55 protein-coding genes and 1 tRNA gene (2 of these 56 cut by a window edge) are annotated in these 57,359 nt (G+C 64.6%); 33 read left to right on the top strand and 23 right to left on the bottom strand.

From position 1 onward, the window contains the following. The 3 genes from HK353_RS12870 to HK353_RS12860 all read right to left on the bottom strand — a co-directional run. A protein-coding gene (locus tag HK353_RS12870) for a four-carbon acid sugar kinase family protein (protein ID WP_245395993.1) crosses the window boundary here: on the bottom strand, positions 1 to 967 show its 5' portion. 443 nt of this gene lie to the left of the window's left edge; 967 of the gene's 1,410 nt are visible here — the first part of the coding sequence; it begins with the start codon at positions 965 to 967; its stop codon lies beyond the left edge, outside the window. Further along, positions 964 to 2,454 carry a GntP family permease gene (locus HK353_RS12865; RefSeq protein ID WP_173156683.1) on the bottom strand — a complete coding sequence of 497 codons (1,491 nt, stop codon included), beginning with the start codon at positions 2,452 to 2,454 and terminating at the stop codon, positions 964 to 966. The genes HK353_RS12870 and HK353_RS12865 overlap by 4 nt, the downstream gene beginning before the upstream one ends. Positions 2,455 to 2,802: 348 nt before the next feature. Continuing rightward, positions 2,803 to 3,864, bottom strand: coding sequence for a 2,3-butanediol dehydrogenase (locus tag HK353_RS12860; RefSeq protein WP_173156681.1), 1,062 nt, complete (start codon positions 3,862 to 3,864; stop codon positions 2,803 to 2,805). A gap of 178 nt (positions 3,865 to 4,042) precedes the next feature. Between HK353_RS12860 and HK353_RS12855 the strand changes: the two genes are divergently transcribed. Further along, positions 4,043 to 6,193 carry a heavy metal translocating P-type ATPase gene (locus tag HK353_RS12855; RefSeq protein ID WP_425350555.1) on the top strand — a complete coding sequence of 717 codons (2,151 nt, stop codon included), beginning with the start codon at positions 4,043 to 4,045 and terminating at the stop codon, positions 6,191 to 6,193. Positions 6,194 to 6,287: 94 nt separating this feature from the next. Here the strand turns inward: HK353_RS12855 and HK353_RS12850 are convergent, their stop codons facing one another. Next, complete coding sequence (locus HK353_RS12850) at positions 6,288 to 7,247, bottom strand: VOC family protein (protein ID WP_173156677.1); 960 nt, start codon at positions 7,245 to 7,247, stop codon at positions 6,288 to 6,290. A gap of 184 nt (positions 7,248 to 7,431) precedes the next feature. On the opposite strand from HK353_RS12850, the gene HK353_RS12845 reads away from it, so the two are divergent. Further along, a complete protein-coding gene (locus HK353_RS12845) occupies positions 7,432 to 7,941 on the top strand; it encodes a hypothetical protein (protein ID WP_173156675.1) in 510 nt (169 codons plus the stop codon). 12 nt (positions 7,942 to 7,953) lie between these two features. On the opposite strand, the gene rraA is transcribed toward HK353_RS12845, so the two are convergent. From rraA to HK353_RS12825, 4 genes are all read right to left on the bottom strand, one after another. After that, on the bottom strand, positions 7,954 to 8,421 hold the full coding sequence (gene rraA / locus HK353_RS12840) for a ribonuclease E activity regulator RraA (RefSeq protein ID WP_173156673.1): 468 nt from the start codon (positions 8,419 to 8,421) through the stop codon (positions 7,954 to 7,956). Between the two features lie 38 nt (positions 8,422 to 8,459). Continuing rightward, entirely contained in the window at positions 8,460 to 9,482 is a 1,023-nt protein-coding gene (locus HK353_RS12835) for a D-cysteine desulfhydrase family protein (protein WP_173156671.1), read from the bottom strand. A gap of 83 nt (positions 9,483 to 9,565) precedes the next feature. Then, complete coding sequence (locus tag HK353_RS12830; RefSeq protein ID WP_173156669.1) at positions 9,566 to 10,006, bottom strand: hypothetical protein; 441 nt, start codon at positions 10,004 to 10,006, stop codon at positions 9,566 to 9,568. Positions 10,007 to 10,217: 211 nt separating this feature from the next. Beyond that, positions 10,218 to 11,528: a dicarboxylate/amino acid:cation symporter gene (locus HK353_RS12825; RefSeq protein ID WP_173156667.1), complete on the bottom strand. Its 1,311-nt coding sequence runs from the start codon at positions 11,526 to 11,528 to the stop codon at positions 10,218 to 10,220. Positions 11,529 to 11,830: 302 nt separating this feature from the next. Here HK353_RS12825 and HK353_RS12820 point away from each other — a divergent pair, with 302 nt between their 5' ends. After that, complete coding sequence (locus HK353_RS12820; RefSeq protein WP_342589920.1) at positions 11,831 to 13,687, top strand: acyl-CoA dehydrogenase; 1,857 nt, start codon at positions 11,831 to 11,833, stop codon at positions 13,685 to 13,687. Between the two features lie 6 nt (positions 13,688 to 13,693). Here the strand turns inward: HK353_RS12820 and HK353_RS12815 are convergent, their stop codons facing one another. From HK353_RS12815 to HK353_RS17490, 3 genes are all read right to left on the bottom strand, one after another. Further along, positions 13,694 to 14,428, bottom strand: coding sequence for a phosphatase PAP2 family protein (locus HK353_RS12815; protein ID WP_245395991.1), 735 nt, complete (start codon positions 14,426 to 14,428; stop codon positions 13,694 to 13,696). Positions 14,429 to 14,536: 108 nt separating this feature from the next. Further along, positions 14,537 to 15,202, bottom strand: coding sequence for a response regulator (locus HK353_RS12810; protein WP_173156665.1), 666 nt, complete (start codon positions 15,200 to 15,202; stop codon positions 14,537 to 14,539). Between the two features lie 68 nt (positions 15,203 to 15,270). Beyond that, positions 15,271 to 16,692: a sensor histidine kinase gene (locus tag HK353_RS17490; protein ID WP_342589919.1), complete on the bottom strand. Its 1,422-nt coding sequence runs from the start codon at positions 16,690 to 16,692 to the stop codon at positions 15,271 to 15,273. Between the two features lie 159 nt (positions 16,693 to 16,851). Between HK353_RS17490 and HK353_RS12800 the strand changes: the two genes are divergently transcribed. Then, the gene (locus HK353_RS12800) at positions 16,852 to 17,655 is read left to right on the top strand and encodes a DUF4352 domain-containing protein (RefSeq protein ID WP_173156663.1); all 804 of its coding nucleotides are present in this window, start codon (positions 16,852 to 16,854) and stop codon (positions 17,653 to 17,655) included. 2 nt (positions 17,656 to 17,657) lie between these two features. Here HK353_RS12800 and HK353_RS12795 read toward each other — a convergent pair whose 3' ends face one another. Next, positions 17,658 to 18,446 carry a fructosamine kinase family protein gene (locus tag HK353_RS12795; protein ID WP_173156661.1) on the bottom strand — a complete coding sequence of 263 codons (789 nt, stop codon included), beginning with the start codon at positions 18,444 to 18,446 and terminating at the stop codon, positions 17,658 to 17,660. Positions 18,447 to 18,546: 100 nt separating this feature from the next. On the opposite strand from HK353_RS12795, the gene HK353_RS12790 reads away from it, so the two are divergent. From HK353_RS12790 to HK353_RS12770, 5 genes are all read left to right on the top strand, one after another. Further along, positions 18,547 to 19,545 (top strand): zinc-dependent alcohol dehydrogenase, encoded by a 999-nt coding sequence (locus HK353_RS12790; protein WP_173156659.1) that lies wholly within the window; start codon positions 18,547 to 18,549, stop codon positions 19,543 to 19,545. Between the two features lie 93 nt (positions 19,546 to 19,638). Further along, a complete protein-coding gene (locus HK353_RS12785; protein WP_173156657.1) occupies positions 19,639 to 20,022 on the top strand; it encodes a 6-pyruvoyl trahydropterin synthase family protein in 384 nt (127 codons plus the stop codon). Continuing rightward, positions 20,019 to 21,143: a glycosyltransferase gene (locus HK353_RS12780; RefSeq protein WP_173156655.1), complete on the top strand. Its 1,125-nt coding sequence runs from the start codon at positions 20,019 to 20,021 to the stop codon at positions 21,141 to 21,143. The genes HK353_RS12785 and HK353_RS12780 overlap by 4 nt, the downstream gene beginning before the upstream one ends. Then, complete coding sequence (locus tag HK353_RS12775) at positions 21,140 to 22,039, top strand: class I SAM-dependent methyltransferase (RefSeq protein WP_173156653.1); 900 nt, start codon at positions 21,140 to 21,142, stop codon at positions 22,037 to 22,039. Before HK353_RS12780 ends, HK353_RS12775 begins: the two co-directional genes overlap by 4 nt. Positions 22,040 to 22,059: 20 nt before the next feature. Then, a complete protein-coding gene (locus HK353_RS12770) occupies positions 22,060 to 22,905 on the top strand; it encodes a lysylphosphatidylglycerol synthase transmembrane domain-containing protein (protein ID WP_173156651.1) in 846 nt (281 codons plus the stop codon). On the opposite strand, the gene ribA is transcribed toward HK353_RS12770, so the two are convergent. Together ribA and HK353_RS17145 are read right to left on the bottom strand one after the other, a co-directional pair. Beyond that, a complete protein-coding gene (ribA, locus tag HK353_RS12765) occupies positions 22,820 to 24,220 on the bottom strand; it encodes a GTP cyclohydrolase II (RefSeq protein ID WP_173156649.1) in 1,401 nt (466 codons plus the stop codon). The two genes, HK353_RS12770 and ribA, sit on opposite strands and share 86 nt — an antisense overlap. A 28-nt stretch (positions 24,221 to 24,248) precedes the next feature. Continuing rightward, positions 24,249 to 25,019, bottom strand: a complete 771-nt coding sequence (locus HK353_RS17145; protein WP_173156647.1) for a CDP-alcohol phosphatidyltransferase family protein — start codon at positions 25,017 to 25,019, stop codon at positions 24,249 to 24,251. A 357-nt stretch (positions 25,020 to 25,376) separates the two neighbouring features. On the opposite strand from HK353_RS17145, the gene HK353_RS12755 reads away from it, so the two are divergent. Further along, a complete protein-coding gene (locus tag HK353_RS12755) occupies positions 25,377 to 26,288 on the top strand; it encodes a formylglycine-generating enzyme family protein (protein ID WP_173156705.1) in 912 nt (303 codons plus the stop codon). A gap of 102 nt (positions 26,289 to 26,390) precedes the next feature. Further along, positions 26,391 to 27,896, top strand: coding sequence for a succinyl-CoA:acetate CoA-transferase ScpC (gene scpC, locus HK353_RS12750; RefSeq protein WP_173156645.1), 1,506 nt, complete (start codon positions 26,391 to 26,393; stop codon positions 27,894 to 27,896). A 28-nt stretch (positions 27,897 to 27,924) separates the two neighbouring features. Here scpC and HK353_RS12745 read toward each other — a convergent pair whose 3' ends face one another. Continuing rightward, positions 27,925 to 29,190, bottom strand: a complete 1,266-nt coding sequence (locus HK353_RS12745; protein ID WP_173156643.1) for an SLC13 family permease — start codon at positions 29,188 to 29,190, stop codon at positions 27,925 to 27,927. Between the two features lie 311 nt (positions 29,191 to 29,501). On the opposite strand from HK353_RS12745, the gene HK353_RS12740 reads away from it, so the two are divergent. From HK353_RS12740 to HK353_RS12720, 5 genes are all read left to right on the top strand, one after another. Next, positions 29,502 to 29,981 carry a YybH family protein gene (locus HK353_RS12740; protein WP_173156641.1) on the top strand — a complete coding sequence of 160 codons (480 nt, stop codon included), beginning with the start codon at positions 29,502 to 29,504 and terminating at the stop codon, positions 29,979 to 29,981. Continuing rightward, the gene (locus HK353_RS12735; RefSeq protein ID WP_342589918.1) at positions 29,978 to 31,351 is read left to right on the top strand and encodes a purine-cytosine permease family protein; all 1,374 of its coding nucleotides are present in this window, start codon (positions 29,978 to 29,980) and stop codon (positions 31,349 to 31,351) included. Before HK353_RS12740 ends, HK353_RS12735 begins: the two co-directional genes overlap by 4 nt. 145 nt (positions 31,352 to 31,496) lie before the next feature. Beyond that, positions 31,497 to 32,777, top strand: coding sequence for a sensor histidine kinase (locus HK353_RS12730; protein WP_173156638.1), 1,281 nt, complete (start codon positions 31,497 to 31,499; stop codon positions 32,775 to 32,777). Further along, entirely contained in the window at positions 32,774 to 33,424 is a 651-nt protein-coding gene (locus tag HK353_RS12725; protein ID WP_173156636.1) for a response regulator, read from the top strand. The genes HK353_RS12730 and HK353_RS12725 overlap by 4 nt, the downstream gene beginning before the upstream one ends. Before the next feature lie 103 nt (positions 33,425 to 33,527). Further along, complete coding sequence (locus tag HK353_RS12720) at positions 33,528 to 34,703, top strand: fatty acid desaturase family protein (RefSeq protein WP_245395990.1); 1,176 nt, start codon at positions 33,528 to 33,530, stop codon at positions 34,701 to 34,703. Positions 34,704 to 34,749: 46 nt separating this feature from the next. On the opposite strand, the gene HK353_RS12715 is transcribed toward HK353_RS12720, so the two are convergent. Both HK353_RS12715 and HK353_RS12710 read right to left on the bottom strand, forming a co-directional pair. Beyond that, positions 34,750 to 35,577, bottom strand: coding sequence for an MBL fold metallo-hydrolase (locus HK353_RS12715; protein ID WP_173156634.1), 828 nt, complete (start codon positions 35,575 to 35,577; stop codon positions 34,750 to 34,752). A 105-nt stretch (positions 35,578 to 35,682) separates the two neighbouring features. Beyond that, positions 35,683 to 35,949 (bottom strand): hypothetical protein, encoded by a 267-nt coding sequence (locus tag HK353_RS12710; protein ID WP_173156632.1) that lies wholly within the window; start codon positions 35,947 to 35,949, stop codon positions 35,683 to 35,685. Positions 35,950 to 36,187: 238 nt separating this feature from the next. On the opposite strand from HK353_RS12710, the gene HK353_RS12705 reads away from it, so the two are divergent. Next, positions 36,188 to 36,346: a hypothetical protein gene (locus HK353_RS12705; protein ID WP_173156630.1), complete on the top strand. Its 159-nt coding sequence runs from the start codon at positions 36,188 to 36,190 to the stop codon at positions 36,344 to 36,346. Then, the gene (locus HK353_RS12700; protein WP_173156628.1) at positions 36,343 to 36,699 is read left to right on the top strand and encodes a TetR family transcriptional regulator C-terminal domain-containing protein; all 357 of its coding nucleotides are present in this window, start codon (positions 36,343 to 36,345) and stop codon (positions 36,697 to 36,699) included. Before HK353_RS12705 ends, HK353_RS12700 begins: the two co-directional genes overlap by 4 nt. Positions 36,700 to 36,712: 13 nt before the next feature. On the opposite strand, the gene HK353_RS12695 is transcribed toward HK353_RS12700, so the two are convergent. Further along, positions 36,713 to 37,459 (bottom strand): MgtC/SapB family protein, encoded by a 747-nt coding sequence (locus HK353_RS12695; RefSeq protein WP_245395989.1) that lies wholly within the window; start codon positions 37,457 to 37,459, stop codon positions 36,713 to 36,715. A gap of 114 nt (positions 37,460 to 37,573) precedes the next feature. Continuing rightward, positions 37,574 to 37,966, bottom strand: a complete 393-nt coding sequence (locus tag HK353_RS12690; protein ID WP_173156626.1) for a hypothetical protein — start codon at positions 37,964 to 37,966, stop codon at positions 37,574 to 37,576. Positions 37,967 to 38,030: 64 nt separating this feature from the next. On the opposite strand from HK353_RS12690, the gene HK353_RS12685 reads away from it, so the two are divergent. The 6 genes from HK353_RS12685 (at position 38,031) to pth (ending at position 43,298) form a co-directional block, all read left to right on the top strand. Beyond that, positions 38,031 to 38,102, top strand: a tRNA-Gln gene (locus HK353_RS12685). Positions 38,103 to 38,134: 32 nt separating this feature from the next. Then, complete coding sequence (gene glmU / locus HK353_RS12680; protein WP_173156624.1) at positions 38,135 to 39,592, top strand: bifunctional UDP-N-acetylglucosamine diphosphorylase/glucosamine-1-phosphate N-acetyltransferase GlmU; 1,458 nt, start codon at positions 38,135 to 38,137, stop codon at positions 39,590 to 39,592. Continuing rightward, positions 39,585 to 40,556: a ribose-phosphate diphosphokinase gene (locus tag HK353_RS12675; RefSeq protein ID WP_025777652.1), complete on the top strand. Its 972-nt coding sequence runs from the start codon at positions 39,585 to 39,587 to the stop codon at positions 40,554 to 40,556. Before glmU ends, HK353_RS12675 begins: the two co-directional genes overlap by 8 nt. Positions 40,557 to 40,700: 144 nt before the next feature. Beyond that, positions 40,701 to 41,717 (top strand): alpha/beta fold hydrolase, encoded by a 1,017-nt coding sequence (locus HK353_RS12670; protein WP_173156622.1) that lies wholly within the window; start codon positions 40,701 to 40,703, stop codon positions 41,715 to 41,717. Positions 41,718 to 41,865: 148 nt separating this feature from the next. After that, positions 41,866 to 42,510 (top strand): 50S ribosomal protein L25/general stress protein Ctc, encoded by a 645-nt coding sequence (locus HK353_RS12665; protein WP_173156620.1) that lies wholly within the window; start codon positions 41,866 to 41,868, stop codon positions 42,508 to 42,510. Between the two features lie 188 nt (positions 42,511 to 42,698). Then, entirely contained in the window at positions 42,699 to 43,298 is a 600-nt protein-coding gene (pth, locus tag HK353_RS12660; RefSeq protein WP_173156618.1) for an aminoacyl-tRNA hydrolase, read from the top strand. Between the two features lie 43 nt (positions 43,299 to 43,341). On the opposite strand, the gene HK353_RS12655 is transcribed toward pth, so the two are convergent. Continuing rightward, positions 43,342 to 44,058, bottom strand: a complete 717-nt coding sequence (locus tag HK353_RS12655) for a rhomboid family intramembrane serine protease (protein WP_173156616.1) — start codon at positions 44,056 to 44,058, stop codon at positions 43,342 to 43,344. 122 nt (positions 44,059 to 44,180) lie between these two features. Beyond that, on the bottom strand, positions 44,181 to 45,659 hold the full coding sequence (locus HK353_RS12650; protein ID WP_173156614.1) for an arylsulfotransferase family protein: 1,479 nt from the start codon (positions 45,657 to 45,659) through the stop codon (positions 44,181 to 44,183). Positions 45,660 to 45,757: 98 nt separating this feature from the next. Between HK353_RS12650 and mfd the strand changes: the two genes are divergently transcribed. The 5 genes from mfd to eno all read left to right on the top strand — a co-directional run bounded on the left by mfd (position 45,758) and on the right by eno (position 52,423). Beyond that, positions 45,758 to 49,360, top strand: a complete 3,603-nt coding sequence (mfd, locus tag HK353_RS12645; protein ID WP_173156612.1) for a transcription-repair coupling factor — start codon at positions 45,758 to 45,760, stop codon at positions 49,358 to 49,360. 120 nt (positions 49,361 to 49,480) lie between these two features. Beyond that, positions 49,481 to 49,675, top strand: coding sequence for a CsbD family protein (locus HK353_RS12640; RefSeq protein ID WP_173156610.1), 195 nt, complete (start codon positions 49,481 to 49,483; stop codon positions 49,673 to 49,675). A 63-nt stretch (positions 49,676 to 49,738) separates the two neighbouring features. Further along, positions 49,739 to 50,239, top strand: coding sequence for a MazG nucleotide pyrophosphohydrolase domain-containing protein (locus HK353_RS12635; RefSeq protein WP_342589917.1), 501 nt, complete (start codon positions 49,739 to 49,741; stop codon positions 50,237 to 50,239). Beyond that, the gene (locus tag HK353_RS12630; protein ID WP_173156609.1) at positions 50,236 to 51,060 is read left to right on the top strand and encodes a tyrosine-protein phosphatase; all 825 of its coding nucleotides are present in this window, start codon (positions 50,236 to 50,238) and stop codon (positions 51,058 to 51,060) included. Before HK353_RS12635 ends, HK353_RS12630 begins: the two co-directional genes overlap by 4 nt. Before the next feature lie 82 nt (positions 51,061 to 51,142). Next, positions 51,143 to 52,423 carry a phosphopyruvate hydratase gene (gene eno, locus HK353_RS12625; protein WP_173156607.1) on the top strand — a complete coding sequence of 427 codons (1,281 nt, stop codon included), beginning with the start codon at positions 51,143 to 51,145 and terminating at the stop codon, positions 52,421 to 52,423. A gap of 306 nt (positions 52,424 to 52,729) precedes the next feature. Here eno and HK353_RS17140 read toward each other — a convergent pair whose 3' ends face one another. Both HK353_RS17140 and HK353_RS12620 read right to left on the bottom strand, forming a co-directional pair. Then, positions 52,730 to 53,035 carry a DUF559 domain-containing protein gene (locus HK353_RS17140; RefSeq protein ID WP_245395988.1) on the bottom strand — a complete coding sequence of 102 codons (306 nt, stop codon included), beginning with the start codon at positions 53,033 to 53,035 and terminating at the stop codon, positions 52,730 to 52,732. 21 nt (positions 53,036 to 53,056) lie between these two features. After that, positions 53,057 to 53,779, bottom strand: coding sequence for a hypothetical protein (locus HK353_RS12620; RefSeq protein ID WP_245395987.1), 723 nt, complete (start codon positions 53,777 to 53,779; stop codon positions 53,057 to 53,059). A 501-nt stretch (positions 53,780 to 54,280) separates the two neighbouring features. Between HK353_RS12620 and HK353_RS12615 the strand changes: the two genes are divergently transcribed. The 4 genes in view from HK353_RS12615 to HK353_RS12600 are tightly spaced (at most 8 nt apart) and all read left to right on the top strand, a layout consistent with a single transcriptional unit that may run on beyond the window. After that, entirely contained in the window at positions 54,281 to 54,775 is a 495-nt protein-coding gene (locus tag HK353_RS12615; protein ID WP_173156605.1) for an FtsB family cell division protein, read from the top strand. Further along, positions 54,775 to 55,302, top strand: a complete 528-nt coding sequence (locus HK353_RS12610) for a DUF501 domain-containing protein (protein WP_173156603.1) — start codon at positions 54,775 to 54,777, stop codon at positions 55,300 to 55,302. The genes HK353_RS12615 and HK353_RS12610 overlap by 1 nt, the downstream gene beginning before the upstream one ends. A gap of 8 nt (positions 55,303 to 55,310) precedes the next feature. After that, positions 55,311 to 56,258 (top strand): Ppx/GppA phosphatase family protein, encoded by a 948-nt coding sequence (locus tag HK353_RS12605; RefSeq protein WP_173156601.1) that lies wholly within the window; start codon positions 55,311 to 55,313, stop codon positions 56,256 to 56,258. Beyond that, positions 56,255 to 57,359 carry the 5' portion of a S8 family peptidase gene (locus HK353_RS12600; protein ID WP_342589916.1) on the top strand. It continues 140 nt past the right edge of the window, so only the first 1,105 of its 1,245 coding nucleotides appear in the window; its start codon is at positions 56,255 to 56,257; its stop codon lies beyond the right edge, outside the window. The genes HK353_RS12605 and HK353_RS12600 overlap by 4 nt, the downstream gene beginning before the upstream one ends.

The raw sequence follows: 57,359 nt of genomic DNA, 5'->3' as shown, positions 1-57,359 counted from the left end.
TGACCGTGGGGTCCTCGGCTACGGCCGCGAGCTGAGAGCGGGTGACCTCGGTGGCCGAGCCCGAGATGCCGAGCAGGATGCCCTCGGCACGAGCAGGCAGCCGTGACTGGGCCAGGGCGAGGCTGCCGGGTCCGGGATCGATGGTCACCCAGTCCAACAGCTCACCGTCGGCCAGACCTGCGCGGTTGCGGATCTCCGGAGTGGCCGCCTCGGCGAGGTCGTGGCTGATCTCAGCGATGACGGAACCGACGAGTTCGATATGGTCGGTGGTCAGGGCATCGGCGATGAGCACGTCGGCCCCTTCCCCGATGGCGTCGAGCACGGCGGTGGCCACGGCCTCACGGCCGGCCAGGACGGTCGCGATAGCGATGACGTGACAGTCGAGATCCGTGCCGGCGGCGAGGATCTCCTCGATGACGGAGGTGTGCATGGGGGAGCGGACATCGTAGGCGAGCTCGGTGTGTTCGAGCAGACGCCCGCCCAGCAGCTGCCGCCCCTGCACGGTGGTTCTGCCGGCGGCAGGGAAGGCCGGCATGCACAGTCCCAGGACGCGGCACTGCGGACCGTCGGACGCGGTCAGCGCACGCCTGCGCGCCGAGATGGCGGCTGCTGCAGCTGGCCCGACGTTGCCGCGCAGAGTGGTGTCGATGCGGCAGGCCACGAGGTCGACGGCACCGGCGGACTCGATGAGTTCTGAGTAGACCATGCCGGCCTGCTGCGGCGGCAGGTGGCGGGAGTCGGTGTTGACGACGACCGCATCGAAGTCATCGAGCAGACCTCCGAGGTCGACGCTGCCGGCTGGGCTGGTGCCGGTGACGGTGATCGTTCGCAGTCCCGCCTCGGCGAACAGGGCACCGCAGGCGTTGCCGCCGGTGAGGTCGTCGGCGACGATGAGGATGCGCGGGCTCGCCTGCGCCGAGGGGGACGCTGCCGTCGTGCCGGCGTCCGGCATGTGGGAGGTGCTCATACGATCAAGTCGAGCACGAACAGCAGCGGAAGGGAACAGATCCACACGGCAGTGGTGATTCCCGACCAGCCCTTGATGGCGTTGATGCCGTCCAGTCCGGCGAATCGGGTGACGACCCAGAAGTAGGAGTCGTTGAAGTAGGAGAAGACCATCGAACCGGCGGTGCAGGCCATGACGGCCACGAGCGGATCGAGTCCCAGCGGGGCGATGAGCGGAGCCGTCACCGAGGCAGCGGTGATCATCGCGACCGTACCCGATCCCTGAGCCAGGCGGACGAAGGAGGCGATGAGGAATGGGACGAGAAGCGCGGGCAGGCTGATCGAGGCGATCGCCTCGGCGAGGGCGTCACCGACACCAGATTCGCGCAGGACCAGTCCGAAGCTGCCGCCGGCGCCGGTGATGAGGAGGATGAGACCGGCCGAGGCGGCACCGTCGGCCAGCCAGCTCTGCACCTGATTGCGTGGGGTCACGCGGGGCAGCAGCGTGTAGACGGCGAGGATGAGGCCGATGATCAGGGCGACGACCGGGTTGCCGAAGAATGCCAGCGGAGCGACCCAGGCGGAGGGTTCATACGCGTCGCCGGCGAGCTCTCCCTGTGCGCTCTTGTCGATTGCGGTGCCGACCGTGTTGGCCACGATGAGCAGGAGCGGGACGATGAGCGGAAGGAAGCCGAGGAAGGCGCCGGGCTTCTTGCCGGTGCCCGGGGCGGAGCCGGCCGCGTCCTGCGACGTCGCGGAGTCGGTGGAGCTGTCGCCGGAGTGCTCATGGTCGCCCGTGAGGGTGGATACCCTGGATGATCCTTCGTCGGTGCCCTCCGCCGAGGCGGCCGAGACCTCGGAGTAGACGTCGTGCCTCACCTTGCTGTTGAGCACGGGTTCGAGCTTCGGCCCGATCCAGCGCGCATAGACGACGACCACGGGCAGGAGGATCACGGTGAAGACGATGCCGGCGAGGATGACCGATCCGATGTCGGCACCGAGGATGCCGGTGGCAGCCAAAGGGCCCGGCGTCGGCGGCACCATGTGATGAGTCAGGGTCATACCGCAGCCCAGAGCCAGCGCGAGGGTGACGTAGCCGCCCTTCTTCACGCGGGCGATCGAACGAGCCAGCGGATTCATGATCACGTAGCCGGAGTCGCAGAAGACGGGGATGGACACGAGCGAGCCGACGGTTCCCATCGCCCACGGCTCGCGGCCCTTGCCGAAGGCACGGAGGAAGGCGCGGGCGAGGGAGTCGGCGGCTCCGGAGACTTCGAGGATCTTGCCGATGCCGACGCCGAGGCCGATGACGATGCCGATGCTGGCTAGGGTGTCGCCGAAGCCGGTGGTGATCGAGTCGATGATCGAGAGCAGATCCTGACCGGCGACGATGCCGGTGACGACGGCCGCCAGAAGCAGGGCGATGAAGGCGTCGAGTCGGGTCGCGAGCACGATGACGACGATCGTCGCGATGCCGGCGGCCAACGCCAGTATGAGTTGCAGGTCCATGGGGTCCTCCGCGGTGAGGCCGGCTCGCGGGCGAGCCAGGGTGTGTGGTTCTCATTGACTTCGCCACGACCTGCGATGCCCGAGGGCAGTCGACGATCAGAAGCGAAGTTGAACAGCATGAGCAAGTATGAGTCATAACTGCACGTTGATGCAATGTCGAGCGCGGGTGCGTTCCTCCCGCGGAGAGGGTGCGTGAATGCGGAGTCAAGCGTGCGAGTGCGGAGGCGCGTGCGTGAATGCAGAAATTCGAGGGAGCGGAATGTTGATTTCAGCGGACTGAATCTACAATCTGCTCCCTCGAATCTGCGTAGTGCTCGTTTAGAGGGTATCGAGGAGGTTCCTGGTGGCTCAGGCGCGTGGGTCGACGATGATCTTCACGTGGTGCTCGTTGTTGCTGATGAGTTCGTCGAAGCCGCCCGTGATGAGCTCGTCCAGGCCGATGCGTGCGGTGATGAAAGCTGAAAGATCGATGGTGCCGCCGGCGGCCAGTCTGATCGTCTCCGGGTGGTCGCCGGAGTAGCCGATGGTTCCACGCAGGTCGATCTCCTTGAGGACCAGCTTCGGCATATCGACCTCGGGCTTGTGCCCCCAGATGGACACGTTGACGATGACTCCGCCGGGACGGACGGCGTCGAGGAGCATGTCGAGAACCGCGGGGACGGACGAGCATTCGAATCCCACGTCGGCTCCACGTCCGCCCGTGCACTCGCGGACGGTTTCGGCGACGTCGGACTCACGCGGGTCGAAGACCTCGTCGGCGATGCCTGTTGAGAGTGCCATCTGCTTGCGCGCCTCGGAGAGCTCGGAGATGTAGACGGTCAGTCCTTTGGCTTTGAGGACGGCGGCAGTCAGAAGGCCGATGGGTCCTGCGCCGCCGACGATGGCGGTCTGGCCGGATGCGGCGTCCGAGCGAACGACTGCGTGGTGGGCGACTGACAATGGTTCGATCAACGCAGCCTGATCGAGCGGAATATCGCCGATCGGGTGCACCCAGCGACGCTGCACGACGATCTTCTCCGCCAGTCCGCCGCCATGGCCGCCGAGGCCGATGAAGTTCATGTCCTTCGACAGCTGATAGCTCTGGCCGGGGCCGGTGTCGACGTCTTCGGCAATGATGTAGGGCTCCACGACGACGTTCTGGCCGACGTTCAGGTCGGTGACGCCTTCGCCGAGGTGGGTGATCGTGCCGGAGAACTCGTGCCCCATGGTCACTGGGGCTGATTCGCCGGAGATCGGATGCGGGTGGCCCGCCGGTGGGACGAAGATCGGCCCCTCCAGATATTCGTGGAGATCGGTTCCGCAGATCCCGCACCAGGCGACGTCGATGGCGACTGTGCCTGGCCGCAGTTCGGGTTCTGGGATGTCTTCGATTCGGATGTCTTTGCGAGCGTGGAATCGTGCTGCCCTCATGATGAGTCCTTTCGTGGGGCGTATCCGTGCCATTCGGTGTTCTTCGACTCTAGAGCGCTTGCGACGTGAGAGCCAGGGTTGCAGGCGATTGCATGTGAGGGGCATCACCATTGATTTATACCCCCGAGGGGTATAGATTGTGGGTATGGACAAGCCGCAGAATCATCGTCATGACGGAATGCAGTCTGCTGAGACAGGCCATTCCGCGCACACTGAGACCATGGCCCACTCCGATCACGCTCGCCATGACCACAGTGGTCCTGGCGACCACTCCGGTCACGAGAGCCACTCCGGCCATTCGGGCCACGCGAGTCATGCCGGCCATGGCGATCACGTCGCGCAGTTCCGGAGGCTGTTCTGGATCATGCTCGTCATCTCCGTGCCCGTCGTCGCATTCAGTCCGATGTTCGGCCACCTCGTCGGATACGAGGTTCCCGAGACCGGCATCCTCGGTGCGCTCAGATGGCTCTCGCCGATCCTGGGCACCGTCATGTACGTGTGGGGCGGAAAGCCGTTTCTGACCGGCGGACTCGACGAGATCAAGGGGCGCAGCCCGGGCATGATGCTGCTCATCGCTTTGGCGATCACGGTCGCCTTCGTTTCGTCTTGGGGATCGTCGCTGGGTCTGCTCGACCCGCAGCTCGACTTCTGGTGGGAGCTGGCTCTGCTGGTCGTGATCATGCTCGCCGGTCACTGGATGGAGATGCGCTCACTGGCACTGACCACCTCGGCGCTGGACAGTCTCGCCGCGCTGCTGCCGGATGAGGCCGAGAAGATCATCGATGGGGAGACGGTGAGCGTCGCTCCGTCCGACCTCGTCGTCGGGGACATCGTCCTCGTTCGACCCGGTGCCTCGGTGCCCGCCGACGGACGGATCATCGACGGTTCGGCCCATATGGACGAATCCATGGTCACCGGAGAATCCGCGACGGTCCGACGCGGCGAAGGCGACTCGGTTGTGGCCGGCACCGTCGCCGCCGATTCCGGGCTTCGGGTCGAGATCACCGCGATCGGTGACGACACAACGCTGGCCGGTATCCAGAAGCTGGTCTCCGACGCTCAGAGCTCGTCATCGCGAGCCCAGCGCATCGCCGATCGAGCCTCGGCCTGGCTGTTCTGGTTCGCTCTCGGCGCTGCCGTGATCACCGCGGTCGTCTGGTCGCTCATCGGCATGCCGGATTCGGCGGTCGTGCGCACGATCACCGTGCTCGTCATCGCCTGTCCTCACGCCTTGGGTCTGGCCATTCCGCTGGTCGTGTCGATCGCCACCGAACGTGCCGCCCGTGCCGGCGTCCTCGTCAAGGACCGGCTCGCGCTCGAGACGATGCGCACGGTCGATTCCGTGCTCTTCGATAAGACCGGCACCCTGACGAAGGGTCAGCCGACGGTCACCGCCATCGAAGTCGTCGAGGGCGCCGGGGCCACGCGGACCGAGAGCGAAGTGCTCGGCCTGGCGGCTGCGGCCGAAGCCGACAGCGAGCACCCGTTGGCCGCCGCCATCGTCACGGCTGCGGCTGAACGGGGGGTCGACGTGCCGAGAGCCTCCGACTTCTCGTCGTCACCTGCGGTGGGGGTCAAGGCTGTCATCGCGGGCCAGACGGTCGAGGTCGGTGGTCCCAGACTGCTCGAGGCGCACGATGCCCCCGAGGCGAAGTCTGCGGAGGCCTGGCGCGCCGAAGGTGCCATCATCCTCCACGTGCTCGTCGACGGATCTGCTGTCGGTGCCCTGCGGTTGGCCGATGAGATCCGGCCGGAGTCTCGCGATGCCGTCGATGCTCTCCACGCCATCGGTGCACAGGTCGTGATGATCACCGGAGACGCCGAGGCGGTCGCGCAGTCTGTGGCCTCCGAGCTCGGCATCGACCGTGTCTTTGCCGGCGTTCATCCCGCCGACAAGGCGGCGAAGGTCTCCGAGCTGCAGGGGGAGCGGCGTCGTGTGGCGATGGTCGGTGACGGTGTCAATGACGCTCCAGCGCTCGCGCAGGCCGATGTCGGCATCGCCATCGGGGCCGGAACCGATGTGGCCATCGGCTCTGCCGGAGTCATCCTCGCTTCCGACGATCCGCGGTCCGTGCTCTCGATTGTCGAACTCTCTCGGGCGACCTACCGGAAGATGAAGCAGAACCTGTGGTGGGCGGCCGGGTACAACCTGCTGTCGGTGCCGCTGGCGGCAGGAGTGCTCGCTCCTGTCGGATTCGTGCTGCCGATGAGCGTGGGTGCGATCCTGATGTCGATCTCGACGATCGTCGTCGCCCTCAACGCTCAGCTGCTGCGTCGACTCGACCTGCATCCGCAGGCGGCTGTCGAGCGAGTGCACTCCACGAGCTGATCTCAACGCAGACGATTGAGGCGGGTGATGCCATTGAGCATCACCCGCCTCAGCGCGTTCTATCCGGTGGAGATATTCTCGCACCGGCAGGTCGTCAGCGCGCCAGGGTCTCGCCGATGGAGCTGGTTCCGGTGGCCAGGGTCACCTGCGTGCCCCACGGGTCGACGACGCGCACGGAGCGTCCGTCGTCAGCGAACTCGAGGTTGTGCGTGCGCAGGCGAGCGACGAGCGCGTCGAGGTCCTCGCGCCCGGGAACGGTGATCGCGACGTCCCCGAGGCCGAGGCTGGCCGCGCGAGGACCGGCGCCGCGGCTGTTCCAGGTGTTCATGGCGACGTGGTGGTGGTATCCGCCCGCCGCCGCGAAGAGGACTCCGGGTATTGTTGACAGCGACGGCTCGAAGCCGAGGGCATCGACGTAGAACTCGCGAGCCTGAGGGATGTTGCCGACCTGCAGATGGACGTGGCCGACGATGCCGGGTTCGGCGGCAGTGTTCGCGAGGACGTCTTGATTCAGGTGGCGTTCGAGGAAGCGGTTCGGGTCAAGGTAGAGCGTGTCCATCTGGACCTCACCGTCGAGCGAGTGAGTCCATTCCGAACGGGCGCGGTCGACGTAGAGCTCGATGCCGTTGCCTTCGGGATCGGTGAAGTAGAACGCCTGGCTGACAAGGTGATCGCTGGAGCCGACGAAGGTGCTGTTGGTGTTCTGCGCTGCGTGGGCGACCGTGGCGGCCAAGGCTTCCTTGGTGTCGAACAGGAAGGCGGTGTGGAACAGGCCGGCCTGTTTGGCGTCGACTCCGGGCAGGCCCGGGGTGGCCACGAGCTTGACCAGGGGAGTGGTGCCGCGGCCGAGCACGCGGTGGGCTTCGCCATCGCGGGCGGTCTCTTCGAGTGGTTCCATCGCCAGAGCGTTCGAGTAGTAGTTCGACATCTTCTCGAGGTCGCCGACGCGCAGGGTCACCGCGTCCATTCCGGTGGCCGCGGTGAGTCGTTTCTCATCGACGGCGGGTGTCTGCGGGGCGGTGGAAGTTGGTGCCTGGATGGGGGTGGTGGTCATGCTGTTCTCCTGAGCGGATGGGCTGTTGGGTCCAGTCTAGATCGATCTAGTTGAAAATTCAACCAAGAGGCTGATGGTCCTATTCCCGATCCGCGCCGAAGGGAACCCGATCCCATTGAAGCCCCACGCTCTGAGTGACTGACTCGATGCGGCACCAGCGCACTCTCGTCGATAGGCTGGTGCCATGAGGTTCGATTCGAAGTCCGCCCCGGCTCTCGCCGGGCTCCTGACCGCCGCACTCATCGCCCTCAGCGGCTGCGGCTCCGATTCTGGCTCATCGGCGGAACCCGAAACGACTCCGACGGCGACTCTGGTCGTCGTGGAGCAGGGCTTCGATTCCCTTGATGAGCTCTCGGATTATGTGGCGCAGTCCTTGGACGGTGTCGAGGTGAGTCTCGAGTCCGAGACGAACCCCGACTTCAACCGGGAGGCCGAACCCGAACGCCTCCATGTCGAGTTCGCCTCCGATGAGAGCAGGGCCAAGGACTTGGAAGCCACGGCGTTTATCGTCCAGGCGACCTCACAGGCGGCCTTCGACTACGACATCCTCGTGGTCACGGGAGACGTCGCGGCGGGGGAATGGAGATACCTCTACGACCGTTCGACCGTCGAGGATCTCACCGCTGACGGTCAGATCGACGTTGCCGACATCTGGGACTCAGCCGAACAGAGCTTCGACACCATTCATCGCTGAGCCGCGGCTGCTCTATTTTTCGATGGCGACACCATCGGCGTCGGCGAAGACCATCGCTCCTGGGCGGATCGTCGCGCCGCCGATCTCCACAGTCACGTCGATCTCACCGGCACCGTCCTTCGCGCTCTTGCGCGGGTTGCTGGCCAGAGCCTTAATGCCGAACCCCATCTCGGCCAGCGCCTCACGGTCGCGGATAGCACCGTTGATGACGACACCGTTCCAGCCGTTTCGAACTCCTGCCTCGGCGATCATGTCACCCATGAGGGCGGTGGCGATCGATCCGTCACCGTCGATGACGAGCACGGCGCCGTCGCCGGGCTGGTTGAGGGTCTGCTTGACCAGTCCGTTGTCCTGGAAGCAGCGGATGGTGCGGGCCGGTCCGGAGAATGACGTTTTGGCTCCGAAGTCGCCGAAGTTCAGGGCAATCGAATAGAGCTCGTCGCCGCGTTCGTCCCACAGGTCTGCTGTCGAAACTGTCATCTGTGTGCCTTCCGTTGGTGGTGGGAGCTGAGTGGTGCTCAGGCAAACGCCTGGGTACGGGCGTAGAGTCCGGGGACTCCGCCGGAGTGGATGAAGACGACCGCGTCCTCGGAGGAAAAACGGCGGGATCTGATGAGGTCGATGAGGCCGGCCGCTGCCTTGCCGGTGTAGACCGGGTCGAGGACGATGCCCTCGGTGCGGGCGAAGAGACGCACAGCCTCGACCATCTCGGGGGTCGGCAGAGCATATCCCGTCCCGACATAATCACCGAGTCCCACTGTGGCTGCGCGAGGGGCCGGGGGCAGGTCGAGGAAGTGCGCCGTGGAGTCGACGAGGTCGACGATCTTCGGTTCCTGCTCCGCCTGTGTCCGGCTGACGTTGATGCCGATGACCGGTACATCGCTACCCGCGCTGTGGAGGCCGACGACGAGTCCGGCCTGCATTCCGGCCGAACCGCTGGGCGTGACGATCGTGGGCGAATCCAGCCCCGCCTCGGCGAATTGGTCGAGCATCTCAACGGCACAGTCGACGTAGCCGAGCGCACCGACCGGATTCGACCCGCCCACCGGGATGACGTAAGGCTTCTTGCCCTCGCCGCGCAGCGTCTCAGCCAGAACCTCAGCCTCGCCGAGGAGGTCGGCCCCGTGGCCGAGCACCGTGACCGAATCCGCGCCGAGAAGATCGAAGAGCAGGAAGTTTCCCGTGTACTGCGGTGGGTTCGACCCTGCCGGGCCGAGGGAGGTGCCGTCGGGTCCGAGATCCTCTTCGACGATCAGGTGACAGTCGAGGCCCTCGGTGCGGGCAGCCGACAAGGTCAGCCGACAGTGGTTGGACTGCACCCCGCCGACGGTGATGAGCGTGTCCGCGCCCTGATCCAGGGCGTCGGCGATGAGGAACTCGAGTTTCCGCGTCTTATTCCCGCCCTGAGTCAGTCCCAGCTGGTCATCGCGTTTGATCCAGATCTGCGGTCCACCGAGCTCGACGGACAGGCTCCGCAGATGTAGGAGAGGCGTCGGCCCCGCGGTGTAGCGACGGCGTGGGACTTCATTCAGGGCGACCATGGTTCCCGAGTCTATCGAGCTGGTCAGCCCTGCTGACAAGACGCCGACCAGAATCTGGTCAACGGGATGTCATCAGGTCGTCCTCAGCCGACGAACTCGACCTCACGGACGGCGTCGCCGCCCTTGTCCGCGGCGATCGCGTTTCTCACTGTCAGATTCATGACCTCATGTGTGTCCAGGTTCGTGTAGGACACCCAGGCGTATCCCTTGCCGGAATCGGCTGACGTGCGATGCCAACGTTTGGCGTGCCCGTCGTTGTGCTCGGCGAGGGCAGCGACGACGTTCTTCGTGGCGAGCTGATCCACGACTACGGCATCACCGATGCCGTAGGCGGTGATCAGTCTGTCCGCGTACTTGACAGCACCCTTCGGGTGTCCCGAACTCTGGGGTGCCTGGGCGGCACTGGATGCGGGCGCGGAATCGGCGGAGGCAGCTGCCGGACCGACTGCGAGACCCAGGGAAGCGAGGCCGGATAATGCGGCGACGCCCCACTTAGCGGCGTAAGTGCTGATGAAGGCGGGCATGGTGACTTCTCCTCTTGCAGATCAGGAACATTGCTGGAATCGAGTATCGTCAGCCCAGGTGAGAGCCTTTTGCCCGAAACTGAACAGAAGCTGAGATGCTGAGTCGCAAATGCGGAAGTTCTATTGCGTTCCTATGACATCTCCGAGACATTCGGCCAGAAGGAGCCTTGTCCGAATCTACGAGCTCGGGAGTGTGACGGATTCACTGGGCTTATGGAACCGAATCGTGATCATCCTCGTCGGCCTTGTCCATCCAGTCCTTACCGTCGAGAATGCGGGCGACCATCATCGAACTCGCCTGATCGCCGACGGAGTTGACGGTGGTGGCCGGGGGATCGATGACGGTTCCGATGATCTGGATGATCGGCAGTGCCGCGGCCGGGAAGCCGTAGAGGGTGATGATCATGAGCTCGCCGATGAAGCCGCCTGAGGGGATTCCTGCCATGACCATTCCGGCCAGCAGCGCCACGGCGATGGCGATGAGGATGTTCTCCAGGGTGAAGAAGTCGCGCTGGAACACGGCAAAGAGGAAGGCGATCTTGAGGATCGCGGACAGGCTCGAGCCTTCCATGTGGATCGTGGCACCGATCGGCACGATCGTCTCCCGGATGTCACGGGGGACTCCGATCTTCTCTCCGGCACGCAGGTTCGTCGGGATCGCCGCCACCGAGGAGGATGTGCCCAAAGAGATCGCCGTGGGCTCGAGGATATTGCCCCAGAACCGAGAGACGCCTCGGCGGCCACCGGCCAGGAAGGAGTAGAACGTGAACGCGAGGATGAAGTAGGCGATCGCCACCGGATAGTAGACGAGGAAAGCGCGAACATAGTCCCCGACGAGCTGGGAGCCGAGGTCACCGATGAGAGCGGCGAAGTAGGCACCGAGGCCGATCGGGGCGTAGTACATCACGATCGAGGTGAACTTGAGGAACACCTCGGTGCCGGAATTGAGGAACTGGGCGAACGGCTTGCCCGCGTCGCCGATCCTGCTGGTGGCGAAGCCGACGATGACGGCGAAGACGATGAGGGCGAGCATGTGCTCGGCGGACAGGATCTTCGAGAAGTCGTCGACTACGACGGTCTGGACGAGCTGGTCGCCGATGGACCCGACGTCCTCGACGTTCTCCGGCTCCTGCATCTCCACCTGGACGCCGTCCGTGGCGTTGAAGATGCGCAGCGCGGCGACCATGACGATGGAGGCGATGATGCCGGTGACGGCGAAGACTCCGAGCATGCTGCCCATGATCTTGCCCAGTCGCGCGGCCGAGGACATTCCCGCGACCGCGGAGGCGATGGAGAAGAACACGAGCGGCACGACGAGAGTGAACATCATGTTGATGAACAGCGTGCCGAACGGTTTGATGACGGTGGCACGTTCCCCGAAGACGAGGCCGATGATCGCGCCGATGACCACTCCTGCCAGGATGAAGAGCGGGAAGCGGTAGTTGCGCAGGATCCGGAGGAATCCCGACGGCTGTGTCTTCGTGTCGGAGGACCGCGCAGGCGAGGCAGTGGGGGAGGACATAGGCTCTGCCTTTCAGATCAGCATCATTGTTCCGCCGACTGGTCGGCGTGGCATCAGGGCTCTGGCGATCCTACCTGGGGCACAGCAGAACCCGGCACGCGACTATCCGTGTACCGGGCTGCGGTCATGATCCTTCGCCCCATCCCCACGCAGATTGTAAAGAGAATTTTAGCTCTCGCGGGGGCCGAAACCCAGGGATGAGGAGCGTTTGGCGGACCCCGCAACTGATCAATAGCTAAACCTTTTCACTGTGAGAGGGCGAATCGCTTTACTTAACGAACGTTTAGCTCTAGTTTGGTCTCGTGACTGAACAGAGCAAAGGCAACGGCGTCTTGACGACTGCGACAGAATCCATCCTCTCCGCCAGGGACATCGAGTTCCAACTCTATGACTGGCTCAAGGTCGACGAACTCTGCGACCGACCTCGCTTCTCCGACCATTCGCGTGAGGTCTTCGACTCCGTGCTCGAAGCCAGCGAGGAGCTTGCCAAGGAGCGGTTCGCGACCCATGCACGCAAGTCCGACCTCAACGAGCCGACGTTCGACGGCACTGCGGTGACGCTGATTCCTGAGATCAAGTCTGCGCTCGACCAGTTCGCCGGCATCGGCCTGCTGTCGGCGACGATGGATGAGAGCGTCGGCGGCATTCAGCTGCCGCATTCGGTCGCAAAGGCCTGCTTCGCCTGGTTCCAGGCGGCCAATATCGGTACCGCGAGCTATCCGATGCTGACCATGGGCAACGCCAATCTGCTGCTCGAGTACGGCACCGAGGAACAGATCGAGAAGTACGTTGTGCCCGAGCTTGACGGCCGGTTCTTCGGCACCATGTGCCTGTCCGAACCCGAGGTCGGCTCCTCCCTGGGAGATGTCACGACGAAAGCGGTTCCGGATCCCCAGGGCGGCGACGATGCGTTCCGCGTCCACGGCACGAAGATGTGGATCTCCGGCGGCGATCACGAACTCTCGGAGAACATCGTCCATCTCGTCCTGGCTCGTGCCGAGGGTGACCAGCCAGGGGTCAAAGGTCTGAGTCTGTTCCTCGTCCCGAAGTACCTCGTCAACGACGATGGCAGCCTCGGTGAACGCAATGATGTCGTTCTGTCTGGACTCAATCACAAGATGGGGTGGCGCGGAACGACGAACACTCTGCTCAACTTCGGTGAGGGCACGCACACGCCGGCCGGTTCCGCTGGTGCTGTGGGCTACCTCGTGGGGGAGCGGGGCAAGGGTCTGGCCTGTATGTTCCACATGATGAACGAGGCTCGCATCGGTGTCGGAGCCGGTGCGGTCGGACTGGGGTACCACGGGTACCTCGATGCCCTCCGCTATGCTCGCGATCGCCGCCAGGGTCGTCCCGACGGGGCGAAGGGATCCGATAGTGAGCCGATCCCGATCGCGGAGCACTCCGATGTCCGGCGCATGCTGCTGTCGTCGAAGAGCTACGTCGAGGGCGGGCTCGGGCTCATCCTCTATGCCGCGCGTCTGCTCGACGAATCCGAAACTGCTGATTCCGAGGCCGCGCGTGACCGTGCGGCACTGCTGCTCGATGTGCTCACCCCGATCGTCAAGACCTGGCCGAGCGTGTGGTGCCTGAAAGCGAACGACCACGCCATCCAGGTGCTCGGCGGAGCGGGATACACCCGCGATCACGATGTCGAACAGCTCTACCGCGACAATCGGCTCAACCCGATCCACGAGGGCACGCACGGCATCCAGGCCAAGGATCTGCTCGGACGTAAGGTCATCATGAAAGGCGGGGCAGGTCTGCAGGTGCTGCTGGAGCAGATGCGGGAGACCCTCGCCGAGGCGGCCGACCGCTCCGAATGGTCCGCTGAGACCGCGGCGCTGACGTCAGCCGTCGATCGTATCGAATCCGTCACCGCCGCAGTCTGGGCGAGCGGAGATCCAACGGTGGCCCTCGACAATGCGTGGACCTATTTGGAAGCAGTGGGACACACGGTCGTGGCGTGGCTGTGGCTGCAGCAGGGAATGGCTGCCGAGGCGACCGTCGGTGAACGTGGAGACTCTGCTTTCCTCAGGGGAAAGATCGCCGCGGCCCGGTATTTCTTTGCTCACGAACTGCCGCAGACCGGACCATGGTTCGATCTCGTTGCGAGCAGGGCGACGACATTCACAGACCTCGACGACTCCTGGCTGTGAGTGCCGTCAGGCTCCGGGGTCAGGTATTCGCCGATCGGCGATGATGAGCAGTCGCAGGAAGAATCCGCCGATCAGCAGACCCCCGATGAGGTCGGTGGCCCAGTGCCAGCCGAGGGCGAAGGACACGACCACGGAGTTCACGCTGACCGCTGCGACGCCCCAGCACAGCAGGCGCACGGTTCTGGTGGAGACCTTGCCGTAAGTGGCAATGAGGTAGGCGACTGCTCCGTAGATGAGTACGGCTTCGGCTGCGTGCCCAGACGGGTAGCTGATTCCGCGGCCGCCGATATCGATGAGACCGCCTTGGAAGAACCGCGGGTCGTGCAGGGTGGTCGCCGGTCGAGCGAGGAGGACCTTGAGCGAACCGATGCCGAGGTAGAAGGCCGCTTCGACAGCGATCGCGAAGACGATCGGTCGCCAGGACCGACGTTTACGTGCCAGCACGATCGCGGTGATCGCCAAGACGGGAAGACAGACTGCCTGGCCTGCGATGGGGTCGAGGATGTGCTGAACGAACCAGACGAGATCGGGTTCGAAGAGAAAGAGCCACCGTCGATTGAGCTTGTAGTCCCAGACTCGCAGCGGGCCGGCCGCGGCGAATGTGACGGCGATGAAAGCGATCGCCAAGACCCAGATTGAGGTTGCCCAGGACAGCAACCCCTGTGCTCGTTCTGTCCACTGACTGCGATCTGAGGGGTTGCTGATCAGCTTTTCGGATTCGACATAAGGTTCAGCAACCATCAGAGTCGATTTTAGACGGAGTCGACAATCACTTCTGCTGTGGGGGATAAAGAAACGGTGAATTCTCGCGAGGATTCTCTGAAAGTCGCGCCGATCGATCTATCGGAATCAGTGCCCGCGGGCGCGAACGACCATCGTGGCGATGCGCACGCGATTGTTCGTGTCCAGTTTGACGTTGATCCGGTTGAGGTGAGTCTTGACCGTAGCCAGACTCATGAACGTCTCCTCGGCGATCTCCTGATTGGACAGACCATCGGACACGAGCCCGGCGATCTGCCGCTCGCGGTCTGTGAGTCCGGACAGCAGTTCAACGGCCTCCCTCTGCAGTCGATGGTCTGAGTTCGATCTGACCTTGGAGATGACCTGCCGCATCGACTGCGGGGAGAGAATGGGCTCACCGGCGTGAACCCTGCGGATCGCGGCGGCGAGTTCCACAGGGCCGATGTCCTTGAGCAGGTATCCGGCGGCTCCGGCCTCGAGTGCCTTGAAGAGGTGATCGTCGCTGCTCATGCTCGTCAGAGACACCACCTTCGGCGGTCGTACACTGTTGAGCAGACGCTGAGTGGCTTCGATCCCGCCGATTCCCGGCATCTGGATATCCATGAGCACGACATCGGGAAAATGCAGAGACGCCTTCTCAACGGACTCTTCCCCGCTCAACGCCGAGGCGACGACGTCGACGCCGTCGGCGGCCTGGAGGATCCCCCTGATCCCGGTGATGACCATGGGATCGTCATCGACGACCATGACTCGGATCGGGGCGGCTTGGTTCATGAACGTCACAATACCCGAGGCCCATGACACGGATCGGCGCGGCGCGGAAGTCCCTGCTCCGCATCGCCTCAGGTCCGGGGTGAGAGGGACCGAAAGCACACCTGCACACGGAACTCATTGCCGAACACCCCGATCGACGCTTCGCCGCCGAACATCTCGGTGCGCTCGCGGATGCCGACCAGACCGGATCCCGATCCGGTCGATCCCAACTGAGCGTCCTGCGGACCCCGGCGGTGACCGGCCGGTCCCGGTCCGTGATCGGGCGCGCCGGCACCGGCTTCTCGTCCCGGTCCCGGCGCATATCGTGGGCGCGGCGGAACACCGACTGGGCCTGGAGGGCTGGGCAGCGGATTGCTCACCGAGATCTGGATTCCGCGAGCTGCCGAGACGGCGACGTCCACCGTCACGGGCACGTTCGGTGCATGTTTCATCGCGTTGGTCAGAGCCTCCTGAACAATGCGATAGGCCGCACGGTCGAGCGCAGGCGGACATGAGTCCACGTCCTGGATGACGACGAGCGGGCGGATGACCGTACCGGTGGAGGCCACAGAGGAGATGAGCTCGGGAATCGCTGACATCGTCGCACGACTCGGAGGCGACGAAGTGCCATGACGCGGCCGCGGATCGGCCAGATCTCCGCTCCTCACACCACCCACCAGATGACGCAGATCCTCCATGGACGCACGGGCCTCCTCCCGCAGAGCAGACGCCGTCGCAGCGACCTCGGGGTCGGTGCGTGCACCGACCTCAAGGGCACCGGTATGCAGAGAGATCACCGACAGTCGGTGGGAGAGCGTGTCGTGAAGCTCGCGTGCCAAGAGCTCTCGTTCCGACTGCCGCGCGATTTCGGCCGAGAGCGACTCATTCCGCTGAGCCTCGCGCTCGGCGATCGACTCGACCGCTCTCATCCTTTGAGTCCGACGCAGAAGCGCACCGACTCCCAGCGCCGTACACAGTGCGATGACACCGGCGGCGACCGTGATGATTCTGATCGCCAGGTGCGAATCCTCCGGTGGGATGGTCGCCTCGAGTCCGGTGACCTGAGCCGGATCGGGCAGGAAGAAGATGCCGAAGGGATTGCGCTCAGCCGGTGCCAGACACATCCTCAATGTGGAGAACGCGATCAGTCCGGTGCCCACCGCCGAGGCGGTGATCGCCTGCCGCCGGGGTGCTCGGATGACGAGGTGGAAGATCGCAATGAGCAGCATCAGCGCATCTCCCCAACCTGCGGTGAGCAGTCCACCGGCGACGAAGGGCACCCACGGCCATCGGTGACGGAGGAAGACGAGCCCCCACACGAGGAACAGCAGCAGGACGGCGACGAGTCCGGTGTCGTTGAGTTCCCCGTCGGAGAAGGCCCAGGCGTTCGCCGTCACCGCCATCGACGAGGTGAAGAACCCGAAGAGGTAGAGAATGACGCCGACGAGGATGCTGGCGGCGATGCGCACGCCGCGCGGGATTCTGCGGCGAGGAACGGATTGTACTGACACAAGAGAATCGTAACTGCGGGCGCTGACACACGTAGTCCACCTCTCGGCTGGTCGGGATCAACCGATCGGCTGGAGCGGTCCAGCCCGATTGCGGACGCGCCGGTGTGCGGACGGGACGAAGCTGGAACAGTCAGCCAGAACCAGCTTCGAAGGAGCGTCATGTCCCATTCGCGGAATCCCCAGAACACCCCGCAGCAGCCGCAGTCACCACAGCCTCAGCACCAATGGTCCCCGCAGCACCAGCCCCCTCACAGCCCCCACCCCCAGCAGCCAGCTCAGAACTACGACCACCAGCAGTGGGCATCCGCACCGAACGCACCTGCCTATGGAGCCGGCGGCTACCCGCAGCAGCCCTACGGCCAGAAACCGCCGAAACGGAAGAAGCCGCTGCTGAAGCGCTGGTGGTTCTGGTTGCTCGTCATCATCGTCATCATGGCTGTTGCCAGCGCGATCGGAGGCGGGGGAGACGACACCGGCAGTGCGGAGGGCGGCACGTCCGACGCTCAGCAGTCGGGGGAGTCCATGAAGAAGAAGGAGGCCGCCGACAAACCCGCCGAGGAGGTTTCGTACGGTATCGGAGACACCGTGGCCGCCGATGACTGGGAGATCACCGTCGCAGAGGTCGAGGATGGTGTCTCACAGGTCGGCGACGAATTCCTCAACGCCAAGGCACAGGGACAGTTCGTCCAGATCGAACTGTCGGTGAAGAACACCGGATCGGATCCGAACTTCTTCTTCGAAGACGACATCAAACTCGGTGATGAGTCCGGCAACACCTACTCTGCGGACTCAGAAGCCGGTATCTATGCGGCCGAGAACAACATCCTCTTCCTCGAAGAGATCAACCCCGGAAACACCGCCGAGGGTGTCCTCGTCTTCGACGTGCCCGAAGACGCCGACCCGAACAAGCTGACCTTCGCCGGCGGAGTGTTCTCCGACCCGGTGGAGATCTCCTTGAAGTGACCTCACCGGTGCAGCTGTTCCGCCCGGGCGATGATCGACCGGGCGGCTCTGACCGTCTGCTCGAGGAAACCGCGCCCGAACAGACGGATATGAGCGAGCAGAGCGAAGAAGCTGTGCGCCGGCAGGTCATCCCGCCAACCGTCCGGCATCCGATGGATCTGTTCGTAGCCGGAATAGATCTCGTCGAGATGCGCGGTTCCGAAGAGGCCGAGCAAAGCCAGGTCCTCCAACCGGTGTCCGCCGTGCGCGGCCGGATCGATGAGAGTGACCCCGTCCGGCGTCCACATGAGATTTCCCGCCCACAGATCTCCGTGAACGCGTGCCGGGGCCTCCTCGTCCTCGCCGCAGATCCCGGCGAAAACTCCGGACGCGATCGCATCGATCGCCGAGGCGACCGTAGCCCGATCCTCACCCGTGAGATCCCCGGCAACCGTCGAGATCAGAGGACGCAGGCGCTGCTCGACCCAATAGTCAGTGAAGTCGCCGACGGACTCGGCGGGCACCTCGAAGGGATTGTCGAGGGGCCCGAAGAACGACAGCGGAGCCGGTGACCAACCGAAACCGGGAGCACCCGCATCGTGAAGCCGGGCCAGGTCGCGACCGAAGGCGGCGGCCGCCTCGGCGGAGGGACCCACCTCGTCGAGACGGCGCAGCTGCAGAAAATCCGCGCCATGTTCGATGACGTCGACGACAGGGACCACACCCGGTTCGGCCAACCATCTCAGCCCCGCGGCCTCGGCGGCGAAGAAGCCGTCCGGGGCGGACTTCCGCAGTTTGAGGAAATCAGTCATGGCCCCAGGGTAGTGGCCCGGTCGTCGGCTATCAGCCTGATCACGGTCACGGGGGTCACCTGGGTCCGCTGCGGGGCAGGGGCACCTGTACGATCGAATTATGGCTTGGCAGTACTGGACGGAAGCCGCCCGGCAAGGGGGCTGGCGTGAAGTTCCCACCCCGCACGCGGACCCTGACTCAGGGAGCGAGCTGCGGATCATCACCACCGCCTCGGCGGTGTCGAAGGGCACCGAATCACTCGTCCACACCGGCCGCATCCCCGCTCGCGTCGAAGACTTGATGCGGGCTCCTCACCAGCTCGGGGACTTCCCGTTCCCAGTGTCGTACGGCTACCTCGGCGTCGGCGTCGTCGACGAAGGACCGCGTGACTGGATCGGCGCTCGGGTCTTCGGCCTACTGCCCCATCACTCCCACCACATTGTGACCACCGAGGATGTCCACCTCATTCCCGATGACATCGACGACCACAGGGCGCTGTTGGCCGGCGCCGTCGAAACCGGTCTCAACATCCTCTGGCAGCAGCCGCCGCGCTTCGCCGACCGCGTCGCCGTCATCGGTGCGGGCATGATCGGCACATCCACCGCGCTGCTGGCCTCCCGGATGCCGCTCGACCGACTCGAAATCGTCGAGACCGACCCGCACAGGCGCGCACTGCTGGCCGACCTCGGCCTCACCACGGTCGCACCGGACGATGCCTCCTCCGACTGCGACCTCGTCATCAACACCTCCGGGAACCAGGCCGGACTGGCCCGCGGACTCGAGATCACCGGCGACGACGGCACCGTGATCGAAGCATCCTGGTACGGCAGCGACAGCCCCAGCGTGCCGCTCGGCGCAGACTTCCACGCCCGCCGGCTGAGCATCATCGCCTCACAGGTCGGCGAGGTCGCCGCCGGACATCGAGCGCGCCGCACCCGCACCCAACGGATGTGCGCGGCCCTGACAGCCTTGAACGATGACCGCTTCGATTCCCTGATCACCGGAGTCTCCGACTGGACGGAGCTGCCGACGGTCATGGACGAACTCAGCGGCGGTGACGGCCCTGCCCGCTCCGCACTCTGTCATGTCATCGACTACACGGGCGCCCACGCCGACTGACTGATTCCCGGGCACTGCAGTCGCGTCGAACCGCACGCATCCGCAACCCGGAGACGAAGAACCAACCGGTACCCCGAGAGGAAAGAGAAGACGATGTTCGGACTCACCGTCAACGACCACGTGATGATCGCCCACAGCCTGCCCGACGAATTCTTCGGACCAGCCCAAGGCGTCCACGGTGCCACTCTCGAAGTCTCGGCGACCTTCACCCGTCCGAGCCTGGACGAGCATTCAGTCGTCCTCGACATCGGCGAAGCCATGAGCCTGCTCGACGCGGCCCTGTCCCCACTGCGCTATGCGAACCTCGACGAACACCCGGACTTCACCGGGAAGCTGAGCACGACCGAAGCCGTCGCCGAATACATCGGACAGCGCCTGGCCGAATCCCTGGCGGACCGCCCCGAGATCGGCATCAGCATCGAGCTGCGGGAGAATCCGCGCGCAGCGATCACGTACACCGTCCCGGAGCGGGCGTGAGCCTTCACCTCATCGAACCCGATCTCGGCCGCATCAGCGGGGGAGCGGCATTCAACCGGGCAGTCGCCGAGGCGGCCGGTCCCCGGATCGTGCTCCATTCGGTGCCCGGTTCCTGGGATGAACCGGGACCAGCCGAGTCAGCGGCTGTGAATAATCTCCTGGCCGCAGTGACCGGACCCGTCCTCCTCGATGGGCTCATCGCCACTGCGCTGCCCGAGGTGATGACCGATCCTGGAGACACGAACCGCACCGAGCAGGGTTCGCCCATCCTGCTTATCCATTGCCTGGCAGACAGTGACGACAGAGCCGCCTGCGACCGCGAACGACAGGTCGTCAGTGCCGCTCCCGCCGTCATCACCACGAGTCGGTTCACCGCCGCAGGATTGGAATCTCGGTACGGGATCCGCGCCGAGGCGGCCGTGCCCGGAAACCCTGCACGCCCACAGAGCTCTGGCGGCGGCGGAGGCCATTTCGTGTGTATCGGCGCCATCGAGGAGAACAAAGGACAGCTGCTCATCGCCGAAGCCCTGACAGAGCTGATTGGCGGAGAAACAACACAATCCGATGTCCGCAAACAGGATGATGCGGCTGCAGAACGGCCGTGGCGGGTCACCTTCGCCGGCCCGCTTGTGGACGCAGATTACGGCCGCCGGCTGCAGGCGGCGTGCCAAGAGTTGCCTGCGGGCAGAGCCGACGTCGTCGGAGAACTCAGCCCCGCCGAGATCGACGCCTTGTACAGCAACGCCGACTTGCTGCTTCTGCCCTCACGCTCGGAGGCCTATGGGATGGTCGTCGCGGAGGCGGCCGCCGGCGGGATCTCCGCCTTCGTCACTGTCGGAACCGGAGCCGAAGAGCCTCTGGGTGCCGGACTCGGCTTGCCCCGCACCGTCGGCGCGTGGGCACAGGCACTGCACCGCTGGCTGACCGACGTTGAGTTCCGCACCGAACTGGACGAATCGGCCCGCCGGAATCGTCCCAACGCCGTACGCTCGTGGACTGACACCGCCGACACGGTTCTGCGCATCGCCGCCGACCATTCCCGCCCGGCCGCACCGGCTTCCTCGGTCGAACAGCAGGAATCGTCAGTTGTGGCGGACAACAAGCAGAGGAGCAACTCGTGACTGCGGCCGAACCCGACTGGCTGGATCTGCGCCGTTCCGTCGATGACGCAGCGCGCCAGGAGTCGCTGCATCTGCTCGATGACGCAGTCGCACGACTGAGGTACGGAGCAGAGTCGAACACGAAGTCACTGCTGGCCATCGATATCGGGGCCGGCACCGGCAACTCTGCGCTGTGGTTCGACGCTGCCCTGCGCTCTCGCCTGCCCGACTGGCAGATCAACTGGATCCTCCTCGACTCCGACCAAGCTTCCCTCGATCTGGCGGCAACGGCACTACCTGACGCACGCACGATCTGTGCCCCGATCTCCGCGCTCCCGACTCTCAGCGCCGAGCTGCTCTCTGCTTCGGATTTCCAGGGATCCCAGCTGCTGCTCACCTGCAGCGCCCTCTTCGACGTCCTCACCGAAGCCGACCTCACCGCCGTCATTCGCACCCTCACCGACCACGACGGCCTCGGTCTGTTCCTGCTCAGCATCGTCGGAGGGTGGGAACTCGACCCTTCCCATCCGCACGACGCTGCCATCGACGCAGCCTTTACCGCCCACCAGCACCGCGACGGCAGGCTCGGCCACCACGCCCCCGAACACCTCATGAGCGTCGCCCGCAGACACGGACTCACCGCATTCGAGGGTCCCAGCCCGTGGCGCCTCTCGGTCCCGGAAGACCGGACCTTCCTCAACAGATTCCTCTCCGAACGACTCGAGGCAGCCGTTGAGGAGGACCCGGCGCTCGCCGCAGCCGCACAGGACTGGTGGAGTCAACGGCTGGCGCAGCTGGACTCGGGACTGCGCGTCAGGGTCGACCACCTCGATGTGCTCATCGACGCTGTCGACCGCGGACGACAGACCCCAGCCGTTCGTGCGGCCACCCCTCCGACTGGGACAGAAGTGACATGACCTGGGCGAAGAGGGCCCTCATGCTCGCAATCACCGTCGCGCTGCTGGCGCTGACGGTGAGAGTCGTCGGCGCTCAAGCACTCGTCGACGGATGGCAGGTCCTCAACGTCTGGACGGTCCTGGCCGCACTCGGCTGCGGATTCATCATGACCGGCGCCCAAGCTCTGCGCTGGACGCTGCTGCTCGCACACAGAGGCACGACCATCACGTGGTCACGGGCCCTCGCCGACTGCTATTCCTCGTCGCTGCTCAACATGGTCCTGCCCGGCGGACTCGGCGGAGATGCCGCCCGAGTCGCCGTCTACCGGCACACCGGAGCGAAGAAGTGGCTGTCACCTCTGGTTGCCGTCGGCGCCGAACGACTGAGTACGACGACGTTGCTCTTCGCCACCGCCTCCTTCACCCTCATCGGAGTCTCCGGCCGGCTGGCACTCATGGCCGCCGCCGTTTCTATTGCGACCCTGGTCGTCTCCGAGTGGGGCATGCGGGGAATGGACTGGCGGCACACTCTCACCATCTGGTTGTCCTCGGCCCTGGGAATGGCAGCTCTCTTCGTACTCTTCCTCATCGCCATGGCGGCACTCGGGGAACCCGTCGTGCCGGTGCTCGCGGTCGTCGGACTCGCCGCGATGAGCATCCCGATCGGCGTCGGCGGATGGGGTGTGCGCGAACTCAGCGTCAGCCTCATCGCAGCCGGAATCTCCGTGTCGATGGACACCGCAGTGACAGCCTCGACCGGCTACGGCCTGCTCGCGGTGATCTCTACGCTGCCCGGAATCGTCACTGTGTGGGCTGCGGGGACTCGACGGAAGCGGACTCCTGCACACTCGGGCTCAGCTGCGAATGAGCAACCGCAGCCGGACTGAGCAGGTATTCGGTACACATATCCTCGCCGAGTTCGAACCGACGGAACGGCGTCCGCAGAGCCTGCGCCATCACCTCGGACCCTTCGAAACGGATGCCCGGCACACCATCGCCGATGAACACCGGAGCGGTGGTGAGGAACAGACGGTCGAGAGCACCCGCGGCAAGAAATGATGAGACGGTACGTCCGCCGCCCTCGACGAGGATGGACCCAGCCACCTCGCCACGGACGACGTCGATGATGTCCTGTGGGGACGCCGACGGGGGAAAACGGACCACGCGGACGTGGTCACCGACATCCGCATTGGGAGCCGCCTCGGCGCCGATCAGCCATATGGTCGGTGTCGGACCGATGCTCAGCACCGTCGACGTGACCGGCACACGGGCGTGCGGATCGAGGACGACGCGGACCGGGTCGGTGCCGGGCACCGCACGGACGGTCAGCTGCGGATCATCGGCGATGACGGTCTGAGCACCGACGAGGACGGCGCCCACATGAGCTCGGATCCGGTGCAGATGGGTGCGATCCGTGGTTCCGGAGACGAAGCAGGCGTCGCCGGTGCGGGTGGCGATGAATCCGTCCTGGCTCTGTGCGAGTTGGGCGACGACCTCCTCGTTCGCGGCCAGAGCTGCGTAGATGTCCGTATCGACACCCATGTCGACACCGGGCAGCTGCGTCCGCGATGACTCCGTATCCCTCGCGGGCGGGACATCGTGGTCCATCCGCTGCCGTTTGGTGGTGAGATAGGCACTGTTCTCCGGCCGGTCGGCCACGGGCAGCCGAACCCGGGAAACGACCTCGATGCCCAATTCCTCGAGCGCGTGCTGTTTGCTCGGATTCGAGGTCAGCAGCCGGATGCGCGGGCAGCCGAGCTCACGCAGAATCATAGCCGCCGCAGTGTAGTCACGGGCGTCGTCGGGCAGTCCAAGGGCACGATTGGCGGCGACGGTGTCCATGCCCTCGTCCTGGAGAGCATACGCCTGCAGCTTCGCGGCCAGGCCGATTCCGCGACCTTCATGCTCGGCCATATAGACGAGCATTCCGTGTCCCTCGGCCGCGATCGCAGCCAACGCCGCATCGAGCTGGTCCCCGCAGTCGCACCGATGCGAACCCAGAGCATCACCGGTGAGGCATTCGCTGTGTACCCGGACCAACGGTCGGACACAACCGGCCGGGTCGCCCATTGTCAGCACCGCATGGGTGACTGCGTCGGCAGTGAACGACCTGATGGCGAATGTCCCGTGCTCCGTGGGCAGCGAACTCACCGGGCCCGTGACGAGGCGCTCGGGGCCGGTGCTGGTGTGCGTCGACGTCATGCCAACAGTATAGGAAGAAAGATCGTGGTCACCGTGCATGTCGCTCGAGCCAGATGATATCGCGGCCGAACGACCAGGTGAGCGCGGCCAGAGCCAGTCCGGCCGCACCGAAGCCGATCCATTCGTGAGCTTGGGCCAGGGGAGAGGCGGCAGTGATGAGGAGGATGCCCTGCGATGCGGCTACCACCTTGCGCATCTGCGAGAACGGCAACTTCTGCTGCCACTGGGGACGGAACGCCGTGATGAAGCGGAAGACGTAGTAGTACAGGCCCGGCAATGCCGTCCACCACCCCCACAACGGGACGAGCGCGAGCGCGAGGATGAGGATGAACACGGCATCGACCGTCTCGTCGAACCCGGCTCCTGCCTCGGTGACCTGGGTGCGGCGGGCCACGAATCCGTCGAGTCCGTCGAGGGCGAGAGCGAGTGAACCGACGATCACGGCGGCCCACGTCAGGCCCGGCTGCGAGTGGATGATCAGGCAGGTGCAGACGATGACCAGGCCCAGTCGGCAGGCCGTCACCGTATCGGCCGGCGTCCACGGCCGACCCCGGCGCAGGCGCGGTCCGACGCCGATCGCCGCGACCACGACGACAGCGAGCACCGTCACCAGTGCAGGGTTGAGGATCACGGAGACGATCGCCGAGGCGGCCAGAAGAGACGCTGCCACGGTTCCGCTGCGTACGGCGCCGTTGAGCAGCCCGGTCCAGGTACCGATTCCGGTATCGACTCCGGCATCGCCGGAGCCGGTGCCTGTGCCGCCGACTGTGCCGGCGGCGTCGGTCCGTGGCTGGGTCACAAAAAGCTTCCTTTCTCAGGTGCCGACAAGCGTGCCTGTCGGTGTGATGGACGTGACAGACTCTGATCCTCACCATAGACGATGTCGGAACGGATCAGCCGCGAAGGGTGGCTATCGGTGGGAAAGGGGCGAGAATCACCCGTAATGTCGTGGTGACGGTTTCGGTGCGGACTGTCCCCGGTACCGGCCGACGTCATAGGGTGAACCCAGAGTCCGCACCGCACAGAGACGGACCCGGGACGAAAGGGGCACCCACAGGTGACGAAGAACGGAGACCACAGCGCCGCAGGAGCGCAGAACGGCCATTCGTGCTGCGCCCCGGCGACCACCCGCGCCGAGGCGACCGACAGCCATCCGATGACCGTTGCAGCTGGTCCTGCCGTGAATTCCGAGTCGAGCCCCGAGTTCAGCTTCGACTTCGTCACAGCCGGCGGACCCTTCGATATGGGCGATCCCTTCGGCGACGGGCATCCTGCCGATGGTGAGGGACCACGTCACCGGGTCGACCTCACCGAATTCGAGATCGCGACGACGAGCGTGACGAACGACGATTTCGCCCGGTTCGTCGCTGATACCGGCTTCGTCACAACGGCAGAACGTTTGGGAACCTCGGCGGTGTTCGCCATGCTCCTGGAGACCAATCCGGGGGCGCGGGCTCATGTTCTCGGCCAGGCTCCGGGCGTGCCCTGGTGGGTCGAAGTCTCCGGGGCGAACTGGGCCGCACCAGAAGGGCCCGGATCCACCATCGATGACCGGAGAGACCATCCCGTCGTCCACATCAGCTGGGACGATGCCCAGGCCTATTGCGCTTGGTCCGGTACACGGCTGCCGAGCGAGGCCGAATGGGAGCTCGCCGCTCGCGGTGGTCTCAAAGGCCGCCGTTATCCGTGGGACAACCGGCTGCTGATCGACGGGGAATGGAACTGCAATATCTGGCAGGGCGAATTCCCGACTGCGAACACCCTCGACGACGGGTTCATCGGGACCGCACCGGCCCGACACTTCGCTCCTAACGGTCTGGGCCTGTTCAACACCGTCGGCAATGTGTGGGAATGGTGCGCCGACTGGTTCGCTCGCGACTACTACCAGCGTTCCCCGCAGTCCGATCCGCGCGGCCCCGATACCGGAGATAAGCGGATCATGCGCGGAGGATCGTTCCTGTGCCACGACTCCTACTGCAACCGCTATCGGGTGGCCGCCCGATCCTCGAACACACCTGATTCCTCGGCCTCGAACATCGGCTTCAGAGTCGTCGGCGGAGCACTCTAACCTTCGACGTCAGCTCGTGAGTTCTGCTCCGAGGCGGCACCTCGGGCAATGACAGTGGGACCGCCTCGGCCGAGCATTTGGACGCTCGATAGACTTCGGATCATGTCGAGAATCACCTGCCCCGAACTGAGCACGAAGACCGTCACCGCGGAGGAAGCGGCCCGCCATATCGACAATGGCCAACGTGTGGCGATGAGCGGCTTCACCGGTTCCGGGTACCCGAAGGCAGTGCCGGTGGCGGTGGCCGCACGTGCTCAGGCCGCCCACGACCGTGGTGAGGACTTCCGGATCGAACTGTGGACGGGAGCCTCGACCGCACCGGAACTCGACGGGGTACTCGCCGAAGCGAACGCGGTGAGCAAACGGCTGCCGTTCCAATCCGATCCGGCGATGCGGGCCTCGATCAATTCGGGTGACACCGCGTATGTCGACACTCACCTCAGCCATTCGGCTCAGCAGGCCTGGTTCGGCTTCTACGGCAACCTCGACGTCGCCGTCGTCGAAGTCGCGGCGATCCTGCCCAACGGTCTGCTGGTTCCCGGCAGCTCCGTCGGGAACTCGAAGACATGGCTCGACCTAGCCGATAAGGTCGTTCTCGAGGTCAACGACTGGCATCCGCGCGGGTACGAAGGCTTCCACGACGTCTACTACGGAACCCGGCGTCCGCCCGAGCGGCTGCCGATCCAACTGCTCGAGCCGATGCAGCGCATCGGTGACCCCTATCTGCGTGTCGACCCGGCGAAGGTCGTCGCCGTGGTGGAGACGAACGCTCCGGACCGGAACCTGCCGTTCAAACCTGCCGACGAGGACTCGAAGGAGATTGCCGGCCACCTCGTTGACTTCCTCCGCCATGAGATCGCCGCAGATCGGCTGCCGCCGGAGCTGCTGCCGTTGCAGTCGGGAGTCGGGAATGTCGCCAATGCGGTGATGGTCACTCTCGCCGACAGCGAGTTCGCGGGACTGACCGCCTATACGGAAGTCATCCAGGACGGAATGCTCGACCTCATCGACAGCGGAAAGCTCACCTCGGTGTCGGCGACGGCGTTCTCACTCTCGGCCGAACGGGCAGCCGACTTCAACGACCGGATCGAGTCGTACAAGGGCAGGATCCTGCTGCGCACCCAGGAGATGTCGAACCACCCAGAAGCCATCCGCCGACTCGGCATCATCGCCATCAACGGAATGGTCGAGGCCGATATCTACGGCAACGTCAACTCCACGCATGTGACCGGTTCGTCGATCATCAACGGCATCGGCGGCTCCGGTGACTTCGCCCGCAACGCCTACCTCAACTTCTTCGTGTCGAACTCGCAGGCCAAAGCGGGAGCGATCTCTGCGATCGTGCCGTTCGCCAGCCATATCGACCACACCGAACACGACACTCAGATCTTGGTCACCGAACGGGGCCTGGCCGATCTGCGCGGACTGCCGCCGGTGGCCAGGGCACGGAAGATCATCGACAACTGCGCCCACCCGGACTACCGGGACCGTCTCACCGACTACCTCGAACGTGCGATCGCGGCGAACCCGACCGGTCGGCATACCCCGCACATCCTCGCCGAGGCTCTGTCCTGGCACGAGAAGTTCATCACGACCGGGCACATGTGAGCGGCAGCGGGGCCCCGACCCCGCCGGTTCAGCCGCTTATCACGGTCGGCACCGCGGCGACCACCCAGGCGAGTCCTGGCCCGATGAGGCACATGAGGCCGGCGTAGCCGATCATCTGTCTGTAGTAGCGGTCGCGGATGCTCGGATGGACATTGGCCAGGAGCATCGCGCCGTTGGTCGAGAACGGACTGATGTCGACGATGGTCGCGGCGATCGCCAGCGCCGCGACGAACCCTCCGACATGCACGTCGCCCGACTCGAGGAACGGCACCGCCAGGGCGATGACGACACCGATGATCGCCAAGGACGACGCCAGCGCGGAGATCAGGCCGGACATGTAGAACAGCAGCAGCGCTGCCAGCAGGGGGACGCCGATCGCTGAGATGCCGGCCGAGACCCATTCGACGGTTCCGGCCTCCTGCAGCACGGCGATGTAGGTGAGCACTCCGCAGATGAGGACGACGATCGACCATGAGACCTTCGACAGCGCGGCCTTGCCTGCGGCCGGGTCGATGGCGGCGAGCACTACCGAGATCGTGATGGTCACCAGGCCCACATCCCAGCTGAAGATGATCACGGACAGCGCCATCGCGATGAGCCCGATCAGGGTCGGGATCTGAGCGCGTTTGAGACGGATGGTCGTTCCGCCGTCGAATTCGGACTCGGGGTGGGGGTGAGCCCCATCTGCCTCCGCGCGCAGTCCTGGCCGGCGACGGAGGACGAACCAGACAACGACCGCGAAGACGGTATTGAAGATGAACGGGGCGAGGAACAAGGTCAGCGGCGTCGGTGTGAGACCGTTCGTGGTCAGATAGTCATTGATGAAGATGCCGTAGACGCTGATCGGGGAGAACGCGCCGGCCAATGCTCCGTGCACGACGAGCAGACCGACCATGAACTGATTGATCCGATGACGCCGCGCGAACGACAGCGCCAGCGGCGCGATGATGGCCACCGCGAAGAGCGCCCCCAGCGAGATGAGGACAGCCGTCAGTGCGAAGAAGATCCAGGGGATGAGTCCGACGCGCCCGCCGACGAGCTTCACACACCAGCGGACGATCACTTCGATGGCACCGTTGTTCTGGGCGAATCCGAAGAGATAGGTCAGGCCGACGAGCGTAAGGAAGAGGTCGACGGGAAATCCTGCGAGGAACTCTTCGGGCGCCTGGTGCAGGACGAGGCCGCCGACGCCCGCGGCCGCGATGAAGCCGAGCAGGCCCATATTGATGTCCCGCCAGGTTCCGATGACGAACATCAGTCCGAGGACGACGACGCAGATCAGTTCTGCACTCATGGGTTCAGCTTCTCCTTCGAACGTCAGCCGCGGAATGTCCGGCGGCACACGGGCATGCGACTCAAATTAATGCATGTCACCTGGTGCGATCAGGTCCATTCGGCATATGAACTCACAGTGACGTTCAGCGGAAGAATTCACGCGCCGATTCGCCGCTTCGTATAACTGAGGTCAGAATTCGTCCATCGCGGATAGTGCGGACGATCACAGACTCGTTAGTGTGTCATTCAGCTTCATCGGGCCGCACGCGAATCATTTGGACTCAACGCGGCATCCTCCTTCTCTCAGTCTGCGAAAGGTCGCCGTCGATCATGAACGAATCCACACCGGAGCCCAGCGAATCAGATGTGCTCACGGCCGCCTCGGCGATCGTCGATGCCTTCGCCGCCACGGACACTCAGTCATACTTCTCCCGATTCGCCGAGGACGCCTCGTTCGTCTTCCACCCCGAAGCGCGACGCCTGAACACTCGTGCGGAATATGAAAGGGAGTGTGCTTCGTGGTTGGCCGACGGTTGGTCAGTGGCCGCCTGCGCCTCATCGGACCAGCTCGTGCAGACCTTCCCCGGCGGAGCCGTGTTCTCCCACACCGTCGATACGACCGTGAACACCGCAGACGGGCGGGAATCGTACCGGGAACGCGAATCGATCGTCTTCCGCCGCCTCGGTGACGGTGAACTCATCGCCATCCACGAACACCTCTCCACGGTCCCGGATTCTGCCGACAGCTCGTCGGCGGCTGGTCCCAGTGCCGCCGAAAGCAAGCCCAGCGCCGAGGAGGTCGCGCAGTGAACTGGTACCGCCGTTTGGAACAGCGATTGGAATCCGGCCACGATTCCGGAGTCATCCGCGGAACCCTGAGCGGGGGACGGATGTTCATGATCTGGCTGGCCGCGAACCTCGTCGTCACGACCCTGTTGACCGGAACCCTGTTCGTCCCCGGCGTCGACTTCGCCACAGCGGTCATCGTCATCATCGTCGGCACGCTCATCGGCACCATCGTGCTCACGCTCATCGGCAACATCGGCACCCGCACGGGCCTGGCGACCATGGCCATCACCCGCGGGGCCTTCGGCGCCAAGGGCAGCTTCCTGCCGGTCGCCGCCAACGTCATCATCCTCATGGGATGGAGCTGGGTGCAGGCCATGTTGGCGGGAATCAGCGTCAACTACGTCGTCGCCCAGACGACGGGATTCTCCAACCCGATCCTCTTCTCCGTGCTCTGCCAGGCGCTCGTCGTCGGACTTGCGATCCTCGGCCACGAAGGGATCGAGAAGGCCGAACCCTGGTTCGCTCTACTCATCCTGCTGGTCATGGCCTATGTCTTCGTCATCGCGTTCACGGGACACTCACCCGGCGAATATGCAGGAATCGAGAGCCTGCCGGAGCTCGAGTTCACTCCGGTCCTCGCACTCGATATCGTCATCTCCACAGCCATCTCCTGGACCGTGCTATCCGGCGACCTCAACCGTTTGGCCGGGACTCAGAAGGCCGGAATCGTCGGATCGGGTCTGGGCTACCTGACCTCGACCGTGCTGGCGATGCTGCTGGGTCTCACCGCGTTCAGCTTCATCCTGCTCGACGGGGGAGACCCGGCCGAATTCGACCCGACGGCCCTAGCCGCGGAATTCGGGTGGGCGCTGGCCATCGTCATCTTCCTCTCCGTCATGGCCACGAACACGATGGTCGTCTACGGAATGGTCAACTCCGTCGTCGGCGCACAGAGCAGGACGAAGCTGAAGTTCCTGCCGACGGCCCTCATCCTCGGCGCGATCTCGATCATCGGATCGACATGGCTGGCCCTGCTCGACCAGTACACCGACTTCCTCACGATGATCGGGGCGTTCTTCGTCCCCGTCTTCGCCATCCTCATCGTCGACTACTACATCATCAAACGCGGTGCCTACTCACCCGATATCCTCAAGGACTCCGGCGGCCTCTACTCCTACACTCGCGGAGTCAATTGGGTGGCCGTCGGTGTGTGGGTCCTCGGGGCGTTGGCGTCCTATGTGCTCACCTACGCCTATCCGAGCCCGATCGGAGCGACGATCCCGTCCTTCGCCATCTCCTTCGTGCTCTACCTCGCGCTGTCCTGGGGCAGCCGAGCGAAGTTCGCGGGAACTCGGCATGCGCACCTGGCCGACGGGATCCGCGGAAGCTGAACGGGCAGTTCTCGGTTCCGGGCCGGGAACTGACCACTATGTGCCGTTCCCAGGTGATGAAGCAGCACAGGCGCTATGATCGCAACGGTCGGCCGGAATCACAGAAGGGAACCGGGTGTCTGTGATGGTAGTCTTCGACAGGTTCATGCCCCCGAACCGTCGACTCAACCCCGAGGCGCTGGCCTGGGTCGCGGTGATCGTGCTTGCCATCGTCATGCTCGCGGTGGAATCGTCGATCGCCGTCTCGGTCAACGAGGCCCCCGTCGCATTGGCCTTCGTCGTCACCATCGTCCATGTCGGGTCCATGCCGCTGTCCATGTTGCGCCCGCTCTTCGGCACGATCATGTCGATCGCAGCCTGCACTGTGCTGCCGCTGCTGGGACCGCTCGTGTCGGGGGTGCCGTGGCCCTGGATGGTTCCGATGATGATCACTCAGATCGTCATCATCCTCATCATCGGCCTCCGCGCCCACTGGGGAGTGGCCCTGGCCGCACTGCTCGGCAGCATCGCAGGTTCGGCGGCCGCGGTGCTCATCACTCATCTGCTCGTCGCAGACACCCGCACCGACGGTGCCATCGTCAACATCCTCATCTACTCCTGCATCGCCGGCGGCGTCTACCTCGCCGCGGTCATCATTCAGCAATGGCAGCTCATCCGCTCCCAACTGGTCCAGGAGAAGGAGAACACCGCGGAGGAACACTCCAAACGCGTGGCCATCGAGGAGAAGGCCCGCATCGCCAGGGAACTCCACGACATCGTCGCCCACAGCATGTCGATCATCAACATCCAAGCCTCCAGCGCACCGTTCCGCCACGCCGGGATCGACTCAGAAGTGGCCAAAGAGTTCGAAGACATCTCCACCTCCGCCCGCACAGCACTGACCGAGATGCGCGGACTGCTCAGCGTCCTGCGCAACGATGAAGGCGGAGGCGAACTGGCGCCGCAGCCGAAGTTCTCCGAGATCGACCCGCTCATCGAGAAGGCCCGACAGGCCGGAGTGCAGGTCACCGTCGAACGCAGCGGCGAACCGATCGATCACCTCATGCGCGACAGCACCGGACTCGCCGGCTACCGCATCATCCAAGAAGCCCTGAGCAACGCGATCCGCCACGCCCGCAACTCCGCCATCGCCATCCGCATCCGCGGTGGCAGCTCAGCCGTCTGGATCAGCGTCACCAACGACCACGGCGACGGGCCGGGCGAGGCCGCAAAACACGAGAAGCACAGCCGGCAGGGACTGATCGGCATGCGCGAACGGGCAGCCTCGGTCGGTGGGGAGATCCGCAGCGGAGCCACTGCCGATTCAGGCTTCGCAATCGAAGCAGTGCTGCCGCTTTCGCCCCGCGAACGCTCGACCGACGACGGTGAACCGAGCGCCGACACACCGGCCACGGACACTTCGGTCACGGACAAGGAGACCCCATGATCAGGATCGTCATCGCCGATGACCAAGCGATGGTCCGCGCCGGCTTCGCCGCGCTGCTGAGCGCTCATGCAGATATCGAGGTCATCGGACAGGCCGAAGACGGTGCACACTGCGTCGAGCTCGTCGCCGACCTCGACCCCGATATCGTCCTCATGGACGTGCGAATGCCGCTGATGGACGGAATCGAAGCAACCCACACGATCGTCGCCGCGAATGCCGAGACCCGAATCATCATGCTCACCACCTTCGACATCGACGACTACGTGTTCGACGCCATCCGCGCCGGGGCCAGCGGTTTCCTCCTCAAGGATGCCCCGCCCAGTGAACTCGCCGAGGCGGTCCGCATCGTCGCCGGAGGCGAAGCGCTCCTGGCCCCGAGCGTGACGAAACGGGTCATCGAACACTTCGCCACCGGAGGACAGAAACCCAACCGCACAGCGCTGCCCGAACTCACCGACCGGGAGCGCGAGATCCTCATCCAAGTCGCCCGCGGAGCGTCCAACACGGAAATTGCGGCGAGTCTGCACATCGCAGTGCAGACCGTGAAGACCCACGTCTCCCGGATCCTGTACAAACTCGATGCCCGAGACCGCGCCCAAGCAGTCATCGCCGCCTACGAATCCGGTCTCATCGTCCCCCACAGCTGAGTTCTGCACCTGTCCTCCGCTGAGACCCCCTACCCGAGTAGGGGGTGAAGAACGGCTCCCAGGGGTGACGAAAACCGGCTCGGACATCCATACGGTGGGAACCATGAACCCGTCTGACCTCATGACCTCCGAACCGACTTCCCCAACTGCCACCGCACTGTCGACCCCGGCACCGGATCGGGCCACCCGGGCGGAGGTGCTCGAACGCAGGCGAGCGAAGAGGGGAACCGCCGAACAGGAGTTCACCAGCGACTTCAGCGCGCTGATGGCCCAGGTCAAAGAAGCGGGCCTGCTGGCCAGACGGCCGGGTTGGAACACCCTGCGCTTCGTCCTCCTGGGACTCGGCTACGTCGCGTCCTTCGCCATGCTCTTCCTCATCGGTGAGAGCTGGTGGCAGATGGCGACCGCAGTCGTCTTCGGCGCACTGTTCACGCAGACAGCCTACGTCGCCCATGACGCAGCACACCGACAGATCTTCACCAGCGGAAAAGTGGGGGAGTGGGTGTCGACGATCATCGGCAACCTCTTCATCGGACTGAGCTACGGATGGTGGCTGAAGAAGCACAATGCGCTGCACCACGCCAATCCGAACAAGGCCGGAGTCGACGGAGACATCGCTCCCAACGCCCTGGTCTTCACTCCTGAGGATGCACGTGAACGCAGAGGCCTCGCCAAATGGTTCGCCGCACGTCAAGGGTGGTTCTTCCTGCCGCTACTGACCCTGGCAGGCCTCCAGCTGCACGTCGAATCCGTCAAGGCCATCGTCCGGGGACAGTCGTCGATCAAACGCCGTTGGATCGAAGGCGTCTTCATCGGAGTCCGCGTCATCGGGTTCCCCGCGCTCGCCATCTGGGCGGCAGGTCCGCTCATCGGCAGCGCCTTCTTCCTCGTCCAGCTCGCCGTCTTCGGCGTGCATATGGGCGGATCATTCGCTCCCAACCACAAGGGGCAGCCGATCGTTCCCAAAGATGTGAAGATCGACTTCCTGCGCCGTCAGACGCTGATGTCACGCAATATCTCCGGCGGTCGCTTCATGGGATTTCTCATGGGCGGTCTGAACTATCAGATCGAACACCACCTGTTCCCCAGCATGCCGAGCGTCAACCTGCACCGGGTGCAGCCGATGGTCCGCGAATACTGCCGCCAGAAGGACATCGCCTACACCGAGACGACTCTGTTCGAGTCCTACAAGATCATCATCGCCTACCTCAACAGGGTGGGTCTCGGCGAAGCCGATCCCTTCGACTGCCCCGTCACCGCGCAGTTCCGGTCCCGCTGACCGGCGGGCCGTATTCGGTTCGCGTTGACGGACCGTCGGGGGAGACTCAGGTGAGGTGATCGTGGGCGCCGGAGACCCATTCGGCGTAGCGTTCCGCTGAAGTCTGTACGGCAGAGTGTGCCCCGGAGTCGATCGACTGACCGAAGTTGCCGTACATGCGGTCGAAATCGAGATCGATCACCGAGGCCGCGATGCGCCTGACGACAGCAGCCGACAGCGGCAGATAGTTCGGGAAGCTGCGCATGAACGTCACCCACCCCGACCGCGCCACCGGACCGATCGAATCCCCGCTGAGCATGACCCCGGTGCCGTCGGCGCCCGTCCAGACTGCCACTGCACTGCCGGGGAAATGACCTCCGGTCCTCCGGAGCCTCACCCCCGGCACCGGCTCCGCCTCGTGGAAATAGGGGCAGACGGCACGGCCGGTCCGCTGCACCCATTCGAGGTCGGCCCGGCACACGAAAACGGGAGCTTCGTCGAAGGCGGCGCTCCATTCCAACTGGGTGCCGAACATGTGCGGGTGGCTGGCGGCGATCGCCGCAACTCCGCCGAGGTCCCGGACCGCCGCGACCGCCTCGGCGTCGATATAGGCGGGGACATCGAAGAGCACATTGCCGGATTCGGTGCACGCGAGATAGCAGGTCTGCCCGATCCCGAGCTTCGGTTCGACGCGGATGGCGAAGAGACCGGGTTCCCGCTCCGTGGTGGTGATGCGGTGGCCTTCGGATTCGAGGTCTGCCCGGGTCGTCCACTGTTGGCCGGAGGCAGGAATCCATTGCCGATCGTCCTCGCAGATCGGACACAGCTGAGGCGGAGGCGTCGTCGTCTCCACCCCGCAGGTAAGGCAGATCGTCACATCGGAAAATGCCACCATGTCATCCTCTCGGTTCCACAGAGGAAATCACAGACTCCCACCGAGCCTAGTCCTCACATGAAGTGAAGACCAGGATCGATGGGAGTCCAACGACGCGCCAGCTTGTCAGTGGGCGGCCGCGTGCGCCTTCCTGTGGGCGATGACGTGGCCGACGAGGATGAGCGCGATGCCGACGACGAGCCAAGCGCTGAGCACCCACCACTGGAGAGCCGACGGCGCGTCAGGGAAGTAGGAGAGATCGCGCAGCAGCGTGCCCGCCGCTCCGGGGACGAAGAACTGACCGATGTCGTGCCAGACCTCCGACGACTCCGTAGACGAAGGTGCCGACCAGGCGCATCCGCCGTGAGCGGATGCCCATGCTGGTGAGCACACCGCCGACGATGCCGCCGGGTCAGCGGTAGACCCGCGATGGCCAGGCCCGCACCGGAGCGGTCGTCATCGGGGAGCGGCACGACGTCGGTGATCTTCACCTGCGGAACCTCCATCGCCGAGGCGGCCGGATCGGCGCCGTCTCCAGCCGGGTTGCTCTGGGGCGGGGCCTGACCGGAGGCAACGGCCTCGAGGGCCTTCTGCATCTTTTCGTGCGTTCCTAGAGCCCCGAGATCGCCTGTTGGTCGATGTTGTGCTGCATCTGGGTGCCGATTCCGCTGAGCTGCTGCGCGACAGCCGGGGAGGCGGCCTTGGCGATGAGGATCTCCGGTTCGTCCTTGAGGACGAAGGCGCCTTAGACTTCACGTTCCTTGATAAGGTTGACCGCCTCGGCGCGTGAGTCGATGGTCCGAGGTGTTCGTCGAGCTCATCGATTCCCTGCTCATCGACAATCCGTTCGCCTCGGTCATGGTTCAGGTCTGGGGAGAGTCTTCCTACGACAAGGAGTTCGCGAGTTTCGCCGGTGGGGTGTTCGAGTCGCTCATCGAAGAATTCACCGTCTATCTTGCCGCCTATCTGCAGGATCATCGGGGAGCGGACGCCGAAGCCGCGCGGGCTCGGGCCTCGGCAATGGTGCCCGGGCTGCTGGCAATGATCCAGGGGGCCGTCGTCCAGGCGACCGTTTTCGGCAAATCCTCCCGGCTGCGGGTCCGGGCCGGAACCGAAGCAGTGCTCACCAGCGTCGATTTCTGAGTTCGTCGGCTGCTCAGACGGAATCGCCGTCGTCATCGACCGAGTGGACGCGATCTTCGCGCATGCTCACCGTATCGACGCCGCTCAGTTCCATGAGCGGGGCGACGAGCAGGTGCAGAGACCGCTTTCCGTCGAACCTCACATCGACCTGCACCATCCGCGTCTCGTCGGGGGACTCGAAGCGGCGCGAATCGACGATGGTGTTCGCAAAACCCATTCGGCCCGCCAGAGCGAGGATCTCGCGGAGGACACCGGCCCCGTCGCGGTAGGTGATGCGCAGGAGTTTGCGGTGGTCGCTGTTGGGAATCTTGCGGATGAGAGGCGCGATGACGAACAGTGTGAACAGGTGCAGGGCAGTGAGCATCGCGGCCAAGGGCAGCATTCCCGCACCGCAGGCCATTCCGACGGCCGCGGTGACCCAGATCGTTGCGGCGGTGGTGAGTCCGCGCACCATGTTGCGTCCTTTGAAGATGACTCCGGCGCCGAGGAAGCCGATTCCGGACACGATCTGCGCGGAGATTCGTGAAGGGTCGAGGCGGACGTCGTTCTCGAGCACTCCGGCGAATCCATACGCGGAGATCAGAGTGAAAGCGCAGGTGCCGATGCCCACGAGCACGTGGGTGCGGTACCCGGCGGCTTTCTGCCTGAACTGCCGCTCGAAGCCGATGAGGGAACACAGGACGAAGCTGGCCAGCAGCAGACCTGCTTCCAGCAGGCCGGTGCTGCTCATGATGTTCTCAAGCGACGCGGAGTTGACCATAGTGCCTTCACCATAGCCCCACACCCAACGAACAACCCCCAATTACTACCTGACGGCGGCCCAGCAACCTCGCGCGCGGTTGCGGGGCCGCCGTCAGGTAGCAATTGGGGAGGGTCAGTGGATGAAGACGGCCACGATGACGTTGATGACCGCGAAGGCCACCACCAGATGGGCAATGGTCGCCGACGGGTTCGCCACCTTCACGCCTGCACCGCCCTCGGCCGGGGCAGAAGCGGCGAAGGCCTTCTGCTTCTTGTTGCCGATGAACGCGAAGACAGTGACGAGGATCGCCACGACCAGCTTGATGCCGAGCTTCATATGGTTGACGTCGCCATCGCCCATCTCGGCCAGCCCCATGAGCAGCAGGCCGGTGACCAGCTGCAGATAGGCGCCGTGCAGCATTCCGGGCATCACTTTGGGGGAGCGGATGACGGTGAAATAGCCACCGACGATGATGGCCATGCCCAGCAGATGCAGGGTCAGAAGAATCTCGCGTAGAATTTCCATACAGTTAATCGTAGTGGCATGATGGTGTCTCGTGAGCGCGGGCCCCTCTACTGGTGCACGCTGTTCCGCCCTGGTGTAATGGCAGCACGCCGGCCTTTGGAGCCGTGCAGTATAGGTTCGAATCCTATGGGCGGAGCTGGCCCAACCCGACATGCGAAGGATTCAACTATGTCGCAGACTCATCCGACCGCCGTCATCGTTCTGGCAGCGGGCCAAGGCACTCGAATGAAGTCGGCTCTTCCCAAGGTGATGCATCCCATCGGCGGACGCTCCCTGCTCCATCACTCCGTCGCCGCAGCGGCCGGAACCTCTCCCGACCACCTCATCGTGGTCGTCCGCCACGAGCGCGATCAGCTCGTCGCCCACCTCGACTCCCTTCCCGTGTCCTCCCAGCGAACCCTGCTCATCGCCGACCAGGACGAGGTACCGGGCACCGGCCGCGCCACCGAGTGTGCGCTCACCCAACTGCCCGAGAACCTCAGCGGAACCGTCGTCGTCACCTACGGCGACGTGCCGCTGCTGACGACGGAGACCATCAACGGCCTCGTCGAGATCCACGAAACCAACGCCAACGCCGTGACCGTCCTGTCCGCCGAGGTGGACGACCCTACCGGGTACGGCCGCATCGTCCGCGACGCGAACGGATCCCTGCTGCGCATCGTCGAGCAGAAGGACGCCGGCGAGACCGAACGGGCCATCCGTGAGATCAACTCCGGCATCTACGCCTTCGACGCCGCTGCGCTCAAGGAAGGCCTGGCCTCGCTGACGACCGACAACGCCCAGGGTGAGAAGTACCTCACCGACGTCATCGGCCATTCCCGTGAGGCGGGCCGCCCCGTCGCCGCCACCGCTACCGACGACCTGTGGCAGGTCGAGGGAGCCAACGATCGCGTGCAGCTGGCGAACCTCGGCAAGGAGCTCAACCGCCGGCAGTGCGAGAAATTCATGCGTGTCGGTGTCTCCATCATCGACCCCGACACCACATGGATCGATGTCGACGCGTCCATCGCCGCCGATGCGACGATCCTGCCCGGCACCCAGCTGCTGGGCGCCACCGACATCGGCGCCGGCGCCGTCGTCGGCCCCGACACCACCCTGAAGGACACCGAGGTGGGGGAGAACGCCAAGGTCGTGCGCACCCACGGTGAGCTCGCCGTCGTCGGTCCGGAAGCCAACGTCGGACCGTTCGCTTACCTGCGTCCGGGCACCAAGCTCGGTGAGTCCGGAAAGATCGGCACCTTCGTGGAGACGAAGAACGCCGATATCGGCAAGGGTGCGAAGGTGCCCCACCTCTCCTACGTCGGCGATGCGGAGATCGGGGAGGGCTCGAACATCGGAGCCGCCTCGGTGTTCGTCAACTACGACGGCGTCAACAAGCACCGCACCGTCGTCGGCAAGCATGCACGCATGGGCTCGGACAATATGTATGTCGCCCCTGTCACCGTGGGCGACGGCGCCTATTCGGGTGCAAGCACGACGGTGCGCAAGGATGTCCCTGCAGGAGCGCTGGCCATCTCGGTGGCCCCACAGCGCAACCTGGAGGGCTGGGTTCAGACAAACCGTCCGGGCACGCCTGCAGCGCAGGCGGCCGAAAACGCATCCGAAGGGGAACGGATCAGTGAATGAGATAACGACGGCGGGCGATAAGAAGCTCGTCCTGGTGAGCGGTCGGGCAAATCCCGAACTCGCCGAGCAGGTCGCGGAGAATCTGGGGACCGAACTCCTCCCCACCGACATCTACAACTTCGCGAACGGCGAGATCTACGTCCGCTACTCCGAGTCAGTGCGCGGCAGCGACGTCTTCGTCCTCCAGTCCCACTGCGCTCCCATCAACGAATGGCTGATGGAACAGCTGATTATGGTCGACGCCCTCAAGCGTGCCTCGGCCAAGCGCATCACCGTCATCGCACCGTTCTTCCCGTACGCCAGGCAGGACAAGAAGCACCGCGGACGCGAGCCCATCTCCGCCCGCCTCGTCGCCGATCTGTACAAGACCGCCGGCGCAGACCGCATCATCACCGTCGACCTGCACACCGCGCAGATCCAGGGCTACTTCGACGGCCCCGTCGACCACCTCATCGCGATGCCGATCCTCGCCGGCTACGTCAAGGACAAGTACCCCGGCGACCTCGCCGTGGTCTCGCCCGATGCCGGCCGCATCAAGGTCGCTGAGAACTGGTCGAACTCGCTGGGCGGAGTGCCGCTGGCCTTCATCCACAAGACCCGCGACATCACCCGACCGAACGAGACCAAGGCCAACCGCGTCGTCGGTGAGGTCGAGGGGCGCACCTGCGTGCTCGTCGACGACATGATCGACACCGGCGGCACCATCGTCCAGGCCGCCGATGCCTGCATGGCCGCCGGCGCCAAGGGCGTCATCGTCGTGTCCACCCACGCCGTGTTCTCCGGCCCGGCCGTCGAACGCCTGTCGAACTCCGTGGCCGAAGAGGTCATCGTCACGAACACTCTGCCGCTGAGCGAGGACAAGATCTTCGACAAGCTCACCGTGCTCTCGATCGCCCCGCTCATCGCTCGTGCCGTGCACGAGGTCTTCGAAGACGGATCGGTCACGAGCCTCTTCGAGGTCTGATCCCGAAGGCTGAGTCCCAAGAATCCGCGCAATCGCGCCGGATCTGATGCGAACCCCGAGTCGATGCGGCTCGGGGTTCGCATCGTCTGGACTGCCGTGAGGTCCTACACTGGAGGCAAGACTTCGGCGAAGGGATCAGGGACGATGTCCTCACACGATTACAACCGGTACCGCGTGGACGTCCCCGGCGGGCAGCTGTCCGTGGGAGTGTGGGAGCCGGTCGCGAGCGGCCCGGGGCGGGTGCCCACCGTGTGCGTCATCCACGGCATCACCTCCAACCATCTGTTCTTCGCGGGCCTCGTCTCCGCCCTGCCCGGCGTCCGCATCATCGGGCCCGACCTGCGCGGACGAGCCGACTCACGCACCCTGCCCGGCCCGTTCGGGATGGCCGCCCACGCCGAGGATGTCACCGCCGTGCTCGATGCCTTCGCCCCGGAGGGGCCGGTCACCCTGGTCGGTCATTCCATGGGCGGGTTCGTCGCCATGACCCTGGCCGCAATGTCGGCTGAGCAGAACGGGGACACCGGCGCCGAGGCGGCCCGCCGTTTCCGCGGACCCGTGCTCATCGACGGGGGACTTCCCCTGCCCGTGGGGCAGCCCCACGGAGACGGCCCCGTCGATGACCTCAACGATGAGGACCTCGACACCGATGATCTCATCGCCGCTGTCCTCGGCCCGGCCGCCGAGCGGCTGTCGATGACCTTCGGAAGTGTGGAGGAGTACTTGGCGTTCTTCGCCGCTCACCCCGCTTTCGTCGACGGCCTCGACACCGTGGCGACCGAGAGCTTCGTCTACGATCTGGCGGCCAAGGACGACCATTCTTTCCAACCGTCCACGTCGGTGGAGGCGATGCAGGCCGATTCGGCCGACATGTACACCGGTTCCGCCTACCGTGATGCCCTGGAGACGATCATGGGCAGTGACGACTCCCAGTCCGACGTGGTCTTCCTCTTCGCCGAACGCGACCTCGTCGCCGCCGAACCGGGCCTGTACCCGCCGGAGACGACCAACGACTTCGCTCGGCAATGGCCGCAGATGGACATCGTCGATGTACAGGGGACGAACCACTACGACATCCTCCTCACCGAAACCGGAATCGATGCGTGCGCTGCAGCCGTGACCTCCCGGATTGGTGCCGAAACGGACGGTGCCGTAGAATAGTCGGGTTGCCTCGGCGAGGGAGACTGACGTCTCCGTGATCGACGCGGTCCTGCCCCACGAAACGAACCCACCGAGTTCGAGGTTCGCGTGGGTGCTCAGGCTGTTTCGCCGTGGTGCTTGAAGGTAAGTTCACCACGAAGGAGAGAAAATGGCTGACTTCAAACTTCTGGCCGAAGCTCGCAACGAGTTCGGCAAGGGCGCAGCGCGCCGCATCCGCCGCTCGGGACGCATTCCCGCCGTGATCTACGGCCACGGCGGAGACCCCGTGCATGTGTCCCTCGAGGGCCACGCCACCATGCTGGCTCTCAAGCACGCCAACGCGCTGCTCGAGATCGAAAGCACCGACGGATCGAAGAACGTCCTCGCCATTGCGCGCGACGTCCAGATCGAGCCCGTCCGTCGTGATATCGAGCACCTCGACCTCATCATCGTCAAGCGCGGCGAGAAGATCGAGGTCGATGTGCCGATCAACGTCGTCGGAGAAGCAGCTCCCGGCACCATGGTCTCGCAGGAAGAGTCGACCATCGCCGTCAAGGCTGATGCGACCAAGCTGCCCGAGCTCATCGAGGTCTCCATCGAAGGCCGTCCCGCCGGCGAGCACGTCCTGGCCGGTCAGGTCGAACTGCCTGCAGGCGTCGAGCTCATCGCCGACGAAGAGCAGCTCATCGTCAACGTCTCCGAAGAGATCGAGATGGACACCGAGTCCGACGCCGAGGAAGACACTGCTGAAGAGTCGACCGAGGAAGAGACTGCTGAGGAGTCCGGTGCAGAAGAGGCTTCCGAAGAGGAGTGATCTTCTCTCCTCACCGCACTCAAGGTGCCGTGAGGAGCACTGACTGACTACGCTGTTCGGTGGGTCGCCTGTTGGGCGGCCCACCGAATGCGTTTCTCAAGAGCGAACCCGGCACGCGTCTCGCCCTGCGGCGAGCAGAAGCAGCAACACCCGGTCAGCGGGCACGGACAGGACGGACAAGGACGGCAATGTCGAACGAAGCATGGTTGGTCTTCGGACTGGGCAATCCCGGACCCAAGTACGAAACGACACGGCACAACATCGGACAGATGGTCATCGCCGAACTCGCCTCCCGGATCGGAACCACGCTGACGCGGACGAAGCTGCGCGCGAACGTCGGCACCGGGCGGCTGTCTGGCGGCAGCGTCCCGGGGCTGCCCGGTCCGCGGGTGGTGTTGGCCACCTCGACGGGTTATATGAACGAATCCGGCGGACCGGTGCGCGCGCTGGCCGACTTCTACGGAATCGCCACCGACCGGATCATCGCCGTCCATGACGATGTGGACATCCCCTTCGATGCCATCAAAGCCAAGCTCGGCGGGGGAGAGGGCGGACACAACGGTCTGCGTTCGATGACCTCGGTGCTCGGGACGAAGGACTATCTGCGGGTGCGAGCGGGAGTCGGACGCCCTCCGGGGAGACAGAATACCGCCGACTATGTGCTGCGCCCGTTCTCGAAGGACGAGCGCACGATCCTGCCGATGTTCGTCTCCGACCTCGCCGATGCCGTCGAAGAGCTCATCGTCAACGGGCTCACCGATATGCAGCAGAAGTTCCACTCGCGCTGATCGCACCCCGGGTGCTGACCAAGCAGCGGGCGCTGCCCGGGGCTCAGGCCGTCTTCTGCTTCTCCGGGCGACGGTGCAGCCACCATGCGGCGAAGATGCCGCCGGCGAATCCGAACAGGTGGCCCTGCCAGGAGATGTCGTTCGTCTGCGGCAGCATGCCGAAGATCAGCGATGCGCCGTACGTGACGAAGATGAACAGGCCGATGGTGAAGTAGATGATCTTGCGCAGCAGGTCATCGGTGAACCAGGTGCGCAGCGCGAGGTAGCCGAAGAATCCGAAGACGATGCCGGACGCACCGACGATGTGCTGGCCGGGCAGCGTGGTCAGCCACGCCCCGAGCCCGGAGCTCAGCGCGGTGATGCCCGTGACCGTCCAGAAACGACGCTTGCCTTCGAAGGCGATGACGATGCCGAGGACGAGGAACGGGAAGGTATTGGCCAGGAGATGGCCGAATCCCGAATGCAGCAGCGGCGAGGTGACCAGGCCGTAGAGCGAGAGCGGATTCCATGACTGCAGACTGAAGGCATCGAGGTCGACGGGGAGGATCGCATCGACGATCTCGATGACCCACATGACGGCCAGGACGATCAGCACCGGAGCGAACCGGGAGAGCAGATGCGGCCGGTCGACGGTGGTGTTCAGGTGCGCAACCGGGGGATTCGCGGAACGGCCGGAGCGGGGAGATCCGGAGTCGGTGGAGTCAGGGCCGAAGAGGAGTCGGGATTCCTCGGCGGAGAAACGGGGGGAGTGGTCGGTCATGTTCCAATTGTGGGTGATGAAGATTGGAGAACCCCGAACATCCGGGCCTTCCGGGTAATCGTGATCGTTCCGTTAGGCCCGTTATCGCCTCGAAATATTCACGACCGGTCCAACTCCCGAAACTATCTGTTCTGAGGCTCCGCTCTTGTCGACCCGAGGGACTTGCCGTCGGCGTCGAGAGCTTCGACGATGATCGTCGAACCGTTCGGGGTGATGTCCGCCGCCGTCTCGAAACCGGTGCGCTCGACCTCGGTGTTCTCGACGAGGTGCTCCTCGTCGTCACCGCTGAGCACCCTCCATGAAGCCACCTCAGTGGCACCGTTCCAGCTCATGTGCACCCGAGTGATGTCGGCCTGCGGCTGCGACTTCGTGGCGGTCGGGGGAGCAGTCGGCTGGGCATGCCAGTCGAAGCGGTAGGCCCGGTAGTTCGATCCGCCGGTGAAGGTGAGGTCGGCGAGCAGCTTCCCGTCCTTGGAGAACTCGGAGACGTAGGGCTCCGAACCCCAGCCGAGGACGACGTTGCCGTTGGGCAGTTCCTGGAAGTTGCCCTGACTGCCCGACGAACGGTCGTCGGGGGCGGGATACTCCGTGACCACCTCGGCGCGCTTCTTCTTCTCATCGAGGTCGAGGCGCAGACCGCGGGTGTCACCGAGCCGAGGCGCGGCGTGATTGTCGAACAGGGTCAGCGTCCCATCGGAGCGACGCTGGGCATCGTGCTGCCAGGCGAACTGTGCACCCTTGCCCATCTCGAAGTCCGAGGCCTTGCCGCCGAGGACCCAATTGAGGTCGGCGCTCTTCCGGTCGAGCTGGTACACCGCATGGGTATTGCGCGCCGAGACGAGGAGAGCCCGGCCGTCATCGTCCTCGGACACGGAGTTGAGGTGGATGTAGTCGAAGGGTTCGTCCTTCGTGCCCTCACCCTCCTTGAGTTCCGTCTCGGTCTGGTCGATGGGCACGGCGTCGAGGGAGCGCCATTCGAACAGGGGATCACCGGTTGCGATGTCGACCTCCTGGACGACGCCCTCCCAGGCCCAGCCGTCCTTGTCTCCGCCGACTGAGCTGAGATCAGTCTGCGTCTTCACATAGGAGATGAGGAACATGGTGTCATCGGCGGTGATCGTTGTTTCGTGCAGGTCTGAGGTGTCCTTGGGGAGCTCTCCGCCCATGCCCACACGGGCGATCTCCTGATACGAGTCGTCGAGGATGACGACCTCACCGGCGGTGTGCGGAGTCTCGGCCAGTCCCTCCCACCAGGTGAGCACCGGCTTCCCCTGATATTCCTGGACGCGCAGGTCCCACAGAGCTTCGGAGTCGTCGCGAATCCACACCGGGTCACCGGCAGAGTCGAGGATGAGGCCGCCCACCCAGGACTTGTCGTCGGTCTGCGTCTGTCCCTTCGGAGCGAGGAAGGTCTCCAGATCTCCGTTGTCGTCGGGGAAGGCCCCGGTGTCGATATCGACCTTCGGCGGCGCGAGTTCGGGGCGGGAGTGGAAGTCCCACCGTTCGGCGACTGCGATGTCGTCATCGGCATCGGCCGTGCACCCTGCGAGCAGGAGCGTCGCCGCAGCCAAACCTGCAAGGACGGTTCTCTTCATGGCCATATGCTCATCCTCACACGTTTTCGAGTCCCGCGCTCCGCGGGCCCATCGGAACGGAGCACCGAATGGGTCGTGTCAGCCGCGTGGACTAGACTGTTCGGGTGCTCAACGGACTCGATCTCACCCGCCGGAATCCCACCATCACCGAACTCGTCGCGGCGTTCAACGACGCGAACACCGACGGTGGCACGATCGATGCGATCAAGGGACTGTGGCCGTCGATCCTGCGCCGCACCGTCACCACCGATGGTGCCGCCTCGGCGCCGCAGCTCATCGTCACCGCCACGACACGTGAGGCCGAAGACCTCGCTCAGGCGCTGGCCGACTGGGTGCCGTCGGCGTCGATCGCGATCTTCCCCAGTTGGGAGACTCTGCCGCACGAGAAGCTGTCGCCGCGGTCGGACACCGTCGGCCAGCGCCTCGAGGTCCTGCGCCGCCTCGCCCACCCCACTCCCGGCCGGGAGCTGACCTTCATCATCGCGCCCGTGCGCGCCTTCCTCCAACCCCTGGCCAAAGGGCTCGGCGACATCGAACCGGTCGAGCTCGCCGTCGGCGACGAATACGAGATCGATGACCTCGCCGAACGACTCACCGAACTCGCATACTCCCGAGTCGACATGGTCTCCAGACGCGGCGAATTCGCCGTGCGCGGCGGAATCGTCGATATCTTCCCGGCCACCTCGGAGCGAGCGCTGCGTGTGGAGTTCTTCGGAGATGAGGTCGACGAGATCCGCGAATTCTCCGTCAGCGACCAACGCTCCATCCCCGCCGACGACGGTGACGAACCCCTGCGCCTGTCGGCACCGCCGTGCCGGGAGCTGCTCCTGACCGATTCGGTGCGGAAGCGGGCCGCAGAACTCGCCGAGGAGGTGCCCAGCGCCGCCGATATGCTCGACAAGATCGCCGGCGGAGTCGCCGTCGAAGGGATGGAATCGCTTTCCGCCGTCCTCGCCGACGGAATGGAGCCGATGATCGCTCTGCTGCCGGCCGGATCGAAGATCATCATCACCGAACCCGAACGCGTCGACGCCCGCGCCGCGGACCTTGTGGAGACGACGAACGAATTCCTCGAGGCCGCCTGGACCGGAGCAGCCGGCGGGGGAGAGACCCCGATCGACCTGTCTGCCGCCAGCTTCCGCACCGTGGCCGAGATGGCCGAAGGCGCTCGCCTCATCGGCCTGGCCTGGTGGGAGATCGGCGGATTCGCCACCGACGAGGAGCTCGCCGGTCCCGAGGAGAACATCTTCTCCGTCCCTGCCCGCATTCCGAAGGGCTATGCCGGAGACGTCGAGGCGATCCTCGCCGACGTCAAGGGACTCATCCACGACAAGTGGCGCATCCTCGTGCTCACCGAAGGCCAGGGCCCGGGTAGACGCATGGTCGAGGTGTTCTCCGAAGCCGGAGTTCCAGCCTCGTTCGTCGACGACCCGACCGATCTGCCCGAAGCCCTGGTGACCGTGACGACGGCCGCGTCCTTCGACGGCTTCGTCTTCGACGATCTCAAACTCGCCGTGCTCACCGAGGCGGATGTGCTCGGTCGGGCGGCGGCCACCTCGACGCGGGATATGCGCAAGCTGCCCACCCGCCGTCGACGCAACCAGGTCGACCCGCTCAACCTGGCCCCCGGCGACTACGTCGTCCACGACCAGCACGGCGTCGGACGATTCGTCGAAATGACGCAGCGGACCACGGGGCGAGGTGCGAACAAGCACACTCGCGAATACCTCATCATCGAATACGCGCCTGCCAAACGCGGACAGCCCGGTGACCGCCTCTACGTTCCCAGCGATGCTCTCGATCAGGTCACTCGCTATGTCGGCGGGGAGAGCCCGAACCTCAACAAGATGGGCGGCGCCGACTGGCAGACGACGAAGGCGAAGGCCCGCAAGGCCGTCAAGGAGATCGCCGGGGAACTCATCCGACTGTATTCGGCCCGCCAGGCCACCGTCGGCCACGCCTACGGCCCGGACACCCCCTGGCAGCGCGAACTCGAAGACGCCTTCCACTATGTCGAGACCGCCGATCAGCTGACTACCATCGACGAGGTCAAGTCGGACATGGAGAAGACCGTGCCGATGGACCGTCTGATCTGCGGCGATGTGGGCTACGGGAAGACGGAGATCGCGGTCCGTGCCGCATTCAAGGCGATCCAGGACGGCAAACAGGTCGCCGTGCTGGTGCCGACCACTCTGCTCGTCCAACAGCACTATGAGACCTTCGCCGAACGCTACTCGGGATTCCCCGTCACCATCGGCGCCCTCTCCCGGTTCCAGACCAAGCAGGAATCGGAGAAGGTCAAGGAGGATCTGGCCGCCGGCAAGCTCGACCTCGTCATCGGCACCCACCGACTGCTCAGCGGCGAGGTGCGGTTCAAAGAACTCGGACTCGTCATCATCGACGAGGAACAGCGCTTCGGCGTCGAACACAAGGAGACGCTCAAGGCGCTGCGGACGAATGTCGACGTTCTCGCCATGTCGGCGACCCCGATCCCGCGCACCCTGGAGATGGCGGTGACCGGCATCCGTGAGATGTCGACCCTGGCCACACCTCCGGAAGAGCGGCACCCGGTGCTGACCTATGTCGGCAAACGCGAAGACAAGCAGATCAAGGCCGCGATCCGACGCGAGCTCATGCGCGAAGGCCAGGTCTTCTACATCCACAACAGGGTCCGCGATATCGAAGCCGTCGCCGGACACATCGCCGAAATGGTGCCCGAGGCGCGAATCGCCATCGCCCACGGCAAGATGAACGAGACCCGACTCGAACAGGTCATCGTCGACTTCTGGGAGAAGAAGTACGACGTGCTCGTGTGCACGACGATCGTCGAAACAGGAATCGACATCGCCAATGCGAACACGCTGATCATCGACAACGCCGACAAATACGGGCTCTCCCAGCTGCATCAGCTGCGCGGACGCGTGGGACGTGGACGCGAACGCGCCTACGCCTACTTCCTCTACCCGCCGGACACTCAGCTGACCGAGACCGCACACGACCGTCTGACGACCCTGGCCGCGCACACCGAACTGGGTGCCGGAATGCAGGTGGCGATGAAAGACCTCGAGATCCGCGGGGCCGGCAATCTGCTCGGCGGGCAGCAGTCCGGCCATATCGAAGGCGTCGGCTTCGACCTCTACGTCCGACTCGTCGGTGAAGCCGTGGCGAAGTTCCGCGGCGAGGAGACCGAACCCGAGGCTGACATGCGCATCGAACTGCCCGTCGATGCCCACCTGCCGGCTGACTACGTCGACCACGAACGACTGCGTCTCGAGGCCTACCGAAAGCTGGCCGCGGCGACCGACGAAGCACAGCTGCAGGAAGTCCTCGACGAACTCACCGACCGATACGGCCCTTATCCGGAACCCGTCGGTGTTCTCGCCGATGTCGCCAGGCTGCGCATCCGCGCCCGCGCCTCCGAGGTCAACGACATCGTCATGCAGGGCAACTTCATCCGCTTCGGACCCGTCGAACTCTCCGACTCCCAGGTGGTCAGGCTCAAGCGTCTGTATCCGAAGTCTCTGCTCAAACCGGCACTGCGCTCGGTCCTCGTCCCGAAACCGATGGCGGGCACCGGATTCGACTCCAAGGAGATGACCGATTCGGACATCCTGCGGTGGGCACATCAGTTCCTCGACGCCATCCTGCCTGTTGTCTCGTCCGAAGCCACCGAGGTCAAGGACGCCGATGTCGCGAAGAACGGTTGAGAACTCTCCGACTGTTCTTCGCCGACCGGCCCACGAGCCGAGACTGTGGCGTAGAGTGCGAAGCGCGGAGGCATCCGCAGCAAGTGCATTTCACTCAGCCGTCTGCGAAGGAGAATCACCATGGGTGTTGACGACAAGTTCGAGAACAAGACCGAAGACCTCGGCGGTCGGGCCAAGGAGACCATCGGCGATGTGACCGGTGACGACGAGCTCAAGGCCGAAGGGGCCACCGACCAGCTCAAGGCCAAGGCCAAGGATGTCGGCGAGTCGGTCAAAGACCTCGGCGCATCGGTCAAGGACAAATTCTCGAAGTGACAGACGAATCGGCCCTCACCGCTGCTGTGGTGGGGGCCTTTCGTGCCGACAGGAGGATATTTCGTGGGTGAACGTGACGAGCAGAGCCCGGTCGACCAGAGTGCGGTCGGACCGGGAGTGGGCCAGGCCGAACCGGAACTGCAACCGGTGATCGAAGCCATGGCGACTCTGCGGCGACGCTGCCCCTGGTCGAGCCGACAGGATCATCAGAGCCTCGAGAAGTACGCACGGGAAGAGACCGACGAACTCATCGTCGCCCTCGAGGATTTCAACGCGGAACCCACCGCTGAGAATCGGGCCGCCGTCGTCGAAGAACTCGGCGACGTGTTCTACCAAGTGCTCTTCCACTCCGCCCTGCTCGATGAAAGCAGCGGGGAAGCCTACGGCCACAGCCTCGGCACCATCATCGATGGTCTCGAGGCCAAACTCATCCGTCGTCACCCCCTGGCGTTCACCGACGATCCCACGGACGAGATGGCATCGTTGGAAGACGTCGAACGCGAATACCGCCGGATCAAAGCCGAAGAGAAGGCCGCAGTGGCGGGAGAGGACAGAACTCGATGAGTCTGGAGAGGCTCGAGATCGAAGGCACGTTCAACTTCCGTGACCTCGGCGGACCCGCCACCGAGGTGGGGGAGAGCCGAGTGCGATCCGGGAAGGTGTTCCGCGCCGACGGTCTGGCGCAGCTGAGCGATCGGGCGCGCGCCGATATCGGCGAACTCGGCATCGGCACCGTCATCGATCTGCGCGATATCGGCGAGAGGGCGAAGCTGCCCGATGCGCTCGACGGCCTCGACATCCGACATATCGAGCTGCCAGTCTTCGACGACCACTTCTTCCCCAGCCGACCGTTGAGCAGGGAAGAGATGAAGGCCGCCGCCGAGGCGACAGGGATGGATCTCAGCGACCGGAGCCTCGGCCGCATCTACGATCTCATGATCACGCACTTCGGTCACCGGCTGGCTGCCGCCGTCGACCTGATCGCCGAACACTGCGCTGATGGTGTGGTGTTCCACTGCTCTGCCGGGAAGGATCGCACCGGTGTGATCGGAGCATTTCTGCTCGACCTCCTCGGTGTGGGACGGCAGGAGATCGTCGACGAATATGCGATCACCTCCACCCACCTGTCCGTGGGTTTCCTCGAGGCGATCACCAGGCACTTCTCCGATGCCGGGATCTCCGGCAACCTCGCCCAGACCGCCACCGCTGCTCCTCCCGAACTTATGCACGAGGTCCTCGACCGGATCGAGGCCGAGCACGGGACCGCCTCGGCAAAGGACGGGGGACAGCCGGGGGGAGTCGAAGCCTACCTGCTCGCGCACGGGATGGACCCGGCGACGCCCGGGCGACTGCGCGAATGCCTGCTCGAGTCCTCCTCGGACTGAGCGTGAGCCTGGCCTCGCGGTGCATTAAGCTGTCCTCCAGGCACATGTTCCCCATGTGAAACCAAACGCTAAGGAGTACTCAGTGGCCGAGATCGTTGCCGCAAACGCCCGTGAAATCCTGGATTCCCGGGGAAATCCCACCGTCGAGGTGGAAGTGCTGTTGGCCGATGAGTCCGTCGGTCGCGCCGGCGTTCCCTCCGGTGCCTCCACCGGAGAGTTCGAGGCCGTGGAGCTGCGCGACGGAGATCCCGAGCGCTACCTGGGCAAGGGCGTCACCCAGGCTGTCGACGCTGTCGTCGACGAAATCCACGAAGTCATCGTCGGACTCGAAAGCGACGATCAGCGTCTCGTCGACCAGGCGCTCATCGAACTCGACGGCACCGACAACAAGTCCCGCATCGGCGCGAATGCGATGCTCGGCACCTCGCTGGCCGTGGCCCGCGCGGCAGCGGTCTCGGCCGATCTGCCCCTCTACCGCTACCTCGGCGGACCGAATGCGCACGTCATGCCCGTGCCGATGATGAACATCCTCAACGGCGGATCCCATGCCGACTCGAACGTCGACATCCAGGAATTCATGATCGCCCCGATCGGCGCCGCCAGCTTCCACGAAGCACTCCAGTGGAGCGTCGAGGTCTACCACGCGCTCAAGGGAGTGCTCGAGGAACGCGGACTCTCGACCGGACTCGGCGATGAGGGCGGATTCGCTCCGAACCTCGACTCGAACGCCGCGGCGCTCGATCTCATCATCGAGGCCATCGACATCGCCGGGCACCGTCCCGGACGCGATATCGCCGTCGCCCTCGACGTGGCGTCCTCGGAGTTCTACACCGACGGTGCCTACGAGTTCGAAGGCAGCAAGAAGACCGCCGAGGAGATGGCCGCCTATTACGAAGAGCTGCTGGCGAAGTACCCGCTCGTGTCGATCGAGGACCCCCTCGATGAGAACGACTGGGACGGTTGGGCGACTCTGACCGAGACGATCGGTTCGAAGGTGCAGATCGTCGGCGACGACCTGTTCGTGACCAACCCCGAGCGCCTGCAGCGCGGAATCGACAACGCCACGGCGAACTCGCTGTTGGTCAAGGTCAACCAGATCGGCACCCTGACCGAGACCCTCGACGCTGTGTCGCTGGCACAGACGAACGGCTACACCACGATGATCTCGCACCGTTCCGGCGAAACCGAGGACACGACCATCGCCGACCTGGCCGTGGCGACCAACGCCGGTCAGATCAAGGCCGGCGCCCCGGCACGATCGGAGCGGGTCGCGAAGTACAACCAGCTGCTGCGCATCGAAGAGCAGCTCGGAGATGCCGCACGCTACGCGGGCCGCAGCGCCTTCCCGCGCTTCGAAGCTTGAGGCGAGCAGGGCTCCGATCTTCCCGAGGCGGGGCCGGACGATCACAACGATCGCCCGGTCCCGCCTCGGTGTTTCCAGCTTCGGCTGTTCCCTCATCCGGGGGTTTTCGCTTCGAGTCTTCCCGCCTTCGGGGCTTCGTCCATTCGGGGCTGCACTTCTCACTGCGCAGTCTCCTCATCGCGACGATTCTCCGCTGCAGGGCCCGGCTCTCCGCGCCACCATCCGTCACCGGTGGGCTCGTATCCGCCCATTGGCGGCTGAGTCTCCCGTTCCTCGCAATTTGCACCGGTGCACCACTCTGACGAGTCACTGCGGGTGAGGGGCGGCCGAGCACCTGTAGGAGTTGCCGGCAACGGCGCGGGATGAAACTCTGCCAATCGGACGGCAGGTGGCGCGGAGGATGTCATAGAATTTCGCCTCCTCGAACAGCTCCTTCCAACTGATCCGAATCACCTGCCGACCTTGGTCGCGAAGCCACTGCTCGCGGCGGCGTTCCTGTTCGAGCTCGTGGCGGGGGACACCTGAACCGAGATAGAGCTTGCCGATGCCGTCGATCTCGATGATGAGACGAGCCCGGCGGTGACAGAAGTCGACGCGGATATCGCGCCTCAATGATTCGGCGTGAAATGTGACTTAAGGTTCCAGCCCCGTGATCCCGTGTTCGTAGAATCGCACCGCAGCGACCGCCTCGGCGGGGGATTCGCGACGAGAATCAGACAGATCGATGGCCAATCGCACTTTCGCGGAGTTGCGCTTCTCCAGGCATCGGTCGAGCGTCGTGAGGATCCTTTCTCTGGTTGTCAGCTTGCGGTGCAGCGCATCATCGATCATCGGCACGGAGACGTCGAGGTTGTAGCTGCGGGCGACGTCGATGAGTGTGCGTTCGAGCGTGGTCACCTCGGCGCCTGCGATTGCGGCGCGATGTGCTTTCGGAATCTGACTGCCGCGGACGTGGATGGTTTTGAACCGGCGGTTGACACCGGGCCTGACAACCTCGATCTGATGAGTGACAGGGTAGGCGACAGGCCGGCCGTGAATGAGCGCAGCGGAGATGTGGGAGTAGATCTCCTCCGGTGGATTGGTCTTGGACTCATCAGTTCTCTGATCGGCACGTTGGCTGAAATGGGCGGCAAAAGAAGCGTTGAGAGTATTGACTTCGTCGCGGATGTCACCGTGGTCGACGAATACTTGGTGGATCTGCTGGTCGATGCTCGCCCACAGCGGGCGATGGAAGTCCAGTTCGCAGACGCGTCGGACCAGGTATGTGCCCCGGGACAGCCGACGCAGGCAACATCTGCGGGCGCGCATGATGTCGACATGGTTGAATCCGAGCCGAAGGATGTCATCAGTGCTCAATAGTTTATACATGCATCTAAAATGCAATAAACCACTTCAAATGACAACACACGATTGCACTTCTGTGGATAACTCTGTGGATGGGGCGTTGATCGGGCGGAGCTCTCGCGAGATGACTGGTCGCAGTTCAGGTGATCGCCGGTGGCAATCTGCGGGCATCCGTCACCCGGAGGCGCATGACGCACCGCAGGAGCGAGGCGGTTTGCCGCCGAGGGTGAGGGGCACCGTCGTGAGTGTAGGGGCTGGGACTGCAGGGAGGGGGAAGCGGCAGCGGCGAGAGATGTCTGCAGGCGGCGAGGCCGAGATGGCTCCTGGGGCGGGCACGGGCTGAGGTGGGAGTTGCTGGCAGGGGAAGAGCGGGCGGGACGTGAGACGTGATGGAAGATACGTGAGAATCGAACACGCCACGAGCCCGAAATCCTCGCGCGGGGAATGCGGACACGGCACACTTGGAGATGTTGCGACACTCTTCCCTGATCCCCAGTCGCAGAGGAAAGAAGCATGGTCCCGAGCAAGCCCAGACGAAGTGCCCCGAAATCGGCTCCTGGCAAAGCCACCCCTCGTCGACGCCCGAAACCGGTCATCGAAGCCGATGCCGACATGGACGCCGAGGCGCGTGGCCGCCGCATGTCGGTGCGCACGGGCATCTTCCTCCTCGTCGTCGCAGCCGTCCTCCTCGCATTCCTCTCGCCCCTGAACTCCGCGCTCAAGCAAGCCCAGCAGATCGCGGCATTGAATAACGAGATCGAGACGACGAAAGCCGAGGTCAAGAGCCTCGAAGAGAAGAACGAGAACCTCAGGGACCCCGATTACATCAAGCGCAAGGCACGCGAGGACCAGTACTACGTGGAGAAGGGCAAGAACGCGGTCATCGTCACGAATCAGGAGGCCGTGGACGAGGAATCCGAGTCCGAGCGGCCGGTTCGCAAGCAGGCCTGGTACCTTGAGTTGCTGGAGTCCATTCAGGAGACAGGCAACACCGTGGAGAAGAGCTGATGATCACAGAGTGCACCGAGGCGGATTTCGCTGTCCTCCAAGACCAACTCGGACGCATTCCCCGAGGCGTTGTCGGCATCGCCGCCCGCAGCACTTCCGGTGATCCCCTCGTCGTCGCCACGGCCCCGCGCCTCGAGGACGGCACACCGTTCCCGACGACCTTCTACCTCACCCACCCTGCCTATGTGGCCGAATGCTCCCGCCTGGAAGCCTCGGGAATCATGGCCGAATGGACCGCCGAAATCGGTGAAGACGAGGAACTCGCGGCCGCCTACGCCGCCGCGCACCGGGCCTACCTCGACGTCCGCTCAGAGATCGGCTCCGCTGCCGGCCTGGCAGAGGTCGAAGAGATCAAGGACTACTCCGCCGGCGGAATGCCCAACCGGGTCAAATGCCTCCACGCCCTCGTCGGCCACTCGCTGTCCGCCGGACTCGGCATCAATCCCATCGGCGACCGTGCACTGTCGTTCATGACCGATGTGCCGCCCCTCGCCGGCGCCGCTGCCACCACCGAACCGATCGACTAGGACCTGCCATGCGTGTTGCTGCCTTCGACTGTGGGACGAACTCCCTGCGCCTGCTCATCGCCGATGTCGCCGCCGACGGCACCCTCACTGACCTGCGCCGCGAAACCCGGATCGTCCGCCTCGGCCAAGGTGTCGACGCCACCGGCGAGTTCGCTCCCGAAGCGCTTGAGCGCACCTTCGCCGTGGCGAAGGAATTCGCCGAGGTGGCCGCCGAGTACCAGCCGGAGAAGCTGAGATTCGTCGCGACCTCCGCCAGCCGCGACGTGAAGAACCGTGATGAGTTCTTCGCCGGGATCTTCTCGATCCTCGGCGTCGTCCCCGACGTCATCGCCGGCGAGGAAGAAGCCCGCCTGTCCTTCCTCGGCGCCACTGCCGGCCTGACAGATGCTGACGGACCGTATGTCGTCATGGACCTCGGCGGCGGATCGACCGAGCTCGTCCTCGGCCACGAGGATGTTCAAGCGGCGGTGAGCATGGACATCGGCTCGGTGCGTCTGACCGAGCGCCATATGCCAGTCGAGACTCGCTCCGAGGATCAGATCCAGGCAGCGCTTGCCGACATCGACGCCCAGCTGGACCAGGCCGCGCAGATCGTCGACTTCTCCGCCCCGCGCACCTTTATCGGAGTCGCCGGCACCGTCACCACGATCACCGCGGGCATCCTCGGACTCGAGAGCTACCAGCGAGAGCGCATCCACGGCGCGCACATCAGCGTCGCGGATGTGGCAGAAGAATCCCGCAAGCTCTTGGCCATGGACCGCCAGGCACGCACGGAGCTGCCGTATATGCATCCCGGACGCGTCGATGTCATCGGCGCGGGATCGCTGCTCTTCGCCAGGATCGTCGCCCGCTTCGACCAGGCAGTGACAGCCGCCGGAGGGTCATTGGACATTCGTATCTCCGAAACCGACATCCTCGACGGGACCGCGCTCGACCTCGCGCTGACGAGCTCGTGAGAGCCGCCGCCCGTCTCCTCGCCGTCACGACCGTCGTCCTCGGACTCGTCGTCGGTACCACTCAACCCGTCATGGCCGCGCCGAAGGCCGGACCCGGCCAGTGGTTCATCAAAGACTACGGAATCGACAAGGTCTGGAAGAAGTCCACGGGCAAGGGCGTCAAGGTCGCAGTGATCGACTCCGGCGTCAACTCCGACCACGAAGACCTCAAAGGCGTCGTGAAGAAGTCCAAGGACTTCAGCGGGCTGGGCAAGGACGGCAAGACCCCGCTCGGCGGGAAGACCACGATCCACCACGGCACCGCCGTCGCCGGAGTCATCGCCGGCCGAGGAGTCGGTGCCGGGCCGACCGGCGTCGCCCCGGACGCAGAGATCCTGTCGGCATCGATGTGGCTGGGCCCCGACCGCCCCAAGGAATCCGGATCGACTCGCGAACAGGCCGATGAGGCCATCCGGTGGGCTGTCGACTCCGGCGCGAAGGTCATCAACATGTCTTTGGGCTGGGACGATCCGGGCTGGCCGGAGAGCTGGGACGAATCCTTCGCCTACGCGTACAAGAAGGACGTGCTCGTCGTCGCCTGCGTCGGCAACGCCTCGCAGGGAGCGACCCAGGCATGGTCGCCGTCGACGGTTCCCGGCGTCATCGGGGTGGGCGGACTCGACCAGAACGGGAAGGTCCTCGAGGACTCCACCGCCCCCGGCACCGCCGTCGACCTCATGGGTCCGGCCAAGGACATTCCCATTCCGTACTACAGCGGCGGCTACGCCGAAGGTCAGGGATGCTCGTTCGCCTCACCCGTCGTGTCCGGTGTGGCAGCGCTCATCCGCTCTGAGAATCCCGACCTCAGCGCCGACGAGGTTCGAGCCATACTGCAGTCGAGTGCCAAACCGGTGGACGGTCACAAGGGCGTGAGCAAGAAGGGCAAGCCCGACCCGATCGTCGGCTGGGGGCGCGTCGACCCGCAGAGCGCCATCAAGGCGAAAGCGCCCAAGAACGTCTCCTCCGCCGAGGATGAGCTGGCGGATTGGGTGAAGATGCATCGTCGTGGGGATGCGAAGTCAGAAAAGACCGAAACCGCCGCACCGGACGAGACCGAGAGCC

Origin of the sequence: Brevibacterium permense, assembly GCF_013280495.1 — a bacterium.
In the GTDB taxonomy this organism is placed as follows: domain Bacteria; phylum Actinomycetota; class Actinomycetes; order Actinomycetales; family Brevibacteriaceae; genus Brevibacterium; species Brevibacterium permense.
Note: the sequence above shows the minus strand (reverse complement) of the source record. Positions and strands in the feature narration are given on the sequence as shown.

Bases quoted from the DNA above. Each gene is read 5' to 3' on its own strand.
- HK353_RS12605 (WP_173156601.1), top strand. From the start codon at position 55,311: ATGCGTGTTGCTGCCTTCGACTGTGGGACGAACTCCCTGCGCCTGCTC.
- HK353_RS12630 (WP_173156609.1), top strand. From the start codon at position 50,236: ATGAGTCTGGAGAGGCTCGAGATCGAAGGCACGTTCAACTTCCGTGAC.
- HK353_RS12665 (WP_173156620.1), top strand. From the start codon at position 41,866: ATGGCTGACTTCAAACTTCTGGCCGAAGCTCGCAACGAGTTCGGCAAG.
- HK353_RS12770 (WP_173156651.1), top strand. From the start codon at position 22,060: ATGCTCGCAATCACCGTCGCGCTGCTGGCGCTGACGGTGAGAGTCGTC.
- HK353_RS12640 (WP_173156610.1), top strand. From the start codon at position 49,481: ATGGGTGTTGACGACAAGTTCGAGAACAAGACCGAAGACCTCGGCGGT.
- glmU (WP_173156624.1), top strand. From the start codon at position 38,135: ATGTCGCAGACTCATCCGACCGCCGTCATCGTTCTGGCAGCGGGCCAA.
- HK353_RS12865 (WP_173156683.1), bottom strand. From the start codon at position 2,454: ATGGACCTGCAACTCATACTGGCGTTGGCCGCCGGCATCGCGACGATC.
- HK353_RS12720 (WP_245395990.1), top strand. From the start codon at position 33,528: ATGAACCCGTCTGACCTCATGACCTCCGAACCGACTTCCCCAACTGCC.
- HK353_RS12850 (WP_173156677.1), bottom strand. From the start codon at position 7,247: ATGACCACCACCCCCATCCAGGCACCAACTTCCACCGCCCCGCAGACA.
- HK353_RS12715 (WP_173156634.1), bottom strand. From the start codon at position 35,577: ATGGTGGCATTTTCCGATGTGACGATCTGCCTTACCTGCGGGGTGGAG.
- rraA (WP_173156673.1), bottom strand. From the start codon at position 8,421: ATGACAGTTTCGACAGCAGACCTGTGGGACGAACGCGGCGACGAGCTC.
- HK353_RS12695 (WP_245395989.1), bottom strand. From the start codon at position 37,459: ATGGTCAACTCCGCGTCGCTTGAGAACATCATGAGCAGCACCGGCCTG.
- HK353_RS12845 (WP_173156675.1), top strand. From the start codon at position 7,432: ATGAGGTTCGATTCGAAGTCCGCCCCGGCTCTCGCCGGGCTCCTGACC.
- ribA (WP_173156649.1), bottom strand. From the start codon at position 24,220: ATGACGTCGACGCACACCAGCACCGGCCCCGAGCGCCTCGTCACGGGC.
- HK353_RS12825 (WP_173156667.1), bottom strand. From the start codon at position 11,528: ATGTCCTCCCCCACTGCCTCGCCTGCGCGGTCCTCCGACACGAAGACA.
- HK353_RS12790 (WP_173156659.1), top strand. From the start codon at position 18,547: ATGGCTTGGCAGTACTGGACGGAAGCCGCCCGGCAAGGGGGCTGGCGT.
- HK353_RS12815 (WP_245395991.1), bottom strand. From the start codon at position 14,428: ATGGTTGCTGAACCTTATGTCGAATCCGAAAAGCTGATCAGCAACCCC.
- HK353_RS12795 (WP_173156661.1), bottom strand. From the start codon at position 18,446: ATGACTGATTTCCTCAAACTGCGGAAGTCCGCCCCGGACGGCTTCTTC.
- HK353_RS12730 (WP_173156638.1), top strand. From the start codon at position 31,497: ATGCCCCCGAACCGTCGACTCAACCCCGAGGCGCTGGCCTGGGTCGCG.
- HK353_RS12830 (WP_173156669.1), bottom strand. From the start codon at position 10,006: ATGCCCGCCTTCATCAGCACTTACGCCGCTAAGTGGGGCGTCGCCGCA.
- HK353_RS12810 (WP_173156665.1), bottom strand. From the start codon at position 15,202: ATGAACCAAGCCGCCCCGATCCGAGTCATGGTCGTCGATGACGATCCC.
- HK353_RS12860 (WP_173156681.1), bottom strand. From the start codon at position 3,864: ATGAGGGCAGCACGATTCCACGCTCGCAAAGACATCCGAATCGAAGAC.
- HK353_RS12655 (WP_173156616.1), bottom strand. From the start codon at position 44,058: ATGACCGACCACTCCCCCCGTTTCTCCGCCGAGGAATCCCGACTCCTC.
- HK353_RS12725 (WP_173156636.1), top strand. From the start codon at position 32,774: ATGATCAGGATCGTCATCGCCGATGACCAAGCGATGGTCCGCGCCGGC.
- HK353_RS12690 (WP_173156626.1), bottom strand. From the start codon at position 37,966: ATGGAAATTCTACGCGAGATTCTTCTGACCCTGCATCTGCTGGGCATG.
- HK353_RS12800 (WP_173156663.1), top strand. From the start codon at position 16,852: ATGTCCCATTCGCGGAATCCCCAGAACACCCCGCAGCAGCCGCAGTCA.
- HK353_RS12855 (WP_425350555.1), top strand. From the start codon at position 4,043: ATGCAGTCTGCTGAGACAGGCCATTCCGCGCACACTGAGACCATGGCC.
- pth (WP_173156618.1), top strand. From the start codon at position 42,699: ATGTCGAACGAAGCATGGTTGGTCTTCGGACTGGGCAATCCCGGACCC.
- HK353_RS12670 (WP_173156622.1), top strand. From the start codon at position 40,701: ATGTCCTCACACGATTACAACCGGTACCGCGTGGACGTCCCCGGCGGG.
- HK353_RS12615 (WP_173156605.1), top strand. From the start codon at position 54,281: ATGGTCCCGAGCAAGCCCAGACGAAGTGCCCCGAAATCGGCTCCTGGC.
- HK353_RS12755 (WP_173156705.1), top strand. From the start codon at position 25,377: ATGACCGTTGCAGCTGGTCCTGCCGTGAATTCCGAGTCGAGCCCCGAG.
- HK353_RS12740 (WP_173156641.1), top strand. From the start codon at position 29,502: ATGAACGAATCCACACCGGAGCCCAGCGAATCAGATGTGCTCACGGCC.
- HK353_RS12785 (WP_173156657.1), top strand. From the start codon at position 19,639: ATGTTCGGACTCACCGTCAACGACCACGTGATGATCGCCCACAGCCTG.
- HK353_RS12610 (WP_173156603.1), top strand. From the start codon at position 54,775: ATGATCACAGAGTGCACCGAGGCGGATTTCGCTGTCCTCCAAGACCAA.
- scpC (WP_173156645.1), top strand. From the start codon at position 26,391: ATGTCGAGAATCACCTGCCCCGAACTGAGCACGAAGACCGTCACCGCG.
- HK353_RS12650 (WP_173156614.1), bottom strand. From the start codon at position 45,659: ATGGCCATGAAGAGAACCGTCCTTGCAGGTTTGGCTGCGGCGACGCTC.
- HK353_RS12835 (WP_173156671.1), bottom strand. From the start codon at position 9,482: ATGGTCGCCCTGAATGAAGTCCCACGCCGTCGCTACACCGCGGGGCCG.
- HK353_RS12745 (WP_173156643.1), bottom strand. From the start codon at position 29,190: ATGAGTGCAGAACTGATCTGCGTCGTCGTCCTCGGACTGATGTTCGTC.